58 protein-coding genes and 2 tRNA genes (1 of these 60 running past the window's edge) are annotated in these 55,300 nt (G+C 57.7%); 22 read left to right on the forward strand and 38 right to left on the reverse strand.

Translation table 11 applies throughout. The features are described 5' to 3' along the window. The first annotated feature begins 66 nt into the window (after window positions 1–66). Window positions 67–192 (forward strand): hypothetical protein, encoded by a 126-nt coding sequence (locus V6N07_RS14205; RefSeq protein WP_371156984.1) that lies wholly within the window; start codon window positions 67–69, stop codon window positions 190–192. Between the two features lie 58 nt (window positions 193–250). On the opposite strand, the gene V6N07_RS14210 is transcribed toward V6N07_RS14205, so the two are convergent. The 10 genes from V6N07_RS14210 to V6N07_RS14255 all read right to left on the reverse strand — a co-directional run bounded on the left by V6N07_RS14210 (window position 251) and on the right by V6N07_RS14255 (window position 6,032). Then, window positions 251–778: a hypothetical protein gene (locus V6N07_RS14210; protein ID WP_371156985.1), complete on the reverse strand. Its 528-nt coding sequence runs from the start codon at window positions 776–778 to the stop codon at window positions 251–253. Between the two features lie 15 nt (window positions 779–793). Next, window positions 794–1,663 carry a hypothetical protein gene (locus tag V6N07_RS14215; RefSeq protein WP_371156986.1) on the reverse strand — a complete coding sequence of 290 codons (870 nt, stop codon included), beginning with the start codon at window positions 1,661–1,663 and terminating at the stop codon, window positions 794–796. A gap of 93 nt (window positions 1,664–1,756) precedes the next feature. Then, window positions 1,757–1,831, reverse strand: a tRNA-Phe gene (locus V6N07_RS14220). A 79-nt stretch (window positions 1,832–1,910) separates the two neighbouring features. Next, entirely contained in the window at window positions 1,911–2,102 is a 192-nt protein-coding gene (locus V6N07_RS14225) for a DNA gyrase inhibitor YacG (protein WP_371156987.1), read from the reverse strand. Continuing rightward, window positions 2,099–3,109, reverse strand: a complete 1,011-nt coding sequence (locus tag V6N07_RS14230; protein ID WP_371156988.1) for a ribonuclease E/G — start codon at window positions 3,107–3,109, stop codon at window positions 2,099–2,101. Before V6N07_RS14230 ends, V6N07_RS14225 begins: the two co-directional genes overlap by 4 nt. After that, window positions 3,106–3,693: a nucleoside triphosphate pyrophosphatase gene (locus V6N07_RS14235; protein ID WP_371156989.1), complete on the reverse strand. Its 588-nt coding sequence runs from the start codon at window positions 3,691–3,693 to the stop codon at window positions 3,106–3,108. The genes V6N07_RS14230 and V6N07_RS14235 overlap by 4 nt, the downstream gene beginning before the upstream one ends. Window positions 3,694–3,729: 36 nt before the next feature. After that, window positions 3,730–3,948, reverse strand: a complete 219-nt coding sequence (infA, locus tag V6N07_RS14240; RefSeq protein ID WP_007205486.1) for a translation initiation factor IF-1 — start codon at window positions 3,946–3,948, stop codon at window positions 3,730–3,732. A 278-nt stretch (window positions 3,949–4,226) separates the two neighbouring features. Then, window positions 4,227–4,664, reverse strand: a complete 438-nt coding sequence (locus tag V6N07_RS14245; protein ID WP_371156990.1) for a low molecular weight phosphatase family protein — start codon at window positions 4,662–4,664, stop codon at window positions 4,227–4,229. A 1-nt stretch (window position 4,665) separates the two neighbouring features. Next, complete coding sequence (locus V6N07_RS14250) at window positions 4,666–5,139, reverse strand: UPF0262 family protein (RefSeq protein WP_371156991.1); 474 nt, start codon at window positions 5,137–5,139, stop codon at window positions 4,666–4,668. Continuing rightward, window positions 5,136–6,032, reverse strand: coding sequence for a GIY-YIG nuclease family protein (locus V6N07_RS14255; protein ID WP_371156992.1), 897 nt, complete (start codon window positions 6,030–6,032; stop codon window positions 5,136–5,138). Before V6N07_RS14255 ends, V6N07_RS14250 begins: the two co-directional genes overlap by 4 nt. Window positions 6,033–6,145: 113 nt before the next feature. Here V6N07_RS14255 and V6N07_RS14260 point away from each other — a divergent pair, with 113 nt between their 5' ends. Then, the gene (locus tag V6N07_RS14260) at window positions 6,146–7,054 is read left to right on the forward strand and encodes a 3-keto-5-aminohexanoate cleavage protein (protein WP_371156993.1); all 909 of its coding nucleotides are present in this window, start codon (window positions 6,146–6,148) and stop codon (window positions 7,052–7,054) included. A 55-nt stretch (window positions 7,055–7,109) separates the two neighbouring features. Continuing rightward, complete coding sequence (locus tag V6N07_RS14265; protein ID WP_371156994.1) at window positions 7,110–8,459, forward strand: carnitine 3-dehydrogenase; 1,350 nt, start codon at window positions 7,110–7,112, stop codon at window positions 8,457–8,459. 38 nt (window positions 8,460–8,497) lie between these two features. Here V6N07_RS14265 and hisD read toward each other — a convergent pair whose 3' ends face one another. The 5 genes from hisD to V6N07_RS14290 form a co-directional block, all read right to left on the reverse strand. Next, on the reverse strand, window positions 8,498–9,805 hold the full coding sequence (gene hisD, locus V6N07_RS14270; RefSeq protein WP_371156995.1) for a histidinol dehydrogenase: 1,308 nt from the start codon (window positions 9,803–9,805) through the stop codon (window positions 8,498–8,500). Window positions 9,806–9,961: 156 nt separating this feature from the next. Next, window positions 9,962–10,459 (reverse strand): N-acetyltransferase family protein, encoded by a 498-nt coding sequence (locus tag V6N07_RS14275; RefSeq protein WP_371156996.1) that lies wholly within the window; start codon window positions 10,457–10,459, stop codon window positions 9,962–9,964. Beyond that, window positions 10,456–10,938 (reverse strand): DUF2948 family protein, encoded by a 483-nt coding sequence (locus V6N07_RS14280; protein ID WP_371156997.1) that lies wholly within the window; start codon window positions 10,936–10,938, stop codon window positions 10,456–10,458. The genes V6N07_RS14275 and V6N07_RS14280 overlap by 4 nt, the downstream gene beginning before the upstream one ends. After that, window positions 10,931–12,205, reverse strand: coding sequence for a UDP-N-acetylglucosamine 1-carboxyvinyltransferase (murA, locus tag V6N07_RS14285; RefSeq protein WP_371156998.1), 1,275 nt, complete (start codon window positions 12,203–12,205; stop codon window positions 10,931–10,933). Before murA ends, V6N07_RS14280 begins: the two co-directional genes overlap by 8 nt. Continuing rightward, window positions 12,198–12,371, reverse strand: coding sequence for a hypothetical protein (locus tag V6N07_RS14290; protein ID WP_371156999.1), 174 nt, complete (start codon window positions 12,369–12,371; stop codon window positions 12,198–12,200). The genes murA and V6N07_RS14290 overlap by 8 nt, the downstream gene beginning before the upstream one ends. A 413-nt stretch (window positions 12,372–12,784) precedes the next feature. Here V6N07_RS14290 and V6N07_RS14295 point away from each other — a divergent pair. Then, a tRNA-Thr gene (locus V6N07_RS14295) sits at window positions 12,785–12,859 on the forward strand. A gap of 83 nt (window positions 12,860–12,942) precedes the next feature. Further along, on the forward strand, window positions 12,943–14,478 hold the full coding sequence (locus V6N07_RS14300; RefSeq protein ID WP_371157000.1) for a DUF6538 domain-containing protein: 1,536 nt from the start codon (window positions 12,943–12,945) through the stop codon (window positions 14,476–14,478). Window positions 14,479–14,613: 135 nt separating this feature from the next. On the opposite strand, the gene rnhA is transcribed toward V6N07_RS14300, so the two are convergent. The 4 genes from rnhA to V6N07_RS14320 all read right to left on the reverse strand — a co-directional run bounded on the left by rnhA (window position 14,614) and on the right by V6N07_RS14320 (window position 18,503). Continuing rightward, the gene (gene rnhA / locus V6N07_RS14305; RefSeq protein ID WP_371157001.1) at window positions 14,614–15,096 is read right to left on the reverse strand and encodes a ribonuclease HI; all 483 of its coding nucleotides are present in this window, start codon (window positions 15,094–15,096) and stop codon (window positions 14,614–14,616) included. A gap of 146 nt (window positions 15,097–15,242) precedes the next feature. Then, window positions 15,243–15,611 carry a hypothetical protein gene (locus tag V6N07_RS14310; RefSeq protein WP_371157002.1) on the reverse strand — a complete coding sequence of 123 codons (369 nt, stop codon included), beginning with the start codon at window positions 15,609–15,611 and terminating at the stop codon, window positions 15,243–15,245. Between the two features lie 103 nt (window positions 15,612–15,714). Beyond that, window positions 15,715–17,028, reverse strand: a complete 1,314-nt coding sequence (locus V6N07_RS14315; RefSeq protein ID WP_371157003.1) for a DEAD/DEAH box helicase family protein — start codon at window positions 17,026–17,028, stop codon at window positions 15,715–15,717. Window positions 17,029–17,933: 905 nt separating this feature from the next. Further along, window positions 17,934–18,503 carry a recombinase family protein gene (locus V6N07_RS14320; protein WP_371157004.1) on the reverse strand — a complete coding sequence of 190 codons (570 nt, stop codon included), beginning with the start codon at window positions 18,501–18,503 and terminating at the stop codon, window positions 17,934–17,936. A 134-nt stretch (window positions 18,504–18,637) separates the two neighbouring features. Here V6N07_RS14320 and V6N07_RS14325 point away from each other — a divergent pair, with 134 nt between their 5' ends. From V6N07_RS14325 to V6N07_RS14340, 4 genes are all read left to right on the forward strand, one after another. After that, entirely contained in the window at window positions 18,638–18,976 is a 339-nt protein-coding gene (locus V6N07_RS14325) for a hypothetical protein (protein ID WP_371157005.1), read from the forward strand. Between the two features lie 169 nt (window positions 18,977–19,145). Next, on the forward strand, window positions 19,146–21,206 hold the full coding sequence (locus V6N07_RS14330) for an N-6 DNA methylase (protein WP_371157006.1): 2,061 nt from the start codon (window positions 19,146–19,148) through the stop codon (window positions 21,204–21,206). Continuing rightward, on the forward strand, window positions 21,203–22,510 hold the full coding sequence (locus V6N07_RS14335) for a hypothetical protein (RefSeq protein WP_371157007.1): 1,308 nt from the start codon (window positions 21,203–21,205) through the stop codon (window positions 22,508–22,510). Before V6N07_RS14330 ends, V6N07_RS14335 begins: the two co-directional genes overlap by 4 nt. Then, the gene (locus tag V6N07_RS14340; RefSeq protein ID WP_371157008.1) at window positions 22,507–25,644 is read left to right on the forward strand and encodes a type I restriction endonuclease subunit R; all 3,138 of its coding nucleotides are present in this window, start codon (window positions 22,507–22,509) and stop codon (window positions 25,642–25,644) included. The genes V6N07_RS14335 and V6N07_RS14340 overlap by 4 nt, the downstream gene beginning before the upstream one ends. A gap of 139 nt (window positions 25,645–25,783) precedes the next feature. Here V6N07_RS14340 and V6N07_RS14345 read toward each other — a convergent pair whose 3' ends face one another. The 4 genes from V6N07_RS14345 to V6N07_RS14360 all read right to left on the reverse strand — a co-directional run bounded on the left by V6N07_RS14345 (window position 25,784) and on the right by V6N07_RS14360 (window position 28,950). Then, window positions 25,784–27,337 carry a recombinase family protein gene (locus V6N07_RS14345; protein WP_371157009.1) on the reverse strand — a complete coding sequence of 518 codons (1,554 nt, stop codon included), beginning with the start codon at window positions 27,335–27,337 and terminating at the stop codon, window positions 25,784–25,786. 30 nt (window positions 27,338–27,367) lie between these two features. Beyond that, complete coding sequence (locus tag V6N07_RS14350; protein WP_371157010.1) at window positions 27,368–27,697, reverse strand: hypothetical protein; 330 nt, start codon at window positions 27,695–27,697, stop codon at window positions 27,368–27,370. A 128-nt stretch (window positions 27,698–27,825) separates the two neighbouring features. Next, window positions 27,826–28,431, reverse strand: a complete 606-nt coding sequence (locus V6N07_RS14355; RefSeq protein ID WP_371157011.1) for a hypothetical protein — start codon at window positions 28,429–28,431, stop codon at window positions 27,826–27,828. A gap of 27 nt (window positions 28,432–28,458) precedes the next feature. Then, entirely contained in the window at window positions 28,459–28,950 is a 492-nt protein-coding gene (locus tag V6N07_RS14360) for a hypothetical protein (RefSeq protein ID WP_371157012.1), read from the reverse strand. Window positions 28,951–29,074: 124 nt separating this feature from the next. Here V6N07_RS14360 and V6N07_RS14365 point away from each other — a divergent pair, with 124 nt between their 5' ends. Then, window positions 29,075–29,275, forward strand: coding sequence for a hypothetical protein (locus tag V6N07_RS14365; RefSeq protein WP_371157013.1), 201 nt, complete (start codon window positions 29,075–29,077; stop codon window positions 29,273–29,275). A gap of 20 nt (window positions 29,276–29,295) precedes the next feature. Here the strand turns inward: V6N07_RS14365 and V6N07_RS14370 are convergent, their stop codons facing one another. From V6N07_RS14370 to V6N07_RS14395, 6 genes are read right to left on the reverse strand one after another with little or no spacing between them, the layout of a single operon-like run. Beyond that, entirely contained in the window at window positions 29,296–29,580 is a 285-nt protein-coding gene (locus tag V6N07_RS14370) for a hypothetical protein (protein ID WP_371157014.1), read from the reverse strand. Further along, a complete protein-coding gene (locus V6N07_RS14375; RefSeq protein WP_371157015.1) occupies window positions 29,577–30,965 on the reverse strand; it encodes a type IV secretory system conjugative DNA transfer family protein in 1,389 nt (462 codons plus the stop codon). The genes V6N07_RS14370 and V6N07_RS14375 overlap by 4 nt, the downstream gene beginning before the upstream one ends. Further along, on the reverse strand, window positions 30,958–31,266 hold the full coding sequence (locus V6N07_RS14380; protein ID WP_371157016.1) for a hypothetical protein: 309 nt from the start codon (window positions 31,264–31,266) through the stop codon (window positions 30,958–30,960). The genes V6N07_RS14375 and V6N07_RS14380 overlap by 8 nt, the downstream gene beginning before the upstream one ends. After that, on the reverse strand, window positions 31,263–31,637 hold the full coding sequence (locus V6N07_RS14385) for a hypothetical protein (RefSeq protein ID WP_371157017.1): 375 nt from the start codon (window positions 31,635–31,637) through the stop codon (window positions 31,263–31,265). The genes V6N07_RS14380 and V6N07_RS14385 overlap by 4 nt, the downstream gene beginning before the upstream one ends. Continuing rightward, window positions 31,634–32,158 carry a hypothetical protein gene (locus V6N07_RS14390; RefSeq protein ID WP_371157018.1) on the reverse strand — a complete coding sequence of 175 codons (525 nt, stop codon included), beginning with the start codon at window positions 32,156–32,158 and terminating at the stop codon, window positions 31,634–31,636. The genes V6N07_RS14385 and V6N07_RS14390 overlap by 4 nt, the downstream gene beginning before the upstream one ends. Window positions 32,159–32,170: 12 nt before the next feature. Next, complete coding sequence (locus tag V6N07_RS14395; RefSeq protein WP_371157019.1) at window positions 32,171–33,391, reverse strand: hypothetical protein; 1,221 nt, start codon at window positions 33,389–33,391, stop codon at window positions 32,171–32,173. Window positions 33,392–33,624: 233 nt separating this feature from the next. Here V6N07_RS14395 and V6N07_RS14400 point away from each other — a divergent pair, with 233 nt between their 5' ends. The 5 genes from V6N07_RS14400 to V6N07_RS14420 all read left to right on the forward strand — a co-directional run bounded on the left by V6N07_RS14400 (window position 33,625) and on the right by V6N07_RS14420 (window position 42,823). Next, on the forward strand, window positions 33,625–34,407 hold the full coding sequence (locus tag V6N07_RS14400) for a hypothetical protein (RefSeq protein ID WP_371157020.1): 783 nt from the start codon (window positions 33,625–33,627) through the stop codon (window positions 34,405–34,407). A gap of 794 nt (window positions 34,408–35,201) precedes the next feature. After that, complete coding sequence (locus tag V6N07_RS14405; protein ID WP_371157021.1) at window positions 35,202–37,205, forward strand: N-6 DNA methylase; 2,004 nt, start codon at window positions 35,202–35,204, stop codon at window positions 37,203–37,205. Next, a complete protein-coding gene (locus V6N07_RS14410) occupies window positions 37,202–38,344 on the forward strand; it encodes a restriction endonuclease subunit S (protein ID WP_371157022.1) in 1,143 nt (380 codons plus the stop codon). Before V6N07_RS14405 ends, V6N07_RS14410 begins: the two co-directional genes overlap by 4 nt. Window positions 38,345–38,348: 4 nt before the next feature. After that, window positions 38,349–41,576: a type I restriction endonuclease subunit R gene (locus tag V6N07_RS14415; RefSeq protein WP_371157023.1), complete on the forward strand. Its 3,228-nt coding sequence runs from the start codon at window positions 38,349–38,351 to the stop codon at window positions 41,574–41,576. A 146-nt stretch (window positions 41,577–41,722) separates the two neighbouring features. Further along, window positions 41,723–42,823, forward strand: coding sequence for a hypothetical protein (locus V6N07_RS14420; protein WP_371157024.1), 1,101 nt, complete (start codon window positions 41,723–41,725; stop codon window positions 42,821–42,823). A 52-nt stretch (window positions 42,824–42,875) separates the two neighbouring features. Here V6N07_RS14420 and V6N07_RS14425 read toward each other — a convergent pair whose 3' ends face one another. From V6N07_RS14425 to V6N07_RS14440, 4 genes are all read right to left on the reverse strand, one after another. After that, window positions 42,876–44,777, reverse strand: coding sequence for an ATP-binding protein (locus V6N07_RS14425; RefSeq protein ID WP_371157025.1), 1,902 nt, complete (start codon window positions 44,775–44,777; stop codon window positions 42,876–42,878). Beyond that, the gene (locus V6N07_RS14430; protein ID WP_371157026.1) at window positions 44,770–45,276 is read right to left on the reverse strand and encodes an ABC-three component system middle component 5; all 507 of its coding nucleotides are present in this window, start codon (window positions 45,274–45,276) and stop codon (window positions 44,770–44,772) included. Before V6N07_RS14430 ends, V6N07_RS14425 begins: the two co-directional genes overlap by 8 nt. Beyond that, window positions 45,273–46,487, reverse strand: coding sequence for an ABC-three component system protein (locus tag V6N07_RS14435; protein WP_371157027.1), 1,215 nt, complete (start codon window positions 46,485–46,487; stop codon window positions 45,273–45,275). The genes V6N07_RS14430 and V6N07_RS14435 overlap by 4 nt, the downstream gene beginning before the upstream one ends. A gap of 184 nt (window positions 46,488–46,671) precedes the next feature. Then, a complete protein-coding gene (locus V6N07_RS14440; protein WP_371157028.1) occupies window positions 46,672–47,481 on the reverse strand; it encodes a GIY-YIG nuclease family protein in 810 nt (269 codons plus the stop codon). A 357-nt stretch (window positions 47,482–47,838) separates the two neighbouring features. Here V6N07_RS14440 and V6N07_RS14445 point away from each other — a divergent pair, with 357 nt between their 5' ends. From V6N07_RS14445 to V6N07_RS14455, 3 genes are read left to right on the forward strand one after another with little or no spacing between them, the layout of a single operon-like run. Then, window positions 47,839–47,994: a hypothetical protein gene (locus tag V6N07_RS14445; protein WP_371157029.1), complete on the forward strand. Its 156-nt coding sequence runs from the start codon at window positions 47,839–47,841 to the stop codon at window positions 47,992–47,994. Next, window positions 47,991–48,344: an antirestriction protein ArdA gene (locus V6N07_RS14450; protein ID WP_371157030.1), complete on the forward strand. Its 354-nt coding sequence runs from the start codon at window positions 47,991–47,993 to the stop codon at window positions 48,342–48,344. The genes V6N07_RS14445 and V6N07_RS14450 overlap by 4 nt, the downstream gene beginning before the upstream one ends. Continuing rightward, the gene (locus V6N07_RS14455; protein ID WP_371157031.1) at window positions 48,325–48,639 is read left to right on the forward strand and encodes a hypothetical protein; all 315 of its coding nucleotides are present in this window, start codon (window positions 48,325–48,327) and stop codon (window positions 48,637–48,639) included. The genes V6N07_RS14450 and V6N07_RS14455 overlap by 20 nt, the downstream gene beginning before the upstream one ends. A 45-nt stretch (window positions 48,640–48,684) precedes the next feature. Here the strand turns inward: V6N07_RS14455 and V6N07_RS14460 are convergent, their stop codons facing one another. The 3 genes from V6N07_RS14460 to V6N07_RS14470 form a co-directional block, all read right to left on the reverse strand. Beyond that, window positions 48,685–48,864: a hypothetical protein gene (locus V6N07_RS14460; protein ID WP_371157032.1), complete on the reverse strand. Its 180-nt coding sequence runs from the start codon at window positions 48,862–48,864 to the stop codon at window positions 48,685–48,687. Between the two features lie 281 nt (window positions 48,865–49,145). Then, entirely contained in the window at window positions 49,146–50,435 is a 1,290-nt protein-coding gene (locus V6N07_RS14465) for a relaxase/mobilization nuclease domain-containing protein (protein WP_371157033.1), read from the reverse strand. Further along, window positions 50,432–50,866: a hypothetical protein gene (locus tag V6N07_RS14470; RefSeq protein ID WP_371157034.1), complete on the reverse strand. Its 435-nt coding sequence runs from the start codon at window positions 50,864–50,866 to the stop codon at window positions 50,432–50,434. Before V6N07_RS14470 ends, V6N07_RS14465 begins: the two co-directional genes overlap by 4 nt. 255 nt (window positions 50,867–51,121) lie before the next feature. Between V6N07_RS14470 and V6N07_RS14475 the strand changes: the two genes are divergently transcribed. Beyond that, entirely contained in the window at window positions 51,122–51,499 is a 378-nt protein-coding gene (locus V6N07_RS14475) for a rhodanese-like domain-containing protein (protein WP_371157035.1), read from the forward strand. A gap of 6 nt (window positions 51,500–51,505) precedes the next feature. Here the strand turns inward: V6N07_RS14475 and V6N07_RS14480 are convergent, their stop codons facing one another. Both V6N07_RS14480 and dksA read right to left on the reverse strand, forming a co-directional pair. Beyond that, window positions 51,506–52,618: an FAD-dependent monooxygenase gene (locus tag V6N07_RS14480; protein ID WP_371157036.1), complete on the reverse strand. Its 1,113-nt coding sequence runs from the start codon at window positions 52,616–52,618 to the stop codon at window positions 51,506–51,508. Window positions 52,619–52,708: 90 nt separating this feature from the next. After that, window positions 52,709–53,131: an RNA polymerase-binding protein DksA gene (gene dksA, locus V6N07_RS14485; protein WP_371157037.1), complete on the reverse strand. Its 423-nt coding sequence runs from the start codon at window positions 53,129–53,131 to the stop codon at window positions 52,709–52,711. 182 nt (window positions 53,132–53,313) lie between these two features. Between dksA and V6N07_RS14490 the strand changes: the two genes are divergently transcribed. The 3 genes from V6N07_RS14490 to V6N07_RS14500 form a co-directional block, all read left to right on the forward strand. Beyond that, window positions 53,314–54,153, forward strand: coding sequence for an AAA family ATPase (locus V6N07_RS14490; RefSeq protein ID WP_371157038.1), 840 nt, complete (start codon window positions 53,314–53,316; stop codon window positions 54,151–54,153). 140 nt (window positions 54,154–54,293) lie between these two features. Next, a complete protein-coding gene (locus V6N07_RS14495) occupies window positions 54,294–54,767 on the forward strand; it encodes a GNAT family N-acetyltransferase (RefSeq protein ID WP_371157039.1) in 474 nt (157 codons plus the stop codon). Further along, a protein-coding gene (locus V6N07_RS14500; protein WP_371157040.1) for a DUF2927 domain-containing protein crosses the window boundary here: on the forward strand, window positions 54,764–55,300 show its 5' portion. The gene runs 840 nt beyond the window's last position; only the first 537 of its 1,377 coding nucleotides appear in the window; the start codon lies at window positions 54,764–54,766; its stop codon lies beyond the right edge, outside the window. Before V6N07_RS14495 ends, V6N07_RS14500 begins: the two co-directional genes overlap by 4 nt.

Consider the following 55,300-nt stretch of genomic DNA (forward strand, 5'->3'; position numbering starts at 1 on the left):
GATGATCCCACGGACGCGCAGGCCGCAGCGATCCCCCGCAACGAAACCGCCAAGGGGAAACGCACCATGCGCCTTCAACTCGACACCACCGCACCTCGCCTGTCCCGCCGCGAACCGGCCTTCCACGTCATCCGCTGGCCGGGGGAATGGACGGTCTGCTTGCCATGGGCCGCAATCCGCGTGACGTGGTAGCCGGACGGACCAAGGGCGGGGGCGTCAACGCGATGCCCCAGCCTGCCCAGCAGCGCCGCTAGCCTTCCGTGTCCGGCAAGGTTGGGTAGTCAATGACCCCGCCGCGCCGCAACGCCGCCTCTAGGTGCTGCGCCTGCATGTCGAGTAGGTCGTCGCCGCCATAGCCGCCCGCAGCCCGGCCTTCGCCGTGTCCGTGGCCCATGATGAGAAGCTGCATGTTGGTCGGGGCAGCACGGCGCAGCCAATCCTTGACCGAATGGCGCAGCGAGTAAGGAACCTTGACGGTCTTCTGCCAGACGCCCGCCGCCTTCATGGGCTTCACCAAGGACGCGGAGAGCGTGTTGGCATTGCGCTGGTGGCAATACCTTGGGAACACGTCAGACGTGCCCTGAGCCGCCTTCTGACGGCGCTCGCGCATCATCGCTAGGGCGGACCCGACCAAGGGCACACGCCGCCGCCGCTGGCCCTTCTTCAACCTGCGCCGCCCGTTGGGCCTGACCTCGAAATGCGGGGTTGGGTCGTCTAGGTGAACCTCTGCCCATTGCAGACCCCGCGCCTCGTCGGGCGACAAGCCGGTGAACATCATCAGGTGCCAGATGCCTTACAGGTCGTCGTTCGACCGCGACATGGCAGGGCGCACCTTGCGGATTTCGTCCAGAGTCAGGGGTAGGCGCTTTTCCTCGCCCGCCGTGCCGTCATCCTCGGGAAGCTCGATCCGATTGAAGGGGTTCCGCCAGTTCGGCAGATCGAAGCGGTTCTCGGCATGGTTCAGCACGGCCCGGATGGTCGTGATGCGCCGCCGGATGGTGCCGAGCGAGTTGCCCCTTGCGGCCAGCTTGTCTCGGAAGGCATAGGCCGCCGTCCGGTCGATGGATGTGATGGCCGGATCGCTCTTGCCCATGACCTCGCCCAGCGCGGTCACGACCATGCCGACCTGCTTTTCGATGTCGTGATAGCCCGAGCGGCTTTCCCGGTCTCGCAGGTATGCCTTCGCGACCTCGGATAGAGGCAGCGGCGGGCGTTCGACCCCGAACAGCTGCGCCTTCGCCAGTAGCTCGAACCGCGTTGCAGCCTTCCCCTCGGCAAACTTCGCACGGGCTTGCTGCGGGGTCAGCTTGTCGGCCTCCGCAAGAGCCGCAGCGGTGAACGCATCGAAGCGCCCGCTTTCGAGCAGGTGGTCAACGGGGCCGATCTTGGTCGCGTCGGGCGCGGCCAGCCCATGCGCTACTGCGGCGTCTCGCAGGAGGTCCCATCGGGCTTGCTCCGAGGTCTTGCCTTCCGCCTTCTGCCGCAGCGCCTCGAACCGCGCGTCGGCCTTCTTCCAGGCGTCCACGATCTTCGCGGGGTCGCGGGTCCCAAGCGACCATTCGACCGCCGCCTTACCGATCATGTCCCGCATCGCCGCCGACGTGACCCTCCGGCGATACTTGGCATTGCCCGTCGCGGCCATCTTGCGGTGAGGCAGTTCCATCGTGATCCTCATGGCGCTACACCGGATTCTGTGTAGCGTTTGTGTAGTGGTTTCCCCACTAACACCCTGAAAATCAACTATTTCAATGGGAATTGGTGCCCGGGGGCGGAATCGAACCACCGACACGAGGATTTTCAATCCACTGCTCTACCCCTGAGCTACCCAGGCACTGGTGCGGCGACGTATGTTCGACGCGGGGTGAGGCTCGTCTAAGGCAGGGGGAATCCGGTGTCCAGACGAAAAACGGTCAGTTCGGGCGTGAACTGTCATCTGAAATTCGAGACACCTGATCCATCGCGTCTTCGGCATCATCCGGATCGGTCGACGGGATCGCGTAGGCGCCATTCAGCCACTTTCCAAGATCCACGTCCGCGCAGCGGCGCGAACAGAAGGGACGGTAGTCGGCGACGGTCGGCTTGGAGCAAACGGGACAGGTCACAATAGCTCCTCCGTTGGAATACGCTCACGGCGGCGGGTCATCTCGAAGTGACCGAGCGGCGTCCAACCGATCAGCGATGTCTCGATCGGATCATCGCGCAGGGCCGTGCGCAAGGCTGCCTCGAAACCGCGGCGGTCCTTCTTTGGCATGGGCGCAAGGTCCAGCACGATCTGCCCGCCAAGGCCCCGCAGGCGCAGCTGACGGGGCAGCTCACGGGCCAAGGCCAGGTTTGCCTTGAAACCGCCCGCGCTGCCGCCCTCGGGGGTGTTGACGTCGACGGCGACCATCGCGCGCGTGGGTTCGATATAGAACGTCGCGGGGCCGCTTTTCACTTCGGCCGTCCGAAGCGCTTCGATCTGATCAAGAACCTCGTCCCAAGTCTCCGACACGGGCGCGTCCGGCCAATCGCGCCATGACAAGCGGTGCGCGTCGGGGCCATCGAGAAGATGCTCCGCTCCGGTTCCGGTATCGGACATGACCTGCGAGGCCATTTCCCAAGTGTCAGACAAGTCTGCTTCAAGGTCTTCCTCGGCCTGCCCCTCGGCTGCGGTCCGCAAGATGACCCCCATGGAACCACGGTCCTCGGGCAGGACATCGTGGGCGATTTCAAGCAGCCGGTCGCGCTCTTCCTCATCCTTCAGGGATCGCGCGACATTGATGCCCGCGGCGCCGGGCGTCACGATGCAGTAACGCGACTTGAAGAGAATGCGGTCGGTCACGGGAATGGCCTTGCCGCGTTCGGCATGGCCGGTGACCTGCACCAAAAGCTCCTGCCCCGGTTGCAGGCCCTTGGCATTGCGATGCCAGCCCGTCAGACCATCGCCGAGCCGCAGGAACATGCCCCCCTGCCCCTTGATGGGCCGGTCGCAGACGGCGCGATAGATTGCCCCGATACGCGGGCGATCACCCGGCGCGTCGATCAGCAGATCATGCAGACGCCCGTCCAGCATCAGCGCTGCGGCCGCGCGATCGTCAACCTGTCCCAGAACGATCTGATAGGGGGTCATGTCCAAATCCTTACTCCGGCGGACTGCAACAGGTTCGACGTCTCATGCAGCGGCAAGCCGACGATGGCAGAATGACTGCCTTCCATCCACGCGACAAAGGCGGCGGCCGGCCCCTGGATGGCATATGCACCGGCCTTGCCCTGCCAATCGCCCGTCGACAGGTAGCCTGAGATCTCCGCCTTGGTCAGACGTTTGAGACGGACGGAGGACACGACACTTCGGAACCAGTTGCGCCCGCCACGCCGCACGCCGATGGCCGTGATCACCTTGTGACGGCGCCCGGACATCAGGGCCAGGAACCGGGCGGCTTCGTCCGCGTCGGTTGCTTTTCCGAGGATACGCCGACCGACAGCAACGGTCGTGTCGGCGCAAAGCACCACGTCATCCGCGTCCGCAGAGACGGCGGCCAGCTTTGCGGCGGTGATCCGCTCGCAATATTTTCGGGGGTCCTCGGCAGAAAACGGCGTCTCGTCCACATCCGGGGGGGACACGGCATCCGGCGTCAGCCCGATCTGCCCCAGCAACTCCAGACGTCGCGGGGAACCTGAGCCGAGAATCAGACGGGGGCGGGGGGCGTCACCCACCCTGCCGGCCCGGCGTAGGGTGAATGACATCCACCATTACTTGAAGCGGTAGTTGATGCGACCCTTCGTGAGGTCGTAAGGCGTCATTTCAACCTGCACCTTGTCGCCTGCCAGAACCCGGATGCGGTTCTTGCGCATCTTTCCTGCCGTATGCGCGATGATCTCATGGCCGTTCTCGAGCTCGACCCGGAATGTCGCATTGGGCAGGAGTTCCTTGACGACGCCGGGGAATTCGAGAAGTTCTTCCTTGGCCATGGTCTCTCCTAAAGTGGTGCCGCACGGCGTGCGGCGGGATGCGGTTAGATGGGACCGATTGGCAAAATGTTCAAGGGGCAATGCGCCAAAGGGCATGCGCGGGTGACGCCGGTGTTGAAAACGTGCCGACCGTGCCCGTGCCAAGCAGACCCGCGCGCCCGCCGCCCCCTGTTCAGAACCCGAAAGCCACGGGGCGGCACCACCCCGCACCCGCATGCGGGCACACAAAACCACGCCCCCGCGTTCCGACACAAGCGGGTCGGGACAGCAGAGCCGCCTTATCCGAACCTTTCCTTCAGGCGCCCCATGATCTGATCACGGGTCTGGCGATAGCTGTCGAGTTTCGCCTCGCGCCCTTCGCCCAGACCGGTGGGGTCCATTATGGGCCAGTATTCCACGTCGATATGTGCGTGACGGGCCAGCTCCTGCGCCCGTCGTTGCGAGGCCGGGGACAGCGCGATGATCAGGTCGAACCCTTCGAGGTCGTCGCCCCATTCGCGCATTTCGTCGAAGGAGCGGGAGCGGTGGCGCGATAATTCCACGCCCAACTCCTCGCAGACGGCGATGGCGAACCCGTCGATCTCCAGATCGTTCTTCACGCCCGCCGATTGCACGTAGATCGACATGCCATGCAGCTTTTTCATCAACCCCTCGGCCATGGGGGAGCGGACCGCGTTGTGGTCGCAGCAGAACAGCACCGATTGGGGCAAGGTCATCTCAGGACCCGAAATGCAGCACGCAGATCAGCGTGAACAGCCGCCGCGACGTGTCCGTGTCGATCGCCGCCTTGCCGTCCAGCCGTTCCTGCAGGATGCGCGCGCCCTCGTTGTGGATGCCGCGCCGGGCCATGTCGATCGCCTCGATCTGACTGGGAGGCAGTTTTTTGACCGCATCGAAATAGGCTTCGCAGATCTGCCAGTAATCCTTGACCACCTGCCGGAACGGACCGAGCGAGAGGTGGAACTCCCCCGCCTTGCCGGTGTCGGTTGCCACGTCAAACACGAGGCGCCGTTCGCGGATGGCCAGATGCAGGCGATAGGGGCCGTCCGGCGCGCCATCGGCCTGAAGGGCAAAGGAGTTGTCCTCCAGCAGGTCGAAAATCGCGACCGCCCGCTCCTGCTCGATCTCGGGGGTGGGCGTCGGCAGGCCGCGGTCGTCGATCTCGATATGGGTCAGGCGGGCGGCTGTCATGTGTCGAGGTCTTTCAATTGGTCCGCTTCCCAGTCGGCAAGCGTCTTGTTCGTGGTCTCGGTGCGCCATTCCAGCCGCCCGTTGGCGGCGCGGCCGGTGCAGACGGCAGCCGCCGCCGAAGGCGAGTTGAAGGCATAATCCTGGGTGAAGATGGCGTGACTTTCGCTTTGCCGCAACACGCCATCGTCCAGAAGCCGCGCGCGCAGGGCTTTGTAGCCATGATCTTGGCCCCCGTGAGTGACCCATTCCACCCGTCCCTGCGACCCCTCCAGCACCACGAGGCGCGATCCGTCGAGACGTGCGCTGCACGCGACGCCGCCCTTTGCACTGCGCAGGGTGAAGATGGGCGTTTCGGGAGGGGGCGTCTTGGCCGGGGTCCGTCGCGCGGTGGCCAGCAGGTCCACGCCCAGCGCGGGCAGGACCATCTGGAGCGTGTCCAGAAACTCCTCCATGTTCGCCCGCTGCGCTTCGGTCAGCGAGGCGGGCACGGGGTCGTTGCCGTTGTCGAGATCGGCGTTGCCCGCCACACGCGCCAGTTGCACCAGCCGCGCCTCCAGATACCGGACGTGAGCCTTGTGCAGGTTGTCGGCGGCGGTGGTCAGGATCAGCGCCTCGCGCCACCAGTCCTTTTGCGCGTCATGGCTGCGGATGCGCTGCACCACGCTCTCGGCCTCACCCACATAGGCGCGGGGGCGGTCGTCCTGTTCGCCCAGCAAAAGGTAGGTTCCGGTATGCGCGGCCTCGCGGCGGCGCAGGCCATCGGCGAGGCGCAGGCGCGGGATGCGCAGGATGTGCCCCGTCCAGCCGAACACCTCGGCGGTCAGGATGCCGTCGGGGGTGCCGTCGGCGAAGTACAGCTCCAACGAGCGGCCACGGGAGGGGGCGTCGGTCATGCCCCGACGGCTAGCGCGTCGCCCCGGCGACCGCAAACCATCACGGCGGAATTCGGGGTGGTTTTCCGGCGCCTGCTGCGACATCCCTCAAAGGGACCAGCCGAGAGGATGCCATGCCCCTGACCATCAACCGAGAGGTGTTCATCACCTGCGCCGTCACCGGGTCGGGCGCGACCCAGGACCGCAGCCCCCACGTGCCGCGGTCGCCCGAACAGATCGCCGCCGATTGCATCGCCGCCGCCAAGGCCGGGGCGGCCGTGGCGCATGTGCACGTGCGCGACCCCGAGACGGGCGCCCCGGCGCGCGACCCGGCCCTTTACCGGCAGGTGGTCGATCTGGTGCGCGCCTCGGAGGTGGACGTCGTGCTGAACCTGACCGCGGGCATGGGCGGCGACCTCGTGTTCGGCGGGCCGGATGCGCCCCTGCCGCTGGTGGCGGGAACCGACATGGTCGGCGCAGAGGAGCGGTTGGTCCATATTGCCGAGTGCCGACCGGAGATCTGCACCCTCGACTGCGGGACGATGAACTTCGCGGAGGCCGACTACGTCATGACCAACACGCCGGGCATGTTGCGCGCGATGGCGCAGCGGATGCGCGACCTCGGCGTGCGGCCGGAGGTGGAGTGTTTCGACACCGGGCACCTGTGGCTGGCAAAGGAGCTGGCGCGCGAAGGCGTGCTGGACGCCCCTGCCCTCGTGCAGCTGTGCATGGGTGTGCCGTGGGGCGCGCCCAACGATCTGAACACCCTCATGGCCATGGTGGGCGCGGTGCCGGACGGTTGGACGTGGTCGGCCTTCTCGCTTGGCCGGGACCAGATGCCCTATGTCGCGGCCTCTGTCCTTGCGGGCGGCAACGTGCGCGTGGGGTTGGAGGACAACCTGATGCTGGACCGGGGCGTCCTAGCGACCAATGCGCAGCTGGTGACCCGCGCGGTCGAGGTGATCGAACGCCTTGGTGCGCGGGTAATCGGTCCGGAGGACGTCCGGGCGCGTCTGGGCCTGGTCAAGCGGGTGCCGCTGTGACGGCGGGTAACCCGGCCCCGCACCCCTCTACGCACATCGACCGGAGGATATCGGCATGAAGGCAGCAATCATCGGTGGCGGTGTGATCGGCGGCGGCTGGGTCGCGCGATTCCTTCTGAACGGATGGGACGTCGATGTGTTCGATCCCGCCCCGGGCGCGACGGCCGCCGTGGGCGAGGTGCTGGATGGCGCCCGCCGCAGCCTGCCGATGCTGTATGACCGGAACCTGCCGCCAGAGGGGCGCCTGCGGTTCGTGCCGACCCTGCAAGACGCCGCAGAGGATGCCGATTGGGTGCAGGAAAGCGTCCCCGAGCGATTGGATCTGAAGCATGAGGTATTGGGCGAGATCAGCGCGCTTGCGCCGGGCCATGCCGTTATCGGGTCCTCCACTTCGGGGTTCAAACCGTCCGAACTGACGGCGCAGGGCGCCCGCGCGATCGTTGCGCATCCGTTCAACCCCGTCTACCTGCTGCCGCTTGTCGAACTGGTCGGCCCAGACACCACGCGGGCCGCGGCCCTACTGCGTGAAATCGGGATGTATCCGCTGGAGATCGCGACGGAGATCGACGCCCATATAGCAGATCGCCTGCTGGAGGCCGTCTGGCGCGAGGCGCTCTGGCTGGTGAAGGACGGCGTCGCCACGACGGCCCAGATCGATGAGGCGATCCGCATGGGGTTTGGCCTGCGGTGGGCTCAGATGGGGCTGTTCGAAACCTATCGCATCGCCGGCGGCCCTGCCGGAATGGCGCATTTTCTGGCGCAGTTCGGCCCGGCACTGAAATGGCCGTGGACCAAGCTGATGGATGTGCCGGACCTCGATGAGGACCTGATTGCGCGGATCGCGGCACAGTCCGACGCCCAGTCCGGCCATATCCCCCTGCGCGCGTTGGAACGAAAGCGGGATGAGGCCCTCGTGTCCATCCTGCGCGGTCTACGACGACGCGATCAGGGCGCGGGCGAGGTGATTGCCGCGCACGAGGCGACGCTGCCGGCGCCTGATCGGCGGACCACCGTAAACCGGTTCGTGCCGGTGACATGGACCGATTGGAACGGTCACATGAACGAGGGGCGATATGGGCAGGTATTCTCGGATGCGGCGGATGGTCTGCTGGCCGCTTGCGGCGCCATGCCCGACGCAGGCGACGGCTGGTCGTTCTTCACCGTCGAGACAACGATCCGCTACCGTGCAGAGACCCATGCGGGGGATGCGATCACCGTAGAGACGGAGGTGCGCGAAGCCATGGGCAAGAAGCTGCGCCTGACGCATGTCATGCGCCGTGGCGACGACGTGCTGGCCGAATGCGATCAACTGCTGCTGCATGTCGATATGGACAGCCGCCGCGCATCGGTGATGCCAGAGACCATGGCGACCGCCCTGCAGAATGGGGCGACCACGACAGGCTAGGGCCATGGACGGTGGCGCCCGGCCACCGCCCTTCCCGCTCAGCTGTCGCTGTTCAACCTGTCCAGACGCGCCTGGACGGACAGGCCGTGGGCCTGCAGGCTTTCGGATGTCGCAAGCCGCACGGCAGCCGGGCCAATGGCGCGCAGTGATGCGGGTGTCATCCGCGCCAGCGTCGTGCGCTTGACGAAATCCATTACCGACAGACCCGATGAGAACCGCGCAGACCGCGCCGTCGGCAGAACGTGGTTCGGCCCGCCGATATAGTCGCCGATCGCCTCGGGCGTCCATTGCCCGAGGAAGATCGCCCCTGCGTGTGTGATCCGCTCGGCCAGGGCATCAGGGTCGGCAACCGCAAGTTCGAGGTGCTCCGGCGCGATCCGGTTCGACAGGGTCGCGGCCTGATCCAGATCCGCCACCGTCACGATGGCACCGAAGTCCCGCCAGGACGGGCCGGCGATCGCCGCGCGTTCCAGCGTCGCAAGACGCCGCTCCACGGCATCGGCAACCGCGCGGCCGAATGCCGCGTCATCGGTGATCAGGATGCTTTGCGCGCTTTCGTCGTGTTCTGCCTGCGACAGCAGGTCCACGGCGATCCAGTCGGGATCGTTGTCACCGTCGGCGATCACCAGGATCTCGGACGGCCCGGCGATCATGTCGATCCCGACGCGACCGAACACCCGGCGTTTTGCGGCGGCCACATAGGCGTTTCCGGGGCCCGTGATCTTGTCGACCGGCGCGATCGTATCCGTGCCGTATGCCATGGCGGCAATCGCCTGCGCGCCGCCAATGCGATAGATCTCTGAGACTCCGGCAATCTGCGCCGCGAGGAGGACAAGCGGGTTCAGGATGCCGTCCGGCGTCGGAACACACATGACCAGACGCCCCACCCCGGCCACACGCGCCGGGATCGCATTCATCAGGACCGAAGACGGATAGCTTGCCAGGCCGCCGGGCACATACAGCCCGGCCGCGTCGACAGGCCCCCAGCGCCATCCAAGGGTTGCGCCGCTGTCGTCCGTCCATGTCTCGTCCTGCGGCAATTGCCGTGCGTGGTATGCTTCGATCCGGTCCGCGGCCAACTGCAGGGCGGCGCGGTCTTCCTCTGATACGCTGGCTGCGGCTTCCGCGATCTCGGCTTCGCTGACGCGCAGTGAATCGGGCGTCAATTGCTGGCGGTCGAACCGCGCCGTCAGGTCGATCACCGCCGCATCGCCCCGTGCCCGCACGTCCGCGATGATGTCGGACACGGCCGCATCCACATCGGGGGCGTCCTCGCGCTTCATGGAAAGAAGGGCGGTGAACCGGTCCTCGAAATCGGCATCTGTCGAAGAGATATACTGCGGCATGGGGCCTCGGTCGGTTGGGGTCGCGCCGGACTTAGCGGGCGCAGGGCGCGGGCTCAAGCCGGGTGCGTCGATCGCGCCACCTGGCCAGAGGTCGGCCGAGGGCGTTTGGTTGCGGACAAGGGCGAACGATTTGCTTTGGACGGGGCCTGACCCGCGTCAGCCGGCAAGGCGCCGCGTCATCAGGACGTCATCCTCGGACCGCCCATCGATACGAACCGCGTCCTGACGGCGGGCGACCTGCTGAAAGGAATGGCGCGCATAGAACGCCTGCGCCCGTCCGTTGGACGCCGCGACCCACAGGTCGAGCCAGACAACCCCACCCGCGCGCGCAATATCCACCAGTGCCGTCATCAACCTGTCTGCCGCCCCGGTGCCGCGTGCCGTCGGATCAATGTAGAACGGCCCGATGTCGGCGCGGTGGCGCAAGCGGTCCATCTGCCAAAGGTGCAGCCCCGCAAATCCGAGCAGGCGGGCCTCATCGTCGAACAGCCCGCGCAATCGCCCCTGTTCGAGGTTCTGGCGCACCTGATCATCGGTCATGGCCCCAACCTCTGACGCGGACAACAGAAAGGCTGCCGGGTTGGCCGCCGTTGCGTCCAGCATCATCGCACGCCACGCGGGCGCATCCGCCCCGAACAGGGGGCGGACGATCATTCCGGATGGTTCGGTGCGCGCCCCGAGACGGCACCATAGGCCTGCGTCACATCGCGCAGCGTCACATCGAGGCAGTCGCAGCGGGCCTCGACCACACCATCGCCCGCAAATGTCAGGCGCAGAACACCTTCCGTTTCGCTCCCCGGCTCCCAGTCGAGTGTCAGGAGCGACAGCACCGTATCCGCATCGCCGGGCACGACACCCTGTCCGCGCACCGAAGTGACATCCCCCACCGCCAGCAGGGATTGCACCCTTTCTGCCTGTCGCGTGCCGTTTTCCCAACGGAAGCGGTTGATCAGCAGGGCCAAGCGACGGTCGCGCCGCAGAAATCGCATTTCGGATGCCGGCAGGACCGCATCCTGGCACAGGGCCGACAGAACCTGCAGATCGGCCGCATCCGTCGCCCAAAGCGCAAGTGGCCGGTCGTCTGCATCGTGAAAGCTGGCGTCCCCGGACCCTGTCGTTTTCCGATCAGCCATCGTCGCGCACCCGCTCGATCTGGGCCCCGACGCCGCGCAGCTTGGCGACGACATGCTCATACCCGCGGTCAAGGTGATAGACACGGCTGACCTTGGTGGTGCCTTCGGCGGCAAGGCCCGCGAGGATCAGCGAGACCGACGCCCGCAGGTCCGTCGCCATGACCGGCGCCCCCTTCAGCTTGGCGACGCCGTGGACGGTCGCATGGCCACCGTGCACATCGATGTTCGCGCCCATGCGGATCAGTTCCGGGGCATGCATGAAGCGATTCTCGAAGATCTTTTCTTCCAGCACGGAGGTGCCTTCGGCCGTGCACAGCAAGGCCATCATCTGCGCCTGAAGGTCTGTTGGAAATCCGGGAAAAGGCTCCGTCTCGACATCGACGGCCTTGATCGGTCCGGTGCCACGCCGGACGGTCAGGCCCTCGGGCGTTTCGGTCACCTCGGCGCCCGCCTCCTCGATCTTGGCGCAGAACGCCTCCAGCAGGTCACGCTTGCCGCCCAGACAGGTCACTTCACCGCCCGCGAAAAGCGGCGCAAGCATGTAGGTGCCCAGTTCGATCCGGTCGGTCACGACTCGGTGCGTCGCGCCGTGCAGGCGGTCGACGCCTTCGATGGTGATCGTGTCCGTCCCCTCCCCCGTGATCCTGGCGCCCATGGCTTGCAGGCAATGGGCAAGGTCGACGATCTCCGGCTCCTGCGCGGCGTTCCTGAGGGTCGTCGTGCCCTTTGCCAGGGTTGCGGCCATCAGGGCGTTTTCGGTCGCCCCCACGGACACGAACGGGAAATCGACGACACCGCCACGCAGGCCCCCCTCGGGCGCTTCGGCATGGACATAGCCGTCGCGCAACTCCAGCGTCGCCCCCATCGCCTCGAACGCCTTGAGGTGCAGATCGACAGGCCGCGCCCCGATGGCACAGCCGCCGGGCAGCGAGACGACAGCCTTGCCATGGCGCGCAAGCAAGGGCCCCAGCACGAGGATCGACGCGCGCATCTTGCGCACGATGTCGTAATCGGCGCGGTTGCCGTTGAGGTTGTGCGACGACATCGCCAGCACGAGACCGTCGGACAGGGCGCTGACCTCGGCCCCCAGACTTTCGAGCAGAGTCGTCATCGTCCGGATGTCCGACAGCCGTGGCGCGTTGGTCAGGGTCAGCGGTTCATCCGACAGAAGCGTCGCCGGCATGAGCGTCAGGCAGGCGTTCTTGGCGCCCGCGATGGGGATGGTGCCGTTCAGCGGCCCGCCGCCGGTGACCAGAATGCTATCCATTGTCGATATCGTCCTCTTGCTCTGCCTCTTTGCGGGCCGGGCGCGTATCTGCCTCGTCCGCTCGCGCGCGCGCCTGGGCCTTGCGACGGCCCATGTTCGCCTTGAGCGCGGCCTTCAGCCGCGCATCCCGGTCGGTATCTGACTTGCCCCGTGCGCCCTTGTTCATGGGGCGCAGCCATAGCGAAGGCCGCACGCCGGGTCTAGCGCGGCAAGCACGGGCTGCACGATCCCGCGCAACCGACCCGGCGCGTGGCCCTTGCGCGACTGCGCTGGACAAGGCGCACATACGGGAAAAGCGGGACACCCGACGAATTGCGCCAGACAGGTTTCGGCCCCTGACTGGGTTCGGATGGCGGCGCACCAAGTTCACCGTTGAACGTGGCCGAGATGCAATGCGCGCTTACCCCCAACTATGCACGACAGAGGGGGTTGCACCCTGTCGTCGGTTGTTTTAATCGCCCCTCCAAGCGCCGCGGCGCCTTTTTCTCGAGGCCGGTTCCAGACCGGCATACCGAAGATTGGGGCCAAGACGCAGGGGACTTCGCCCCGTGGTCGTTGCGGCCACACCCGAAGCCGGATGCTGTGGTAGCTCAGTGGCAGAGCACACCCTTGGTAAGGGTGAGGTCGAGAGTTCAATCCTCTCTCACAGCACCATCTTTTCTACTTAGATATCAGAAAGATGTACGCTATCAGTGGCTTGGATGACGCTCGGTTCTACACCGAGGTTCTACACCAGCATGGTACTGCAAATGGCCCGCCCCCATAAGAACCCAAAAACTGGCGTCTTCTATTTCCGCCAGAAGACCCCGGCAGACGTCCGCAAGGCCTTCGGGAAAGCTGAGGTCAGCCGGTCACTTGGGACCAAAGATGAGGACGAAGCAAAGGTTCGCTATGCGGTAGAAGTCCAGAAGCAGTCAATGATCTGGCAATCCTTACGCGCTGAATCTGCATCGCTCCCGCATAAGCAAATCATGACCCTGGTGTGTGCCTACTACCGCGACCTCAACTTGATCGTTGAGGATGAACCTGGGAGCCCGAGAGTTTGGCGAACGATGTTGGAGAAGCTCGACGTCGCTGAGCCGCCTGAGGATGCATTAAGGCGGTTCTTTTCTGAGGACGCAGACCGCCTACTGTCTGAAAATGGACTCGCTGCCGACGGCTACAGCCATACTCGCCTATGCACGGAAATGCATAAGGTTTGGGTTCAGTGGGCAACCTACCAACTTCGGCGTTCAGATGGAGACTACAGACCGGACCCCAATGCCGACAGATTTCCCGAAGTGCCCCCCAAGAAAGCCCCTCAAAGACAACCGAAGGAGACCAGAGGCATTACGCTTGAGGCCCTCTTCAAACTTTGGGAGCGTGACCATCTGGCCAACGGCAAACCGAAAAAAACCGCCGACGATTTCCGACAAAAAATCAATGACCTCAGAGCTTTCCTCGGCCACGAGAATGCAAATGAGATCACTGGAGCGAACATCTCTGACTGGTGCGATCATCTGCGACACGAAAAAGAACTCGCTGCGAGGACCGTGCGAGACAAATACCTTGCCGCAGCGAAAGCAGTCTTCGGCGCAGGGGTTGGTCGAAGAAAGGTATCGGTCAATCCAGCGGATGGCGTGAAGGTCTCCGTTCCGAAACGGCAGAAGACCCGTTCACCTGGCTTCACGGATGCGGAGGCAAAGGCCATTCTCATGGCGACCCTTAGAGACCCAGAGACCCTTGGCGGGATGGATGAACGGAATAAGATGGCCATCCGCTGGGTCCCTTGGATATGCGCCTACACCGGAGCCCGTGTTAGTGAGATCACCCAGCTCCGACGCGAAGACCTAATCGAAGAGAATGGCATCAGCTGCATTCGCATTACACCCGAAGCCGGGTCAGTCAAAACAGGGGCATACCGCATGGTGCCTCTGCACCCACATCTACTGGAAATGGGCCTGAAGACCTTCATTCAGTCGTCACCGGAGGGCCCTCTCTTCTACGAGTCCAAACGACCCGGAGAAGATTCGGTGACCCGAGCCAAAAATACCGGCAAGAAGGTAGGCTACTGGGTTCGCGAAGTTGCCGGTGTCACCGACAAGGGCGTCTGGCCCAACCATGGGTGGCGACACAGGTTCAAGACCGTCGCGCGCGACGTGGATATCCCGCCCGAGTATAGTGATGCGCTGACGGGCCACCAGGACGGTCGAGCCAGCACAAGCTATGGCGAGACGACCGTAAAGGCGCTTTGGCGGGAGGTACAGAAGCTCCCGCGATATCGCATACCGTGAACCAAATCCGGCAAGGTGGGCTGACGGTCCAGCTGAAAAGGAAAGTTGGATGGTCTGCGAGCCGGTCCGGGTGATTTCTCTCGACGATTTCACCCCGCCGACAGTTCATCAGCGGGGTGGGACCTTCTTCAGTGACTAGGCTGCAAATCTGCTGCTGGAGCAGGCCTGTCTTGCAGCTCGTCCAGCAAGGCGGTCAGCTTCCTCGTTTCTTGGGTCGCCGTTGTGGCCTTTTACCCACTGCCAGCTTACATTCAGACGAGCACAGACGGCGTGCAGGGCTTCCCAGAGGTCTCGGTTCTGGACTGGTTTTCCGTCGGCTTTTCTCCAATCAGCGGCAATCCACTTCGGGGACCACTCGGTCATGCCCCGGATAAGCAACTGGCTGTCGGAGTACACGGTGATCGGTTGGTCTTCGCCTGGGGTGATCTGAAGTAGACCTTGCAGCGCTGCATTCATTTCCATTCGGTTGTTGGTCGTTTCTGGGCACGCACCGGAGGTGCAGGTCTTCGCGACCACTTTGCCGTCAGTGTTGATGCAGATGATGGCTGCCCATCCGCCGACACCGGGGTTGTTGAGGCAGGCTCCATCCGTGTGGATAGTGATGTATGTGGTTTTCATGGGAGTGCTTTCTGTCTGGGAGACCGTTCGAGGGAAGGAACGGAATGATTGTTTGGGGCAGTGAGCCTCTCCGACGATGGGGTCGTGGCGCCGCCGCGCGCCGAGGGGAGAAGGCGCTGTGGATGTGGCGATGAGAGGCTTTGGCTTCAGTTGCTGTCGCCGCCGAAGTCTTCGTTTTCGATAATGGAGGCGAGAGAGACGGCCATCAGGGCGGCAAGAACCTCAGCCCGGGATATTTCCTTTCCAGTGGCGCTGAGATGTCGGCCCTGAAGCAGTTGGATAACGGCCATCTGAGAGACGCGGATGCGAACGGAGACCCAGTTGGCTCCGCTGTCTCGTGATGCCCTTTGAGGGTCGTCGCAGGCGTCCTTGTCGGCTTGCATGCGATCAAAGGACGGCACGATCTCGGACAGTTTCCTCCCCAAGCGGTCGCTCCAGCGCCTTCGGTTTCGTGCTCCGACCCGAGTGCCGTTGGTGGCTTGGGGACGTCGGTAGTCATCGTTTCTGGTGTTCATGGGAATGTCCTTTGCTGAACGGGAAAGACCCCGGCCAAGAGGGTGACCGGAGCGAGGTGGTATGACCCCGGCCTAGAAGGTCGGGAGCAACTGGTAGGCGATGTCAGAGGGCTTCAAGCAACGTAACGTCGGCTTCACTTTCAGCGGACGCGAGCCAGCCCGTGAACAGGCGACGCATCCTGTCGCATGGTACCGCGAGCGTGATGGGTTGCCCGCAACGAACCCGGGAGCGCCAGACCCATTGCACCATTTCGGCGATCGCGTAGGCCTCCGAGAAAGCCCGTCCGGCGCACCCGAGGAAGTTCATGACCATGGGGTTGGGCGACATAGAGTACAGGTAGATAAGATGCGAGGCATGGGCATAAAGATTGGTCCCCCGGGTCTTGTTGGGGAGCCACTGAACGCCGCCCTTTCCGAAGTCGCGACCGAACAGTCGTGAGTGCCGAGCCCACTGCCCCGCCCGTCGACTTTTGGTGTCCTCGAACCACTTGTGCCGGGCGCAGGTCATCAGGATGTCCGACCGGGCTACGCCCTTCCATCGGGTTTCCACGAGGTTTCTGAGGCTGTTGCCGATCTTCCTGCAGGTCTTGTCGTGCGTGTTTCCCTTCTGCTTCGAGAAGCTGAGGTTGGTGCCGTTTGGCAGGTCGAGACCTTCGACCGTGACGAGCTTTCGCACGCCATTCAGCCACGCTTCAGTTCCCTCCCGATGCAGCGTGTAGGCGGCACGAGGGTCGGCTTTGGCAAGCATGTCGAGGTAGACCCGGATGTAGGTCCCCTCGGTCAGGAACGACATGATGGTAAGTGATCTGCCGGACAGCAGCACCTGGTTGGGCACCGCGATGACGAAGACACCGCTGTCGTCAGCATGAAGACGGCCCTTGGCTGCGTTTTGGTAGAGATCGGGGTAAAACCCGTTGGTAACGACCTCCTCACCCGATGTCTTGCTGACGTGGCACTTCTCGAACTTCTTCCACGCGGCGGTGGGCGTCACCTGACGAGTGGCGGGATCGACTTGGGCGAAGCCTTTTTGCACCATGATCTCTTCGAACACGTTCCCCTCAATGCCGCCGTGATGCTCCACCGGGGTCGGAGCTTCGTCGATGATGATGTCGTAGCCCTGAAGCTTTGGCGCCAGCACCAGCATCGAGTTGAAGAGCTTGTGCGTGATGGCCACGGAGCGCCCTGCGTCGAGCAGCCGTGACAGGTCATGCAGTTTCGGGCCACACGTGTCGCTGGGCGTGGAGATCTGGACCTCGGGCGGGCTGTCCGCGATGAAGCGGTCCACCTCGGTCAGGCTCGGGGTGACCAGCAGGTATTTCCTGTCCGCTTGCAGGGAGGCAAGCATAGCGGTGGTCTTGCCGGTGCCGCAGGGACGGTCGATGATGACGGTGTGCGTCGCACGGTCGGGGAAAAGCATCTTTGCTTCCTTTCGTTGGGGCCTCGGTGGGCCAGGTTTTGGGAGGGATTGGCGAAGCATTTGCCAAGATCGAAGATGACCTCGGAATTTGCATCTTTATTACAGTGACTTACCGGCTGATTTTCAGGCCGCCCGTAAAGCCTCGTCATTGGGAAGAAACCCTACGGGCAACCTTTTGGGGAACCGAATAGGAAACCCTCAAGGGCTCGTGGAGGCAGGCCTACGGGTGTGCTCAGAGAAGGAGGATGCGGCCGTCGAAGACGGACCTCCCTCATAAGGCGCATCTTGAAGAGCAACCTGATGGTGATCTGCCGTCGGCAACACAGCGATCAGGGAAACCTCAGGGCTGGGCTTCGCCCTCGCAGACCCAGAGCGGCCTTGCCGCCGTCATCACGCCCTTCGACGCACTCTCATCCATCGTCATGACTGCAATGAGCGGAACTGGGTCTCCCCCATTACGGTGCATGCTCAGGGGCACGCAGCGAAGCTGGATTATCTGAAGGTTGCCCTTCATCATCGCTGGTTCCCGATTGCAAGTTTGGCGCCGACGCGCCTGGGTCTGCTGGTTAGGGGAGGCCTGTTTGCTGAAGTTTTTCGACGACCGGACGAAGCGGCGGCTTCGCCATCTGTGTCAAACTGAGAAAGGGACAGTTCACCCTCGGTCTCGTGCGAACACGAAACGTAGACACCTTCAGGCACAGGCATCGTTTGGGGGACTGAGGTGGTGCGTTAGGTGGGTGCTCTTGGCATCAGCTTGGTAGCGGATGCCCTCTCTGTGGCAGCGCCATTTTAACCAGATCGGCAATCGAACGGTTCCTTGGGGCAGAGTTGGGGGATATTGGGATATGTTGTCCGAGACCACACGCTCCTCGTCCATCCGATACCCTCCGTCCTTGCGGACTCAACTAGCCAGCTGCGGCGCTCTGGCTCGACACAATCCGGTGGACACTGGAACGCCCGATACCGAGCCGTCTTGCGATCTCTGTGCCGCCAATACCTTCCGCATGCAGCTTCATCACCTCGTCTGACTTCGCCCTCGCAGTCGGTTTCCGGCCTTTGTATCGCCCCTCGGCTTTCGCCTTAGCGATGCCTTCCCGCTGGCGCTCAAGCATGATGGACCGCTCGAACTCCGCCACGTTGCCCATGATGCCCAGCAATAGCTTGCCCGTGGCGGTGCCCGTGTCGATGTTCATGGAGATAATGCGAAGGGTGGCCCCCTTGGCCTCAATGGCCCCAAGGATTTCCACCAAGTGGGCAACGGAGCGGGCCAGACGGTCTAACTTCGTGACCACCAGGGTGTCACCCTCGCGGATGTAATCCAGCGCCTCTGCCAGCTTTTCTCGGGCTGTCACGTCTACTGATGAGACCTGCTCTACAAAGACCTTTTTGCATCCTGCGCTGGTAAGCTCACGCTCTTGGGCGGCGAGCCCTGCATTCTGGTCTAGGGTTGAGGTGCGTCCATAGCCAACGATCATCGATGTGCTCCATCTGTGCCAATAGGGTCTTAGGCATAGCTATGGGCTTGTGCCAAATCTTTCAATCCATTTTTGGGACACCGATTAGCCGCGCAGGATGTGTGCCATGAAAGCGTCCCGATAGAGCAAGCCCAGTGGCACAGTTGGTTGCTACCAGTTCCCACCGCGCACGTTCATTCGCACCGGCACTCAAGTCCAACGTCTTCGTCGCGGGGGCAGTAGAGTTCCTGACGCCCGACCCCGAACTCTTTGACCGCGAATGTAGCGAGGAAACCACCATTGGCCCAACACCATTGGCCCTTGCCGAAGATCGGGTGAAAGGCATCACAGCTTCGTCCGAGATACAGCCTTTCGATACCAGTAATTGCATCGGTGGCGGCACCCTGCCCTATCGTTCGCGCGAGATGCGTAATGTTCCATTATCGACTGTCGAAGGGGGGGTACGGGGGGTGTTCCGCAAGCCATATCAATAATCTCTCGGCCTCAAATTTCTGTAGTAAAACTATTTCAGGCTGCAGCGAACCGCTCGCCTTGCTTGCCCCATCGACGACGAAGCAGCACAGTCCTGCAATCCCCATGCATTGCCAAGGCCCTGCCTGTTGCGTTCTATGACGGCTGGCCGCATTTCCCGGAGACCATCCCTTGAACCAGCAAGCCCTATCGTCCTTTCTGTGGTCCGTTGCTGACCTGCTGCGCGGCGACTACCGTCAGTCGGACTATGGCAAGGTCATCCTGCCCTTCACCGTCCTGCGCCGCCTCGACTGCGTACTCGCCCCCACCAAAGACGATGTGCTCGCCGAGTTGGCCACCCGAACTGCGCAGGGCATGAACCCCGAGCCGTTCCTGCTGCGCAAGGCTGGGCAGACCTTCTACAACACCTCCCCCCTCGACATGAAGAAGCTGCTTGGCGATCAGGACAACATTGGGGCCAACCTCTACAGCTATATTCAGGCCTTTTCGCCCGACGTGCGGGACATCTTCGAGCGGTTCGAGTTCGCGGCGCAGGTTGACCGGCTGTCCAAGGCAGGGCTGCTCTACCTCGTGGCGGAGAAATTTGCCCAGATCGACCTTCACCCCGACCGCGTGGACAACCACCAGATGGGGCTGGTCTTCGAGGAACTCATCCGCCGTTTCGCGGAACTCTCGAATGAGACCGCCGGGGAACACTTCACGCCGCGTGAGGTCATCCGCCTGATGGTGAACCTGCTGTTCGTCGAGGATGACGACGTCCTGTCGAAACCGGGTGTCGTGCGGACGATCTACGACCCCACGGCAGGCACCGGCGGTATGCTGTCCATCGCCGGGGAGTACCTGACCGAACATAACGACAAGGCCTCACTCGTCATGCACGGACAGGAGCTCAACCCGGAGTCCTACGCAATCTGCAAGGCGGACATGCTCATCAAGGGGCAGGACGTCTCTAACATCACCTTCGGCAACACGCTATCGGAGGACGGACACCCCGACGCAAAGTTCGACTACATGCTGTCGAATCCGCCCTTTGGCGTCGAGTGGAAGAAGGTCCAGAAGGCCGTCAAGGATGAGCACACCGTTCAAGGGTTTGACGGCAGGTTTGGGCCTGGGCTGCCACGGGTCTCGGACGGCTCGCTGCTGTTCCTCATGCACCTGCTGTCCAAGATGCGCCCGACCAGGGACGGCGGGAGCCGCTTTGCAATCGTGCTGAACGGCTCCCCTCTCTTCACCGGGGGCGCGGGCAGCGGGGAAAGTGAAATCCGCCGCTATTTGCTCGAGAATGATCTGGTGGAGGCGATCATCGCCCTGCCCCCGGACATGTTCTACAACACCGGCATCGCCACCTATGTCTGGGTTCTGTCCAACCGCAAGCCTCCTCATCGCAAGGGGAAGGTGCAGCTGATCGACGGTTCCGGCTTCTGGCAGAAGATGCGCAAGAGCCTTGGGTCCAAGCGCAAGGAGATGGGGGACGCCGACATCGCAACCGTCACGCGCCTGTTCGGGGGCTTCCTTGAGGCGCAGCTGGCGCGGGTGCTGGACGCAGAGGGCAAGGAAGTTACCCGCGAGGTCGTGCTTGCTGGGGAGGCCGCGCCGGAGGCCCCGGAGGGGGGCAAGGTCAAGATGGCCCCGCTGTCGCGCATCTTTCCGAACGCCGCCTTCGGGTTCCGTCAGATCACCGTGGAGCGACCCTTGCGTGTTGCATACGAATACGACAGCTGGGCAGACATCGAAAACCACTCCGCAGTCAAGGCGCTCGATTTCGAAGAGCAGAATAGGCTTGGTGACGTCCTGCACGACAATTTGGAGGGGTCGCGGTTTCTGACACGCGCTCATTTCATCAAAGTCTTGAGGCTTGCGTGCAGCGTTGCCGGTCGAGAATACCTGCTGACCCCGAAGATCGAGTCTGTAATTGCAGATGCCAGTATGGTCCCCGACCCGGAGGGAGAGGTTGCGACAGACAAGCGCGGCAAGCCCAAACCAGATAGTAGCCTGCGGGATACCGAGACGGTGCCCCTGAGCGAGGACGTGAAGACATATTTCAAGCGCGAGGTGCTGCCCCATGTGCCCGATGCCTGGATCGATGAGGCGAAGACGAAGGTGGGCTATGAAATCCCGTTCAACCGCCACTTCTATATCTTCGAACCGCCGCGAGCGCTGGACGAGATCGATGCAGACCTGGCTGAAGTCACGGGACGCATTCAGCGGATGCTGACAGAGTTGTCAGCATGACGCGGAGGTATCCGGCCTACAAGGACTCGGGGGTGGAGTGGCTGGGTGAGGTGCCGGAGGGGTGGGACATTACCCGCCTAGGAACATGTTTCTCAGAAAGGCGTGAAAAGGTCAGCGATAAGGATCACCCCGCCCTATCAGTAACTATGGGGGGAATAGTCCCACAAATTGAGACTGCCGCGAAGACTGATGATGGCGACAACCGCAAGCGCGTTTGCAAAGGCGACTTCGTCATCAACAGCCGGTCTGATCGTAAAGGCTCTTCGGGACTGTCCCTCCTGAATGGTTCGGTCTCTTTGATCAGTATCGTTCTTTCACCAAAAGGAAAGATTGCTGGCCCTTTTTCAAATTGGCTATTGAAGAGCCAAAATTTCCAAGATGAATTCTACCGTTGGGGCTCCGGCATTGTCGCCGATTTATGGTCAACGCGCTATAAAGACATGAAGGCCATTACTCTTGCCCTCCCCCCCCTCCCCGAACAACGCGCCATTGCCGCATTCCTCGACCGCGAAACGACCAAGATCGATGCGTTGGTGGCCGAGCAGAGGCGGTTGATTGACCTGCTACGCGAAAAGCGGCAGGCCGTCATCAGCCACGCCGTCACGCGCGGCCTCAACCCCGACGCCCCCCTAAAGTCCTCGGGCATAGACTGGCTGGGCGACGTGCCGGAGGGGTGGGAGGTGATGCCGTTGAAGCGCCTCACCAACGAAATCACAGTCGGCATCGTGGTCGAACCGTCCAAGTACTATGCGGAGAACGGTATTCCAGCGCTGCGGTCCTTGAATGTTCGACCGGGGCAGATTGTTAGCGACAATTTGGTCTTCATTTCAGCGGAAGCGAACGAGTTGCTGCAAAAGTCCCAGCTCCACTCTGGTGATTTGGTGGCGGTGCGAACGGGACAACCCGGAACATGCGCAGTGGTGGAGGATGACTTTGCGGGGTGCAACTGCATCGATCTCATAATTGTCCGTAAGCCGACGACGACCGACAGCCACTTCCTGCGATGGTATCTAACTTCGGATGTAGCGGTGCGTCAGTTTGTTGAAGGGTCCGGCGGAGCCATCCAGCAGCACTTCAATGTAGGCACTGCAATGGAACTCACCGTCATTGTACCACCGGTAGCTGATCAAACCATGATTGTCGCCTATTTGGAGAGCCTTACTGCGAAACTCGACGCCCTCACCGCCACCGCCGAAAGCGCAATCGACCTCCTGCAGGAACGCCGCGCTGCCCTTATCTCCGCTACTGTCACCGGCAAGATCGACGTGCGCCATCTGGTCTCGAAGGAGACGGAAGCCGCATGAGTCTGCACCGCGAAATCAACCTCGAGACCGAAATCTGCTCCCGTCTGGCGGCGGCAGACTGGCTCTACGAGGACGGCGATGCGGCGGGCTATGACCGCGCCCGCGCCCTGTTCCCCGCCGATGTGGTCGCCTGGGTCCAAACCAGCCAGCCAAAGGCGTGGGAGACCCTGACCAAGAACCACGGCGCGGCGGCAGAGCCGATGATGCTGGACCGCATCCGCAAGCAGATGGACGAACGCGGCACCCTCGAGGTGCTGCGCCGGGGGGTCGAGATGATCGGCCTGCGTGCGCCGCTGATGCTGGCCCAGTTCAAGCCTGCTCTGGCGATGAACGTGGACATCGTTGCCCGCTATGAAGCCAACCGCCTGCGCGTGGTGCGGCAGGTGCGATACTCGACGTCAAACGAGAACAGCATCGACCTCGTGTTGTTCCTGAACGGGCTGCCAGTGGTCACATCGGAACTGAAGACCGACTTCACACAGGGCATACAGGACGCCGTGGACCAGTACCGGTTCGACCGGCACCCTGCCCCCAAAGGAAAGCCACCTGAGCCCCTGCTGGGCTTCCCAGGCGGTGCTCTGGTCCATTTCGCCGTAAGCGACAGCGAAGTCATGATGACCACGCGGCTGGCCGGAGCTGCCACCCGGTTTCTGCCGTTCAACAAGGGGGATGAGGGCGCCAAGGGCAACCCGGTGAACCCGAACGGGCACCGAACGGCCTACCTCTGGGACGAGGTCTGGCAACGCGACAGCCTGCTCGACATTCTGGGCCGCTACATGGTGTTCACGCGGGATGCCAAGCGCCAGATCACAGGGATGATCTTTCCCCGCTTTCACCAGTTGGATGCGACCCGAAAGCTGGTGGCGGCGGTTCTGGAGGAAGGTGCCGGGGGCAAGTACCTCGTCCAGCATTCGGCGGGGTCTGGAAAGACCAACTCTATCGCTTGGTCGGCGCATTTTCTGGCTGATCTGCACGACGCTCAGCACCAGAAGGTCTTCGACACGGTGTTGGTCGTGTCAGACCGGAACGTCATCGATACGCAGTTGCAGGAGGCCATCTTCAGCTTCGAGCGAACGACGGGGGTGGTGGCCACGATCAGCACCGATTCCGGGGCGAAGAGCGGGCAGCTTGCCGAAGCTCTGGCAGGCGGGAAAAAGATCGTCGTCTGCACAATCCAGACTTTCCCGTTTGCCCTGGCAGCAGTGCAGGAGCTTGCAGCCTCGAAGGACAAGCGCTTCGCCGTTATCGCGGACGAGGCCCATTCCAGCCAGACTGGCGAAGCAGCGTCCAAGCTCAAGCTCGTGCTGTCTGCGGAAGAAAGCGCCGACGTGGCAGACGGGGCTGAAGTGAGTGCGGAAGATCTCCTCGCGGCAAACATGGCTGCCCGCGCTGGGGCCAGCGGCATCACCTACGTTGCCTTCACCGCCACGCCAAAGGCCAAGACACTCGAGCTGTTCGGTCGCCGCCCCGACATCAGCCAACCGGCGAGTGCGTCAAACCTCCCTGAAGCGTTCCACGTCTATTCGATGCGTCAGGCCATCGAGGAAGGATTCATTCTCGACGTCCTCCAGAACTACACGCCCTACAGTCTGGCTTTCCGGCTGGCCGGTGAAGGCAAGGAGATTGACGAGAAGGAGGTAGAGCGGGACGAAGCCGTGAAGGCTCTAATGCGCTGGGTGCGCCTGCATCCCTACAACATCAGCCAAAAGGTACAGGTGGTCGTCGAGCACTACCTGGCAATGGTTCAGCCCCTGCTTGAGGGTCGCGCAAAAGCGATGGTGGTGGTTGGCAGCCGTCTTGAAGCGGTGCGCTGGCAGCTTGCCATCGAGAAGTACATTCAGAGTAAGGGCTATGCGATTGGCACACTGGTCGCATTCTCGGGCGAGGTGAACGACCCTGAAAGCGGACCGGAGCCGTTTTCAGAGACAAGCAAGGCCCTGAACCCCGGCCTCAAGGGCCGCGACATCAAAGAGACCTTTAACCACCCCGACTATCACATCCTGCTGGTAGCAAACAAATTTCAGACCGGTTTCGATCAACCCCTCCTGTGCGGCATGTACATCGACCGCCGACTTGCGGGCATCCAAGCCGTCCAGACACTGTCACGTCTGAACCGGGCGTATCAAAGCGGCGGGGTGGTGAAAGACACGACCTACGTGCTGGATTTCGCAGATAATGGCGAAGACATCCTTAAGGCCTTCCAAACCTATCACCAAACGGCGACTTTGGAGGATGTGACGGACCCCAACATTGTGTTCGACTTGCGTGCCAAACTGGATGGCGCGGGCCACTACGATGAGTTCGAGGTGGACCGTGTGGTGCGCATCGAGATGGACCCTAACGCGAAGCACGGGGACCTTGTCGCAGCGATCTCGCCAGTCGCTGATCGCCTTTTGAAGTCTTACGGCGCGAGTATGGGACGGCTCAAGGTGGCCCGTGACGAGGCCGATGACGAAGGCGTTAAGCATGCGCAAGACAGCCTCAATGCGCTCCTCCTCTTCAAGACTGACATGGCAGCCTTTCTAAGGCTTTACAGCTTCCTCGCGCAGATTTTCGACTACGGCAACACGGGTATTGAGGCGCGAGGCATCTTCTATCGTCGCCTCACACCGCTCCTAGAATTCGGACGGGAACGCACGACACTTGACGTATCCAAGATCGTTCTGACCCACCACAAGCTCTCATCAGGCGGTCAGCGCTCCCTGACCCTCCCCGGAGTGGCAGACCCCCTAAAACCTATGACAGCCACCGGCACAGGTGCCTTGCAGGACAAAGAGAAAGCCTTGCTGGCCGCTATCTTGGAGAAGCTAAACGATCTCTTTCAAGGCGATGTAACGGATGACGACCAGCTGATCTACGTTAACAACGTCATCAAAGGTAAGCTGATGGAAAGCGACATGCTGGTCCAGCAGGCTAATCATAACAGCAAGGAGCAGTTCTCGAACTCACCTGCGCTGACCCAGGCAATCCTAGACGCAATCATCGATGCCTTTGAGGCTCATTCGTTGATGAGCAAGCAAGCCCTCGACTCGTCGCAGGTGCGAGATGGCCTAAAGGACGTTCTCCTGGGGCCGGGGGAGCTTTACGAGGCCCTTCGAAGAAAAGGCGAGGCGTCAGATAGCGCCGCAATTTGAGGTTTTCGCAACGCTCTGCCGCGTGTCAGACGCCATCCGCCACACCCACACCGGGGTTCTACACCGTGCTTGCAACGCATGAAAAAATATCCAATAATATCAAAGAACAACCCAATGAAACCCCGAGTTCAATCCTCTCTCACAGCACCATTTCGCTTTTTGGCTCCATAAAATTTCCTAAATACCTGAAAGGGAAAGATAAATTTGGAGTTTCATACACCCCATTTTGACTACATCTGAGAGGCTCATTGAAGGCCAATCTGAGCACTGTTTGGCGCGTGGTGAAGTCACCATTTTTCCAAATATTCCAAGGGCTTGATAGGAATTTCAAAGAGAGTTCAATACAGTCCTCCAGCCGTCCTTTCGGCGGCACGGTTTTGTTGATCTTCTCCTGTAGGACCAGTTTGTCGCGTTCCAGCTTGTCGATACGCGATTCATAGGCACGGACGACTGAAGCGCTGTTTGCCTCGACGATCCGATCCAGCATGCCTTCAAGCTGGCCATCGATATCGGCAAGTTGTTTCTGAAGCGCTTCCTTTTCACCAAGCGCCAGCGTCAAACGCATGTTCCATGCATCGCGCAGCATGGCCTTGGCTAGTTCGAACAATTCCTTAGCTGGCTGCATACCCTTCAGGATGCTCGCAAAGCCTTCGTCCATCTTGGCGACCGGAACAGACTTGCCCTTGCTCTCGCAATTTCGTGTCTGGCAACGGTAATAAGCATAGTGGCGATACTTGCCCTTCGACCAAGCGCCCGTCATCGCATTGCCGCAGCAGTCGCAAGCGACAAAGCCGCGAAGAGGAAAGTCTTCGTTGATATCGGCACGCGCCGCAGGGCGTCTCTTCTTGCCTTCCAGTACGTCCTGGATTTGCTGATAGGTCTCAAACTCAATCAGGCCCTCATGATGGCCTTTGCGAACGCTGACGCCCCATTTGGGGGCTTCGACATAACCCGCATAGACCACCTTCTTCAGCAGCCTGCTCACGGTCATCGGACGGAGCGTTCCGTCCATCTTGTCCTTAGGGAAATGCGGATTACGCTCCAAGAAGCGCTGCACTTCAGCCTGCGATGCGAAGTGACCTGTTGCATAGCCTTCCAAAGCCTGACGCACCACGGGCGCTAATACCTCATCAGGCACCAGCACCTTGCCCCCGCCTGAGGGAGCATTGATATAGCGATAGCCAACAGGCGCGCGGAACACCCAGAAGCCGTTCTCAACGCGCGCCTTCATCTTCTGGACGACCTGACGACGGTTCTGTTCCCGCTCAAGCTCACCTTGCGCGGCAATCACCGTCTCGATGAATTTACCTTCAGGCGTGTCTTCAATGCGGAAATTCAAACATTCAATCGTGGCACCGCGACGTGCGAATTCACGGCGAAGCTTCAGGTGAAATTCTGTGTCACGGGCAAAGCGTTTCAGGTCATCGAAGATGACGACGTAGGGCTTGCCTCGCTGCGCATCGAGGTAGCTTAACAGCGCCACCATCCCTGGGCGACGCATGAAGTCACCGCCACCGCTGACATCGTCAGGGAATACGGCTTCAACAAGGTAGCCCTTTTCATCGGCATAGACGCGACAGCGTTGTTCCTGACTTTCAAGGCCGCTGCCTTCCAAGCGTTGCTTCGTCGAGGAAACACGGCAGTAGATCAGTGCCGCTGCCACTTCAGTTCTTTGGTTGTATTCATCTTTCATCGCATCTCCAGTCTGCCGCTTTGTATTAAGTCAGGGACGCGGCTCCTGTTCTTTTTCATCGTCTCTGGGTTGGCTCGATTGTAACGCATCAGGCGCATCAAGTGCGCTTTGAGTGTTGCTTTGGCTGTCTTTTCCACAAACTTCTTGGATCGGATGGACCTCAAAACCGAGTTCCACAAAGCTGATCATCATTAGCCACATCGACTGAAGGAATTCCTCCTTCTGTGCAGGCGTCATGTCCGTATCGTCGAGATAGGATTGGTAGCGTTCGATATCGACCTTCAGCATTCGTTTGGCTGATGCGTCGAACGTGGGTTTCAGGTCGCCTTGACCTGCCTTAATGTTAATTCCGTCATCCATGCGCTCCTCCTTTCGGAGCGAGGTGTTTCCACCATTTTATATTCTACCATAAGTTGGAAAAATCGCCAAATTCTGCGCCTTACGGCGGAAATATGGCATTTTATCCATCTCTATTTTTCCATTTTATTTCATACTCTTGCGATCTTTTTTGAGCGACTATTACTTCTTGATGCTCGCAATTCATCGATGCGCGGGCGATGATATTTTTCTTCCAATTCCTTGCCTGTGTCATAAAGCTCTCGCCCTTCAACCGCTCGATAGCTTTCACTCATTAGGGTCTTGGCGGCATTTTCAGTGATGGACAAAGAACGAGCGAGCGCTGAGCCTTCACGGTCATAGGCCCTGTAGAACGGCTCAGTTTCACCTGTTGAGATCGCTTCCAAGGTCTGACGTGCGGATGTCAGCGCCAGTTCGGGCGTGCTTTCGGGCAGGTTCTTTTCCCGCTCAATCAGAGCTTCTCGCGTGGCATTCATCGTGCGCCCAAATTGGGCAGCGTAGACATCACGGATGATGGTCTCACCCTTCATCGCATCGAATTTCTCCGAGCGCGCGAACGCATGGGCGTAGTCGGTCAAAGGCTCCCGAAACGAGCCCGTCTTGTGTATGTGCCTATCGATGACGTTGGCCAAATTCATGGCGACATCAGTTTGTGCATCGGTCATGGTCTGGCCCTGAAAGCTTTTGAGCACAGCCTCCTTTTGTGCGGTGATGCGGTGTTCCGTCTTCTCAATCATGGTATTCTCCTGTGTCTGAGGGGCAGATTATCGGCTCCAAGAGCGCACGCGCCGGTCGGAGCCAGCGCGGCGATCAACAGCCTTTTGGAAATCGCGGAGAGGCTTTTCCCTCTCCATGACGCGCTTCTCACAGTTCTCCAGCATGTCCCGTAGGACGCCCGTTTCTACGACATCGATGCGCGCCAAGTCCTTCTCATGGGCATCACGGACCTGTTTGTCGGCCCGCCGATTGATCTCGGTCTTGTCGAAATGGTCCGAGCCCATGAATTTTGGAACAAAGCTACGTTTGATCGATCCTGCCTCATCGATCAGACGCCGACGGGCTTCATCGAAACGCTGATTGTAGTCCAGTTCAAATGCCCGCTTGGCGAAGTTGCGTTTGCCGCCAAACTCTTCGGTGACTTTGCGGAATTTTTGCCATTCCGTTTCATTCATGACGCGCGCCAGATTGTGGCGCAGCTCGTAAAGATCACCGCGCGGTTTGAAATGCGCGCGCACCTGATCTGACAGCTCAGACATGGCTTGGCTCCTTCGGTTCTGGGGAGGTAGGTCGCGAAATTTGCGCTAGATGAATCCGCTCTGATATGCTGAATCCATGATAGAATTCAGACATATAGACGACATTGAGGATTATCTCGAGCCGATGGACTACGAGACCTTCTGGCAGGAGATAAAAGGTTTCTGCCTGATCCTGATCCCGCGCGACAAATGCGACGCCGACATAGAAGACGGCGTGGATGAAGAGACCGTGCTGATCGTGCTGAAGAACCTCGCACGTATGGAATTGGCATCCATCCTGAAGCTCAAATGGCGCTGTGACGTGCCCATGCGCACTATGCACTAGGCAATATTGCAAGCGGGACATCACTCCGCCCCCGCCTTGAAGAACTTTACCCAGGGACAGCGGCCATTCTCAGCCGCTCCCGTTAATGATCCATACGGCCCGACGTAAGTGCAGCGCGTGTAGTGGCGCTCTGCAAACGGGTCCATGCCCTGGCCCTGATCGATCCACGAATACGACCAGAGGCCATGCGGCAGGCCGAAGGTGTCATAGGCGAGCCACAAGCCAAGTGGGACAACCAGCCATGCGAAGTAGCTGAGCTTGAGGAAGCGCGGCCTGCGCGCGCGCCGTGGAACCAGCCCTTTCATGATTGTGTCCTGTTCCTGATGTCGATGGTGACTTTTGGATCGGCAGGCATTTGAGGACCTTCGAGCGGGTTGTCCGCGAGTTCGCCGTGGCAGAACGGGGCAACTTGGTGCTGGCCAACCTTGTGGCAGAGAATCCACCCAACGTTCTTCACGTGGATCAGTTGCTCGTTGGGCTTCATGCGCATCAGGCGCTCAGCCGAGATCAGGCGATCCTTGCCCGTGCCCACATTGGAGGAGTAGTCGAGGCCTGAGCTGTTCAACCCCATACTATGTTGCTGGACCAGCGTCTCACCAATGGCGCGGGAAACCCGCTCGCATTCCTCGAAGGAACTGAAACCGAAATACTGCTTCACGAGCGCATTCTCTTCTATCGTTGCGGTTTCCTTCTCGGAGTAAGCCCGCTGAATTTCCGAGCGCGATTGCGCGATGAAGTGGAGATTCGCCCCATAGCCGCGCACGACCATCATCGCTGAGATGAGCGCCTTCAGCGGCGCGTTCGTGGATTCATCCAAGATGAAGTCCACGGGAATATGCTGTCCAGACAGCACAACATCGATGAAGGATTGCAGGTGCAGGGCGTAGTGCGCGCCGAGGCGCGCCATGTGCCTTTGCGGCCCCACAATGAAGATAACATAGCGCTCTTTGAGTAGGTCTTCATGGGTCAGCTTCGCATCCCGACCTGCGCGGTGCAGCGGGCTTCCCGCACTGTAAATGCGAAGGGATTTCAGCGCCGCTGCGCGGTGCTGACCCCAATGCTCTTTATTGTTTGCCTGCATATCAAGAATATGTGCGCCGAGGGATTTGCGCACGTCGTCGCCTTCTTCGACCGCGATGCGCGCCGCGCTTAGCAGAACGTCCTGATCAGCCAGCATCGACCACACGCCACCTGGCACGGCCAGACTTGGATCAACTTGCAATAGTTCGTTCTCACAAAACTCTTGCAGTGTTTTCGGCTCATCCCTGAAATACTGGTTCTTGGCATCATTTGGTGGGTCTGGGATCAGAGCGTTGTTGGCATTATCGATGGCAAATACCAACTCACCATTCTGCGTCTCATGCGCTGCGCGTAGACTTCCAAATGGTGAGAGCGAAACCCGAAAGGGGTTATCCGCACCCAGAACACCAAAGTCATCGATGATCGCTACTTTGCGACCGTAGCAATGGCAGGTCTCAGCGAGTTGGCCCGCCATTTCGCCGTCTTTGCAATCATTCACGACAATGGCGCGGTTGGTATCGGGCAACAATGACATGAGCCACGGCACGGCTCCGCAACTGGTCTTGCCCCCGCCCGCCGCCGAGAGAAGCAGGCTATGGGAGTGCTTGGGCGCATAAAGCGCCTTGCCGTCGGCGGTGATGCCGAGCAGGCGTTTGATCGATTTAGTCATGGAACATCCCCGCATCTTTGAGGGCATCATTGTTGGCGAGGTCGGACGGTTCGGGCGCGCGCGCGGTTTCCGCAAATCGCGCGAGTTCGCGTTCACGGATGTAAAGCTTGGTCATCGCGCGAAAGGCAGCGATCAGACTGGCCAGAGCAGCAGCACCGAGAAGGATGCTCAGCAGGCCGAAGCCCCACCATTTCGGATTTGTAGGCCAAATCAGCCAAGCTGTTCCGCCATAGAGAAAGGTCAGCAGCAAATGGCCATTGACCTTCAGGATCGCGCCGATGGGCGTCTTGTTCGGGGTCATGATGCACCCCCTGACTTCGCTTCAGCGACCGCTGAGGATATCCTCAGACGTTCCCGCTTGAGGTGCGCGTAGGTGCCATAGACCGCATCTGGGGCTTCGCTCACGCCCAAGTCACGGCTGATCAGTCGAAGCTGAGCGAGGTTCAGGCCGAAACCCATGCTCGCACTCGCTATCGAGCCGAGCAGGACCAGCTCACCTGGATAAAGAATGTCCGCAAAGCCAACGGCAAAAAGTCCCGCCAAGCTCGCAAACATCACGCCCGAGGAAAGAAATGGCCGGTAGATCGAGACCTTTTTGATGCCTTCGAGAATAAAGCTGTCGCGGTGCGTGTGCAGCACGGAACCTTTGATGATGAGTTTGCCAAAGATCATGACGCGCCCTCCACCGCACAGAGAGGCGAGCGCAAAGCCTGCGACAGACCTAATTCACGATTGGCCAGCACGGGCGGTTCCAGGAGACGACCGCTTGCCGCGTAAAGGGCGACGGCCCAACGCTGTTGCTCGGTAAAGACCTGTTCCGCACATGAGCAGGCGTCAGGCAAGCCCGACGTTGCGCGGGCAAGCCGCGCATCTTCCAGGGCCCGCGCCTGCTCTTGAGCGGCACGGGCGGCAGCCGTCGGATCAGGGATGAGCTGACACAGCTCTCCCAATTCGGGATAGACACCGCAAAGCATACCGCCAAGATCAGGCACTTGCGGAATGACGGTCTCAGGGCGACGAGTGGCTTGGAGATCAGAAGCGAGTTGAGACTGGCACGTTTCGTGCCAGCCTGCGTTTTCAAGTTCGCGTTCAATCATCAGCGGTCCAGAGACCACTGAGGAAAAGACCGCATAGCCCAGCCCTACGACAACCATCAGCGGGCTAAACGGCGCAGAGGAGAAATCAATCGACATCATCTCTCTCCCTCAGTTCCGAGCTTTGCCATTGGGGCGCATGGGCGCGCGTGGAGGAGCCACGTCGCGCACAGGAGTGGACTCAGTCAGATCATCATCGTCATCGGTCAACTCGCGCATCTGACGCGCACTCATTGGGCGCATGCCAGTGAGACGGTCGAGATCGGTGAGAGTACGAGGCTTGGCCCAGACCTGCGGCGAATGCGCGATCATGGTCATGAGAACGTAGGCCCAAAGCGCCAGCGGGAAAACCATGTCCACAAGGAAGGCGAAAAGGAAGACGGGCGCGAACTTGCCAGCATAGGCGAAGGTATCGAGTGCGCCTGTGCGGCTGGGAAATGCAGGCGGCGTAGCCGACAGACTGCGCTGTTCGACCAGAGCACTCATTAACGTATCGGCATAGCCAGCCAATGTACGGTTGATCCTCGCATTGGCGTCCTCTCGGTCAGGGACCAGCACCCCACCTTCAAGTTCACTGGCATAGGACCGAACGACGGAAACGGGAACGGCTTGATCAAGCTCAGCGAGCAAGCTCATCAGGCGGGCCTGCTGCATCCGCAGAACAGCACGGCGATCCCATATACTCACGCTTTCATCGGCCAGCGTCGTTTCCATCGCCATGCGTTGCGCGTGGATGCGATCTAGCAGATCACCCCGCACGCCGAGGCTGACGGTCATTTGCGACGACAGACCTTCAGCACGACTTGTCAGAGAGTCCCAGGCAAGCGCGATCGGGCCGACGCCAGTCTCGCTCTCCTGCTCAGTGCGCGCCGCCAAATCTTCGGCCACGGCCTGCATTATCGGCACCAGTTCGACGGCCTGATCCGCTATGCTGACGCGCACATCGGCATAATTGCCAATCTGTTCCAGGTGGGCGGTCAGCCGAGACTCCTCGACCTGAAAGATGGTCAGGCCCGGTGCCGTCACAAGGAAAAAGCACGCGCCAACAAAAGCTATTGAAAGACCGCTCATCGGCCCCGCGATGCGGGATTTTGCCGCGACAAGCGGCACACCTCTCTCAATGGCCATGCGCAGGATCGCATAAGCTACCGCGTAGGCGGCAGCCAACAACACGATCAACTTGGCCCAACCAAGGATACCGCCTTCAGCAAATCCCAGGAAATACAGGCCGAAGCCCGCCAGCAGGATTTCAAGCAGAGGGATCAGTTTCATGAAGAGCGTGAGATACGGCTCGCGCTCTTTGTCAGGGCGCAAAGTCAGATAATTTTCCATCGGATAGACAAGCCTTCTTTCTGCACCAGAAACACAGTTTCTGGTGGTGGTTGAACTTCGAATAGGTGGTTTCGAGGGCGCTACTATGAGCGCACCAAAGAGGTAGCGATCGTTGCTGCCACCGTCACGGAGCAAGCTTCGAGCTTGTCAAGTTTATGGAACATCGCGCTATATTTTGATCAATGTCCGCGAGACCAAAGAAACCCAAGAACCGCTTTCTACCTGGTGCACACGTGTCCGAGGCTACATTGGCACGCATACTCTATTGCTGGCTTAATGGAGAATTGTACTCAAAAATCCCAATAGCTATTCAAGAGAGCGGCGGAAACGTAGACCACGCTATTGAACAAATTCAGGATTTGTTCGGGGGGCACATTTCTCTCCGCGAGAACAGCAAGAGAACTGTGTCGCGCCAAGCGTGCCATACAATCATCGCTGAAGTCTCTTTGCAGGTAATAGTGCGAGCATATCTGGATCGAGAAGCGCGGCTTGAAGAAGTGTTGCGAGGAGACGATCCGGTACTAAGGGCTGAGAGGCGTCGTGTGATCTCGTTACTCGGGCAGGAACCGACGCTCGAAGACAGGGTCGCGCTCATAAAGAACTTGGAAGATCAAAGTATTGAAGAGTTTATAACCCGTTGGGGGAAAATTGTACTTATTCTGTCCGCGAATGAGGTGCCTCACGAAGCGATGCGGGCAATCCCAGGCGTTAAGCCCTTTGACCTGATTCAGAACCCCGTTATCCTAAAAAGAATGCAGGATCGCTACAAAGCGTTTAGAGGCTACAAAATTCCGTCTCTGAAGACCCACATAGCGCACCACTTCTGTCTTCGCGATGGTTTCGACATGGCTATTCGAAACTCCGATCAACCAACTCAATGGCTTAAGGCAAACCCAGACCAACTCGAAGAATTGTGGCCCCAAACCGTTGTTCTTGCTCTTGCCTACCTTCTGATCCAGCTATCAACACCGACAACCTACATTCAGGCACGAAATATTTCTCTTGGAGACAGTTAATGTCCGTCGTCAAAGTATTCCGCAGAGCTGTGGTATTTCCTATAGAAGGATCTGGTTCGGTTTCTGTTTAGATTTAGGCGGCTGCAGCTTGGTTCCGCAGGCAGCGATTTCGGATTGTCTTCTTCTATCGTGTTACCAAGCTAGGAACATGTTCCTCTGTGGTCAGCGCATATCGCCCGCTTTGTAGTACAACAGCCTGTTTGTAGTACAATTTCCACCCTCGACTGCGACGCAAGATGTGTTTTGTAGTACAAAACCACCTTGGCAAGGGGACCGCTGCGCGCCCCCGTTGCATCCCCCAAGCCGTGGCTCTGTCAGGGCATTGAACCCTTTTCAGAGCCAGCAGACCGTTCCGCCGGTCAAACACTCGCGGGAGACTTCGCTCTCCCTGCACCCATCGATCAAGGGGCTATCGCACCCCCTGAACCCACTCGCAGGACTTGGAGAAATGCCTCTCCACCTGCACCGAACCATGCACAAACAACTGCTTGTTTGACCACCAATCAGGGGAGCGTTCCTGCTACCCCCGACACCCCGCATGACCACTTCATGGAGACGACTTCTCTAGACGAAGGAAGGGAGCTTTCGCGCCACCCTTGCTCTGGACCCAGAGCACTGACTGTTTCTTTCTGAAACATCACTCAGACCATTCCGTAACCAGCTATAAATATTGTACTTTTTTCTTCCGCACACGCACAGGATGTGGCACAAATGATATGCAGGGCATTCGGCGTAGGATTGAAGCATCCACCCGTTAAGCGTAAAGAAAAAAGACATTTAGCAGGTAGGGCAGTATGGATCACGTAGGCGAAATTGAAAAACGACTTTGGTCAGTGGCTGACCACCTTCGTGCAAACTCCAACTTCGCTAGCAATGAATACTTCCTCCCCGTGATGGGGCTGATCTTCTTGCGCCATGCCTACAGCCGTTTTTTGCGTGTTCAGGACGACATCAAGGCATCGCTTCCTTCGCGCGGTGGCATCACACGTCCACTTACAAAAGAAGACTTTTCGCAGCGCGGCTCAATCTTCTTGAGGCCAGAAGCTCAGTTCGATCATCTGGTTTCCATCCCTGACGGCGGGGATCGGGCCGGTGCAATCATCGCGGCAATGGAAAGCATTGAAGCAGATTATCAATCCCTCGACGGCGCATTGCCAAAATCCGAATATCAGGAACTTGGTGACGACGACCTCGGCCAGCTGTTGCGGACCTTCAACGATCCCACGCTACAAAAGGCTGACGGTGATGTGTTTGGGCGCATCTACGAATACTTCCTAACTCAGTTCGCCGACCAGAAAGCCCACGATGGCGGCGAATTTTTTACACCCGTTTCCATCGTTCAAACGCTGGTCAACGTCATCGAGCCTGACCACGGCAAGATCATCGACCCCGCTTGTGGTTCAGGCGGTATGTTCGTGCAGTCCGCACATTTCATCGAGAAGATGAAGGCCAACCCTAGTGACCGCGTGACCTTTTACGGGATGGAGAAGAACCCGACGACGATCCGCCTCGCCAAGATGAACCTCGCTGTTCACGGGCTTGAGGGCGATATCAGCAAGGCGATTTCCTACTACGACGACCCGCACAAAGACAAAGGGCCGTTTGATTTCGTCATGGCCAATCCGCCCTTCAACGTGGACGAGATTGACGCCGAGAAAATCAAGAACGACGACCGACTGGAATTCGGCCTGCCCGGGGTGAACAAGGGCGGTAAGGTGTCCAACGGCAACTACGTCTGGATGTCATTCTTCCACGCCTATCTGTCAGAAACCGGGCGCGCCGGTATCGTGATGTCGTCGCAGGCATCCTCTGCCAGTGGCGGTGAGGCCAAAGTGCGCGAGGCGATGATCAAGACGGGTGATATCGATGTCATGATGGCTATTCGCGGCAACTTTTTCTACACGCGCACCGTACCGTGCGAGCTTTGGTTCTTTGACAAGGCAAAGCCTGCGCACCTGAAAGACAAGGTGCTGATGATCGACGCACGCAATGTTTATCGCAAGGTCACGCGCAAGATTTATGACTTCACGCCCGAGCAGCAGCAGAACCTGTCCAGCATCGTCTGGCTCTATCGTGGTCAGACCGATCGCTTTTTGGCGCTAGTGCAGGACTATCTAGAAACCGCCTTCACTCAGATGGAGGATTGTGACTTCGCCGGATTTAAGAAGGTGCTGAAATCCGTGACAGATACGCATGGCGACGAAGAACTGCGTAATCTGGCTGAGACGGTATCAACCGATATCACGGCGCTCGCGACCAATGCCAAAAACGCGCGTGCGACATGGGATGCCGCCAAACGAGACAATGACGGGTTGAAGGTCTCTAGCGCGGCGTTCGAGCCAGTAGCGGATCAGGCTAAGGCTTTGGTCAAGGAAATCGACCATCTCTATAAGCTGGCGGCCCGCGTGCATGAGGCGGATGTGGCAGACGGTACCAAGCTTGCCGAGGGCAAGAAACGCTTAAACGAGTTGGATGCAGCCCGACAGGAAGTCACAGAGCACCTCAAGGGCGCACGATACTATCACACTCAAGCCGAATGGCTGAATACACGATTCCCGAATGCTGAGCTGTGCGACGTGGAAGGGCTGGTCAAGCTGGTTGGCCACGATGAATTGGAATCGAATGATTGGATCCTGACACCAGGGCGATATGTCGGCGTTGCACCGGAAGAAGAAGACGAGGATTTTAATTTCGAGGAAGCCCTGCGCGACATTCACATCGAGATTGAAGGCTTGAATGCGGAAGCGACCGAATTGGCGGCAACAATCAGTAAGAACTTCAAAGAGTTGGTTGTATGAGCGCGCTGACCAAGATGCGAATAGATGATTTTGCCACAATGAAATATGGCAAGATGCCCCCCAAAAATATGGTGAGTGATGAAGGGTATCCAATATACAGCGGATATCGTGTTACGGGATTCGCAAAAGAATATCTGTACAAAGAACCAGAGCTGATTGTTGTGGCTAGGGGCGTCGGCGGAACCGGCGACGTGAAAATTTCACCACCCGAGGCATGGATAACAAATCTTTCGATAGTGCTCAGCCTATCTCCTGAACTTGTCGACAAGAAATTTCTTTACTATCGCTTAGGTCGCGAGCCACTCAAGGAGCGTCTAAATACAGGTGCTGCTCAAGCGCAGATCACTATTGAGAATCTTCGATCCTACGAAATCGATTTACCTGACCTTATCTCACAGCGGCGTATTGCTTCCATCCTTACAGCCTATGACGAACTAATCGCGAACAACCGGCGGCGAATTGCTTTGTTGGAGGAGTCAACGCGACTTTTGTATCGGGAATGGTTCGTCCATTTCCGCTTTCCCGGGCACGAGCATGTTAAGATCATCGACAGCGTGCCGGAGGGATGGGAGCAAAAAAACCTGTTCGATTGTGTTGATGTCCTAAGTGGCGGGACACCAAAGACGACAGTACCCGCGTTTTGGGGCGATGAAATCCCGTTCTTTACACCGAAAGACACAGGGGATGGACCTTATACTCACGACACGGAAAAGATGATTACTGAAGAAGGTCTAAAGCGCTGCAACAGCAAGCTCTATGAAAAAGACACGCTTTTTGTGACGGCAAGAGGTACTGTCGGCAAGATACGCTTGGCACAGCGACCAATGGCTATGAACCAGTCGTGCTATGCTCTTCGTAGTAAGACTTACTTGGACCAAGCGTATTTGTATTTTGGCGTGACAGAGCAAGTTGCCCACATGAAGAGCCGCGCGGTCGGAGCAGTCTTTGATGCAATAATTGTTGATACTTTTAAAAATATTCCATTTCTGCTTCCTGCCAAGGAGACCGCTGAAGATTATTCAGAGATAGCCAGAGATACACTTCGGCAGATTGACTTGCTCAGTTCACAGAATCGCCAATTGATCAACGCGCGCGATCTTTTGCTGCCACGTTTGATGGATGGAAGATTAGAGATTTGAGAACATGAACGATTATACCGAAGACAGATTAGCCCAAGCCACTCTTGCTGAGTATTTACAGGACGAACTCGGCTGGGAGTCCGTCTTCGCGTTCAATACCGAAACCTACGGGCATGAAGGCACGCTTGGCCGCAAGTCCGACCGCGAGGTAGTGCTGACCCGTCACTTGGGAGAGGCCTTGATCCGCCTAAACCCTGGCTTACCGGACGAGGCCTACACCTACGCCCTGCGCCAGATCACCGACACGCTAGCCTTTCAATCCACAGTCCAGACCAACAGCGAGAAATATGAGCTGATACGCGACGGGGTGGTCGCCAGCTATAAGAAGAACGGCGAGATCAAGAAGACGCGGCTGAAGGTCTTCGACTACGCCAACCCCGAGAACAACAACTTCCTGTGCGTGCGCGAGATGTGGGTGAGCGGCCCCAACGGCCATCGCCGCCGACCCGACATCATCGGTTTCGTAAATGGCTTGCCTTTGATGTTCGTAGAGCTGAAACGCCCCGACAAATCGCTCCGCCGCGCCTATGACGACAATTTCAAAGACTACATGGACACGATCCCGCAGCTCTTCCACTTCAACGCCTTCGTGGTGCTAGGGAATGGGATCGAAGCCAAGGTCGGATCGATCAGCGCCAAGTACGAACATTTCAGCGATTGGAAACGACTGGCCGAAGGCGAAAAAGGCGTCGTGCAGATGGAAACCCTTGTGAAGGGTATATGCACCAAGGCCAACTTCCTCGACATCTTCGAGAATTTCATTCTGTTCGATGACAGCACCGGCAAGCTGGCCAAGATCGTTGCGCGTAACCATCAGTATCTTGGGGTCAACCGTGCGCTGCAATCCGTGATCGAACGCAAGGAGCGTGATGGGAAACTTGGCGTGTTCTGGCACACACAGGGTTCGGGCAAGTCCTACTCCATGGCGTTGTTCGCGCAGAAGGTGCGGCGCAAACTAGGTGGTGATTTCACCTTCCTTGTTCTAACCGACCGCGCCGACCTGGATAAGCAGATTTACGACACTTTTGCGGGTGTTGGTCTGGCCAATAATGACAAAGACCCATGCCGCGCCGATAGCGGTGATGAACTGAAGAACTTACTTGGCCAGCAGAAAGCATTTGTTTTCTCGCTCATCCAGAAGTTCAACAAAGAGATCAAAGACGGTGACGCCTATTCCGATAGGGAAAACATCATCGTTATGACCGACGAGGCGCACCGCACACAGTACGGAACGCTGGCGATGAACATGCGTGATGCTCTGCCAAACGCTAGCTTCATCGGATTTACTGGAACTCCACTCTTCACAAGCGATGAAATCACGCAGCGCGTCTTTGGCGGCTACATCTCCACCTATGACTTTCAGCGAGCCATTGAGGACAATGCCACGCTTCCACTCTACTACGACGCGCGTGGTGACAAGCTCGGACTGTCTGCGGAAGGGCTGAATGAGAAGCTCGCCAGTGCCATAGCAGAGGCTGAAATAAGCGATGCGGACGTGGCTGCGAAATTAGAGAACGAGCTCAAGCGCGAATATCATGTAGTCACCGCCGAGAAGCGTCTGAAGCATATCGCGACCGATTTCGCAGAGCATTATTCGACCAACTGGGAAACCGGAAAGGCAATGTTCGTCGCGATCGACAAGATCACCGCGGTTCGTATGCATAGCTACTTCCTTGATGCTTGGAAGGCTAGAATTGCAAAGTTGGAAGCCGAACTATCAACGGCGAAAGACGATCAAGATCAGTTGGTTCGAGAGCGGCAACTTGCATGGATGCGCGAAACCGAAATGGCTGTCGTGATCAGTGACGAGCAGGGTGAGGTCGACAAGTTCCGTAAGTGGGACTTGGATATTTTACCGCATAGAAAACTGATGCGGGAAGGTTTCCTTCTCGAAGACGGGAAGCGCCTTGACGTTGAGTCGGCCTTTAAGCGCGAAGATCACCCGTTCCGAGTGGTCATTGTATGCGCCATGTGGCTCACTGGGTTTGACGTGCCTTCTCTCTCGACGCTTTACCTCGACAAGCCGCTACAAGCGCACACGCTCATGCAGGCAATCGCCCGCGCAAACCGTGTGCATGAGGGCAAGAACAATGGTTTGATTGTAGACTATTGTGGAATTTTGAAAAACCTTCGAAAAGCACTGTCGACCTTTGCTGGTCATACCGGCGAAGGTGGCTTCGATGGTGAGGGAGGCACTGAAAATGATCCGCTGCATCCCGAAGAAGAACTTCTGGAAGAACTTGCAGAGGCGATCGAATTTGTTCGCAGTCAATTGAATGATAATGGCTTCGATCTCGCAACGCTAAAGACGACAACCGGTTTTGCACGCAACAAGGCACTGCTAGATGCCAAGGAAGCCGTGAATATTGATGATGAAAGCCGCAAGAAGTTTGAGATTTCTGCTCGCTCCGTCTTTAGAAAATACAAAGCCTGCCTGACGTTTAAGGGCGTTCAAGTTTTCCGTGCTGACGCCGAAGCGATCAGCTTCCTCTATAAGACCCTTCAAGATGATCGTGAAAGTGCGGACACTTCAGAGATAATCCAAAAATTAAACGCAATCGTAAGTGATGCGATCGAGGTGAAGGCCGATGCCGAATCCGATAACAAGGTCTTTGATATTTCAAAGATCAATTTCGACCTTCTTCGTAAAGAGTTTTCGAAAAGCGAAACCAAGCGATCTGATGTGCAGGACGTCAAGACAGTTGTAGAAGACCGGCTGCGGAAAATGCTGGCTCAAAATCCTCTACGTACAGACTTCCAAGAGCGATTTGATGAGATCGTTCGGGACTATAATAAAGAAAAAGACAAGAATACGATTGAAGCCACGTTCGAGGCCTTAATGCGCCTTACTGCGGAAATGAGTGCCGAGTCCAAACGATATGTTAAAGAAGGATTGGAAAGCGAAGAACAACTTGCCGTCTTCGACATGCTCCTAAAGCCTGACTTGTCCAAATCGGACATCAAGAAAATTAAGTCAGTTGCTGTTGCGCTTCTCAAGTCGCTCGAACAGCAAATGCAAGGTGTTCAGGATTTATTCGGAAAGGCGGCCACACGTGATCGCTTACGGCAATCAATTTATGATCACCTTTATGACGATAGAACTGGCCTTCCTGTCGAAACTTACTCTGAGACTGAACTGTTTGAAAAGACGGATCAGCTTTTTGATTTCTTTTCCAGAAGCCGAATGAAGGAATTCGATCAAAGTCAGAGATCAGGACCTGAAGTAAGATGAATTTCAATTTAACGCTCAAATGCTCATCATGTGATCAGGACATTGATTGCAGGATAGGAATGTCAAACAGATTTAGGCAACCGCTTCGGTTTGCTTGCCCGGAGTGTTCTGCACCTGTTGATATTGACATGGAGTACGGTGGAGGAATGCGCTTCATCGGCGCTACTAGAACTGAAGGCAAGCAGCCATTTGACAATACGAACCCATTTATTGATCTACACCTCGATTTCCCAGTTTATATGGGCGAGTATCAAATGGGGAACACTCCATTCATGAGGGCTGTCAGACAAATTCGCCCTGAGGAATATCAACTACATAATACAAGACTCAACATGTTAAATGCCGGGGTCGAGAGCGTCCCTTTCTTTAGAAATTGCCTTAAGTTTTATAGAAAAGAAAAGGTCAAACCATTCGTAAATTGTGCCAAGAATAAGTTCAGCGTGAGCACAAAGACAGAACTGCCGCAGGACCTTAATGCTACCTTATACAGTGTAATAGCACGCGTGATGGCACCGTTTGCTTTACCCGGCCAGGATAGAGACACCGTTGACCAATACATGAAAATCATCTTTGATTTAGCAAAAGACAACAGACCGGCGATAGACGCTTTCATAGCAGAGGTTCATGCGACAGGATTTGTGAAAGCGTTGCAGCATGACTGTTTAGAGGTCTACCCACGTATCTTAGAGGCAGAGCTTCCACTCCGGCCTGTACTGTTTTTTGATTTTGATTGCGATTTTTCAGAGATGCTTGTTCCAGTTCGTGTCTCAACCCATGATTTTGAAACCTACAAAGACTTATATAAAGACATTACCGAAATTATCTCTCGGCAGATCGTGCTGATCGCCGGTGTTAATAATCTCATGAAGCGCAGTGATCACAATGCCTTCCAGCCGGGCATAGGTCAGGTGGCGAGCGGTCGCGATTTTACTCCTGCCAATTTGAACGCATTCGCTGACGTAGTGTTTGGGAAAAAGCTAGATTTCATTGATGACAGCTGGTTCAGCTTGGAAGATGCCGCGACCGACAATCAGCTTCGAAACTCCATAGCCCATTATAAAACGGAATATGATGACGTTTCTCAGGTGGTAACCTATTTTCCCCGTCGAGAAGGAATGGAAGAAGAGCGGTCAGAGAATATGCAATTTATTGATTTTATGAGGCGCGTTCTTCTTGCTTACCGAGAAATGCATAGAATGCATCATCTTATAAAAGCAATTCTATACTATCCGCTATTGATGCGTTGAGATCGCCTTAGACCCGTGCTTCTACAAAGGTCAAGATGGTTTCACAATGCATCTAGAGTTCAAGAGTCTTATTGTGCTCATCGTAGTAAGGCCCAATAACAAAGTCTTCCAACTCCAAGTTTGGATTCATCAAAGACGTAGTGAAAATGATTTGGTTTGTTATTGGCATTTCCGTTGAGAGACGCACGATTAGCTCTTGAAACTTGTGACTTCGTTTGGGCTGCATTCCCTTATCTTCAATGTTGTCGAACAGGGCAAAGCGCGGATGAAAGAAGCTGGCGTCCTGGCAAGCAGCCAAGTGCAAAGATAATATTGCAGCGTTCTTGAGAAAGACATTACTGCTTTCTGCAAAATTCATTTGCCCGTCCACGGACACAGCGTCGTCTTCAAAACTAACATCTACAGACTCAGCATTTTTGAACTCTTCTTGCGCGCCGCTGACATCTGCGTGGAGTATACCGACCGCATGTTTAGAAATTTGATTTAACGCAGCTCTACGACGTTGTTGAGCTGTCCGTGAAAGTGCCGTCCGTTTGTCTTTTGCAGCAGTTAATAATCCATTTAGTCTACTCTTCTCTATTGTAAGCGCATCCAATTCGCTAGCGCGCTGCAAACTTGTTTCGAACTGATAGATTTCACGGTGAATTCGACCAAGCCTGCTATGCCGATCAGCGAGATAGGCGTCACGAGGAGAGTTGCTTAGTTCGTAAGATGCGGTGAATTCACTGAGGCTCAGTTCATAGTTTTTTCGCTCCTTCGCGTAGTGTTTTTTTGCTGCCAAGTGTTTTGCATTCTCGTCAGCAAGAAGCTGTTTTGACTCTTTGATCTGAAGTTCGATATCCAAACGTATCTGATTATAGCGACTGGCCAAGAGATGATCACCGTCAGGTTGGCCACAAAGTGTACACGTATTTTCGGCTAGCGCTGGCTTCAATTCTTTCAAGCAAGATGGACAGTGAGAAAACTCAATGCTCCCAAGATAACCAGCTGTATCTTCAGCTCCTGCAAGTGCAACTAATGATTGCTCAAGATGTTCAAGAAAGCGACCAATTTCAACAATCTCTAGCGACGTCTCCTCAATTACACGAGAAGTCTTCGATAGACTAGCACGCAACTTTTTGAGTTTTTCAGCTGCCAAATGGCGAGCTTTGTCAAAAGCTTTGCTTTGGTCGCTGGACACGATGTCGTCTACATTGGCAATCTCAACTTCAATCGAAGAGACATTTGTCATGAGTTTTTGAATTGAAGATTGAATTTTTTCTACGGAGACGGCCGTTTGATCTGGAAACGACTTCAGAAGTGAGCCCCACTCAGCATCCACTTTGTCAAACTTTGAAGTCAGATCCCTGACCTCAAGCTCAACCTCAAAGAGATCGTAGTTCTTTATTCCGCAGACGAGGTCTCCAACTGCAACGCGTATCGTAGGTTTGTCGAATGGTTCGAACCTAAACAGACGTGGAGCCGGGGTTCGTTGATCAGAGTATAGAAGCCTCAGCAGCTGATGACTTGTGATATTTGAAGCGCCATCACTCTGCGCTTCCGGTAATAGCATGGATCGAAAAAGCACTTCGGTAAAGCTGGCATTACTCTGCACCCTTTGTATTGGATAGCGCTCCCAACCTTCAATGCCGTGCTTTCCAGCCTCTTCGAGCGATCCAAAAAACACCCAAACTGGTGGGCGGCCAAGTACTTTTTCCCTTTTTAGGGACAGCTTACCTCTTGGGGTTGAAATTTCCGCTTGCACTTCATCGCAAATTTCGGCGGCTTTCTTCCAATCTTTAAAATCTCCACCCAAAATAAAATGAACAAAGTCAGCTATGGTCGACTTCCCTGAACCGTTATCGCCACGAATAATATTTACACCGGCGTGAAACTTTTGGTCGTATACTGGTTGCCCGCGCGCCATAACGCGCAAGCGATCAAGTCTCAGAAAACTGTGGGCTATTTCATTCATAAAAACGCAGCCCTGATCTTGTTCTCAATTCCATTTTTCCAGAAAACTCTGGTGACTTAAATATATCTGCAATAAATTCTAACGCCACGTCTTCAATGTTTGAACGAGGCGAATTCTCTAATTTTTCAGCAAAGGCCAAACCTTCATCTGAAAGTTTAACCTTGGATACTTCATAATCGGACAGTTCAAGAAGAGCTTTGCCCGCCATCGAGTTCAATCCTTCTTTTTGGACCGGTTCCATTGTGTGAAATAGCATGCTTGATGATGGAAACGTTAGAAACGAATCTTTTGGCTTCGGCAGCCCGAGTGATGCGTATTTTTTTCTATATTCGCTAGGCATCTGCAAACGGTCAATCAAATTTGGTGACGCGAGGAAGAAGTCAGCGATGAATAACCGTTCCATCGTTTCAGGACTCTTAGACCAAAGTCTTAGGAGACGGGCAAACCTTCTTACCGCTGACGAAGGATCAAGTTGTGGATACCAGAGCCGTGATTTCATGTCTCAGGGTCCCATCTGATGTGACACTGCTCCGTCAAAAAGTAGATGGCGCTTTGTATGGTTGCTGCGCCGAAAACCGTCTCGCCGATCGCTTTGCCAGCTAGTGGTTCCACAACGTTTTTCTGAACAGCTTCCTGAATGGTCTGCTTATCGGAACCCTCACATATATGAGGGAAAAACACTTGCGACTGGAAACGTTGCTCCACTTCGCTCAACATCATATCGTGATCGGCCCTTGTTCCGGGCAACAATCCCAAAGCTACGTAAGGGCGAGCAAACTTGTTTTGCTGCCTATTCGCGTATCCGTATTCGTTTTCTCTATCTGCAGCGACCATTTTTTCTAACAACTCCCGTCGGTCGTGTTCTGCCTTGACTGAGTAGTCATCACCAAATGTTTTTGTTTCTGAAGAAGACAGTTCCGGGTGGTCGTGAGCGCACTTTAGCGCTTGTCGAATATGTCGACTAACACTTACGTGGACCATGCTATCTCTTGAATTAGGCTTACAAATACTTAGATGGTCAGCTTCTATTGGAATTGGAGTTGTACCAGTTATTCCAGGGTCTGCGTCTTCTTTGCTTACGATCATAGCTAGCCCAGCTAAATGCTGCGCTTCATAGTAGGCAATATTCTTGAGGAGCGGTGTGACCCCAGAATATTTTTTGTAGTCCTCGCCAATCTTTGTGAGGACCGTAGTTTCCCCTGCAAGCACAGTAACATGAGCAGAGCTTAATTTTGGCATCACGTACTTCGCTACGCTTGCAAAAGAGGGTGCATTATGTGGCGTAGCGAGAAACATTACACGCACGACTTTTTGTGCAAGTTCTGCAGCTTCTGAATCAGATGATCCGTTGCAATGAGCTAAGATTAACTTAGTCAGAATACCACCGAGACTGTGCGCAATAAACACGACAGGGCGTTTTCCTATCCCGTAGCCACACAAGTACTCCGTTGCACTTTTAGCCAATTCAAAAACATCAAGTTCTTTTGATAACCACTTTTTCAATTTCGATGCTGGAAACCCAATTGTATGGAACGCAGCTGTGGGGTTGTCTTCAGCAAGCCAATCTGGCCAAAATCCATTCGCGGAAGCCCATGTCGATTTTGGGTCACCTGTTAATCCGTGCACGAAGACCACGTCTATTACTGCGTCGTCCGGATTGTAAAGTGTTTCGAAAGTTATGTTTTCAGGCAAAATATGGCTTCTCAACATGGTTAGAGTTTGATTTTACACGATATCTTGCGCTTGGCAATTCTTTAGGCACCAAATCATCTACTCATGCAGTTGTGCTGGGAGAGCTATGAATTTAGTAGAAATTGCATTGAACCGGCGGTAACTGGAAGAGCCTTCTGACTCACTGCTATCAAGGCATCCTATGTACAACGAGCACGATCGGTCAGTTTCTGTTTAGTCCTTGCGCGCCGCGAGTGAAAAGAATGCGCTTCCAATAGGTTTCTCGGGCGATGATCATATCATCGGGAGTGCGATCGAGGCGATGTTCTAACAGCGCAAACCGAAAATTTGCCCGCGCATACGCCAGATCAGCATCCTGGGCGATCTGTCTGAGCTGCACATTTCCGCCATGACCATTCTCAGCATACTGGCACCAACGCCCCCAGACGCCCTGATCGCCGTAAGCTGAACCAACATAGCGCCGTCCTGTACTGGTATCCGTGATAAGATAGATGCCTTTCACGCTCGCCAGTGAAATTCGCCAGTCATCGCGATTGTTACAAACCAAGGACTCAAGTTCCTCAAATGACAGATCAATCTCATCAAATCCCGGAAAAGAGCGTCCTGAATAGGGTTCCTTGAGGATTTCTTGGACCTCAAAATTCTCGTAGTGCCGCTCCATCACAGGACGCGTTGTTCGGTCGCGATAAGCATAATGAATTTTAAGCCGACCAATCATCTCCTCGCCATTGCCTCGAAGGGCGACTTCATAGCGATCGTCGTGACGGGCCGTTACCTCATACACGCCGCCAAAGAGCCAACTGTCCGTCTCGTGGTAAAATTGGATTAGCGAGAAAATTAGCGGGCGGTTAAACTCGTTACGACCAGGTTTGTACTCTTGCCAGTTCTGCCATTCCTGTCTGTCACGCGCAAACACATCTAAGGGCTGATTGTGCTTGTTCCACCGCGCAAAGTGAATTTTGTATTCACGAAGGGGCTCAATCGGCCAAATATCGCGGAGAAAAAGCGGCATGCGCTCATGATGCTGTTTGCAAACTCAAAAAGCCATCAAGAAGTTGGTCAGAAGCGGCTTTGTTTGGGGATAAGATTGTGCGCGTCCACCTGTCTAGATAGGCGGAACGGGCTGTCGTGAACCGAGCCTGATAGTCTCGGCCAACTGGCTTCCATCCCTCACGCAAGAGCTTGGGGCCTTGCCCCTGGCGCACTGCAAGCAAAACAGATCGAACAGAAAACTGCTTAGTCGGCTCCCCCTAAAGGTTGCCCCCAACGAAGCAATTTTCTTTCGCCGGTTTTCCCCTCCGCTTGCACCCCCATTCTCGCCGAAGGGCAAGGGTTGCAGGAGCAACCCATAACCCCATTGGAGGAGAAAATGACCATCACCCTTTTTGCCCAACCCTATGACATCAGTGCAAACGGTTTTTATTTTACAAGTACCGAAGATTATGAGGCCAAAGTTAGAACGCTAAAAACGACTACGGCGATCCAGTTGAAGAGTTTGAAATTCAGTTCATCGACGGTGAAATGATAGACTGCGAGTTGGCCAGAGCCATTGGCCTAAACCAAGCCAACTATGCGCAATTCTTGGAATGCGTTGAGAGCTGGGAAGAACACGAAAAGATCAATATCATCATCGCTGTGGGTGAGTGTGGCTATTCCTTCGACCCCGACGACAGCCCCGACCTGCTTGGCGTGGACATCTACGACGTCGAAAGCCTGAGAGAGCTAGCCGAGCAGTTTGTCGATGAAGGGCTATACGGTGATATTCCCCAAAGCCTTCAATACTACATCGATTTTGACGCCATCGCCCGTGACCTAAGTGTAGAATACTCCGAAACCACAATTGCAGGAGGACGATATGTCTACGCCTGCCGATAAACGCGCCGAACGATATCAGATCACCCGCGCCATTTGGCGCGGGATAACTCTGGAAATTAGGCATTGCCCCGTGTGGTCAAAGGTTGCTGAGATCGATCATATCGAAGTGGTCAGGGAAGATCGCCAAGTCCTGCCGATCACAGAAACAGGTTATCGTTCCTTGTTCATAAAGCCCGAATACATCGAAGCCCATGGGAGCGCGCAAACCTATGTTTTGGGATGGCTTGACGAAGAGGCCAAGTCGCCGGACTGGACGCGCAAGGAAGCAGACAGCAAACAGTTGAGCCTATTCTAGCGATCAGAAAATTTGCGACTGGCCGTCAGGCCAGCCGCAGTATTTTTAGGGAGCTGGCGCACGCGTGGCGAGCTCGTGTTCGATTGTGCGCATGGTGCACAATGCATCACGTTGCGCTTGCGAGCCGTGCTGGGCAGCGCAAAACGCGACAAAAGCATCTTTGCGCAATCCATAGAGCTGCGCGGTACCAAGTGTTGCTGCTTCAAATCGAGAGATAAGTTTCATTGTATCCTCCTCATTTTCAAGGAGGCCCCGAACCATTCAGGGCCTTTCGGCCCGTCCCCATAATCATTGGCCAAAGAAGGCCCCTGATGGTTCGAGGTTTACGACGTCTTGAGGAGGATATGCTTGCAGCGTTCCCGTTGATTTGAACGAAAGCACCTTTGTCATATGCAAATAAGCTTTTGGAATTAAACGGAAAGAAAAATTTTGGGGCGATTGCCGCGCAACGGTTCACAGCGAACAGTGATAGTGCCTGTAACGACTTTGCTTAAGCTAACATCTACCTATCGATCATATCGGCGATCTTGCCGCGACCGCCTGCGTTGCTTTGTCGGATCAGGATTCTCAGGTCCCCGATCCGGCCCATCGGATATTTGATATTCCATCACATCAGGCCGCAAGCGCAGTAGTTCATCTTGAACGCGCGCCCGCTGTTGTTTGATATCTTTTTGAAGTATCTGACGTTCATCGAGTTGCCCAGCTATCAGCGCGTCCGTCTCTGTTCGGTCGCGTTGCCATGCTCCTATAAGTTCCTGTTCGTTCTGTTTCTTTATCCTGGCGTATTCTCCCGTCAGACGTCGCCATAGGCCTGTAAACCCACTAGGCAATCGCTCAGCGCGTTCATTGGTTTCTGCCAACCAACGCCTCTCATGCATCTGAGATAGATTTTTTCGTTCATCGACGTGACGTGCAACCATTTCCCCACGTCGGAAATCAATCATGGCATAACGTTGCTTCGCATCGCGATGCGCCTCTTTGATGAAGCCTTCTAGCTTGCGCGTCATACCCTTGGCCAAGCGGTCCTTAACCTGATCGACTGACGGTAGATGTTGACGATCACCAAGACGAGCTTCGAGTTCTTTGGTCTTCACTCCCGCATAGCGCGACAGCGAATAGACTTCGCCGCGATAATCGAGAGCAACAAAGCCTCGCCGATCACCACTCGCCAATAGGAAGCCGCTTTCTTTGAACGCCTGTTCCAAAGACGCCCGATTGTCAGAATTCTCCCAGCATAGCCGAAAAACGGCTTTGATCTCGCGGGGGTCAAGATCAACACGTTTGGCCTGCTGCCATTCTTGACGTGTAAAATTGAGCGGATCACGCAGGCGGCGATCTTGAAGGCCGCGCGGCATATCCCATCCATGTTCGAGATAGAGCTCACGTGACACGTCACGCAGCTTTGACTTGTAGTGCGGAAGATTGATCGCTCGCATCCGCTCCGTGTCGATCCGCGACCATACGACATGTGCATGGCGTCTGCCATCTTTCTCATGGAAGACGATGGCGCGAGGCTGATTTTCCAAGCCAAGTTTCTTCTCGATTTGATCAGCCGTGTCTTCAAAGATGGCTTTAGAAACCGCAGCACCTTCAGGCGGGTTCAGGCTCATCGAGAAAAGGTAATTCTTGCAGCGCGTCCCGCGCGCGATGGCATCCGCTTCGCGAAACGCCTCCTTTAGATCATCGCTTGAGAATCCGTAAACCTCGTGCAGCTCGACATGCTCATTGTCGCGCACAGAAAGAAGATATCTTGCCAGTTGGCTTGCATCTCCGCGTTCTTTGGCTTTCAGGATCATGGTTCGCTCCTTGGCATTTTCCCAAGGGCGCACAGCAGATCAGCGCGTAATTCTTGAATCTCTTGGCAAGCTTCAATCAGTTCGGCTTCCACCTCGGGTGACACAGGCAAGGAGCCAGTATTCACGGCCTTTGCCAACTGGTTGAGGTTCGATGATAGCCGTGAAGCGCCCAATGTCCCAAGCACTCGCCCAAGCGCCTCAGCATCCCCTACAGGGCTGTTTCCAGGCCGCTTTCTTGGGGCGACATCATCGCCAAACAAGAGGTCACGGATATGCGTAGAAAGGGCCTTTGGACCCCGTTCTGCATCCAATCGTGCCCTTTCTTCAAAAGTGAAGCGAATGGAAAACGGCGGCGGATACTTCGCTTTGTCAGCATCTTTCTTAGCTGACTTCTTCGATATCTCATTGAAATTATGGTCTAAAGTGCTCATCGATGCACCTCAGACTCTTCGAGTCTAACTGTGCGAGATGGCGTTCCCAGGCCTCAAGGGCATCGAAGAGAATCTTGAGCTCTTCTGCGCTGAGGGAATTGAACTGGGGGTTCAATCCTTTTCCCTCTTGGCGCACCATCCTCCCCTTGTTTCATTTCGTCGCAGGTCCATGTGTCACCTGACCGGATGGCAAAACGGATCGGTGCACTGCATCGGTTTGGACAGCTGTCCCCTGACATCGACGGAGTAGACGACATGAAAACAGCAGAGTCCTACCTGAACGCCGCGAATGAAGTCGTGCCGCAGATCACCTCCGAAGAGGCGGTCGCTCGTCATGGCAGGGATGGCGTCGTTTTTGTCGATGTGCGCGACAGCGCAGACATCGCCGAGACGGGCACCATCACGGGCGCAGAGCGCGTGCCCCGTGGCTTCATCGAGTTCGCGGCCGATGATCAGACCGAGTATCACAATCCGGCCCTGCGCAAGGACGCCCCGATCCACCTGATCTGCGGTGCAGGCGGTCAGGCCGCACTGGCCGGAAAAACCCTCAAGGAAATGGGTTTTACCGACGTCACCAACGTGGGTGGCTTTCCCGGCTGGAAAAAGGCGGGCGGCCCCGTCGAAGCGGGCTGATCGCCGTCAGGGGGTCTGGGTGGCGGTGACGTCGTAGTCGTACAGCCAATCGTATTTGCGCGTCATGAGGCCGGGCGCGATACGATCGAGCAGTCGAAGCGCGCCATGCGCCCCCAGCCGCCGCAAGCCGGTCAGGTGATAATTGCGCGCATTGCCCGCAGCAGCAGCGAGCGCGCGCGCAACGCGGGGGCGGCGGGCGGCAACGAAGGCCCCCGGCGCGTCCAGATGCCGCGAAATCGACCATGCATCTTCCAGCGCGAGATTTGCACCCTGCGCCAGGAACGGCAGGGTCGGATGCGCGGCGTCCCCGATCAGTGTGCATGCCCCTCGGGTCCATTCCGGGGTCATGCCGTGATCCATCAGCCCCCAGATGTGTACCGTCTCGACGCGGTCCAGCAGGGCCCGGACGGGCGCGGCGTATCCCGCGAACGCGTCCCGCAGGGCCTGCGGATCATCGCGATGCGACCATCCGTCGGCCACCCATTGCGTCCGTTCCTCCACCGCCACGATGTTCAGCATGGTCGCATCACGTAGGGGATAGAGGACCATGTGCCGTCCTGGCCCCACGTGGATCTGCGCCTCGGCGGGCCAGTCCCGCACGGGCACGATTGCGCGCCAGGCAACTTGCCCCGTGAAGCGGGCCTTGTGATCGGGCGCAACGAACCCCCGGGACGCCCCGCGTGCCCCGTCGGCCCCGATCAGCATGTTGACCGGGATCCGGGTGCCGTCATTCAGGGCAAGCATCCGCGCGTCATCTGAAACGGACGCCACGCGCGTTCCAAGCCGCAAGCCGACGTCCCCCGACCGATCGGCGAGGGAGGCTATCAGGTCGGCACGATGCACAAGGCGGAACCCGGACCCCAGAGGCATGCGGATCAGATGGCGCCCGGTGGGTCCATCGATCACCTGCACTGCCTTGCTGTCGATACCGGGGACGCTGACACCCAATGCCTGCAGCACGCGCAGACCGTTGGGGGCAATTTGCAGGCCCGCCCCCACTTCGGTCAGGGCGGACGCCTGTTCGATGACTTCGACACTGCGACCTTGGCCGGCGCAGGCAATGGCGGTGGCCAGCCCGGCAATACCGCCGCCCAGTATCGTGACATCGGGGGCGGTCATGGCCGCCCCGTCAAGGTGAGCCCAAACCTGACCCACACGTGCCGATGTGGCCCCCGATCGAACCTCGGAGGCCGAGCGGGCACCACCCGGTCAATCGTCGCGATGGACTTTCTCACGCCGCTCATGACGCTCCTGCGCCTCAAGCGACATCGTGGCGATCGGACGGGCATCCAACCGCTTGAGAGAGATCGGATCGCCGGTCTTCTCGCAATAGCCGTACTCTCCTTCTTCGATGCGGCGCATGGCCGCCTCGATCTTGGAGATCAGCTTGCGCTGACGGTCCCGCGTCCGCAACTCCAGCGACCTGTCGGTCTCCTCGGAGGCGCGGTCGGCTACGTCGGGAATGTTGCGGGCCGCATCCTGCAGCCCCGTGATCGTCGATGCGGTTTCATCCAGAAGCTCGGCCTTCCAGGCGAGCAGCTTGCGACGGAAATACTCCGTCTGCCGCTCGTTCATGAAAGGCTCATCCTCGGCTGGAATGTAATCGTTCGGAAGAAAGGTTTCGGCCTTCATGCTGCGCTCCCACTCGTCGGGTGGCTGCCGTTCGATCCGATTGAATCGAGGCTGGTCCCGATGTCTGTGCGCGCCGCTTACAGCAGCTTCGCGCCCTTGTCACGCCCCCCATGCAGTTTGGTTGCGCTAGCAGAACCGACTGTTAGGGTGCGACAAAACTAGCCACGGGGTGGGGACAATCGATGCGGTTCGACGGCACAAAAGACTACATCGCAACCGACGATCTGGCCGTTGCGGTCAACGCCGCGATCACGTTGCAACGCCCCCTTCTGGTCAAGGGTGAGCCGGGAACGGGCAAGACCGAACTGGCCCGGCAGGTCGCGGCAAGCCTTGGCGTGCCGATGCTGGAATGGGCGGTCAAGTCGACCACCCGCGCCCAGCAGGGCCTGTACGAATACGACGCCGTTTCCCGCCTGCGCGACAGCCAGCTGGGCGATGCTCGGGTACACGACATCTCCAACTACATCCGGCACGGCAAGCTGTGGCAGGCCTTCACCGCGGACGAACGGGTCGTGTTGCTGATCGACGAGGTCGACAAGGCGGATATCGAATTCCCGAACGACCTGCTGCAGGAACTCGACAAGATGGAGTTCCACGTCTACGAAACCGGCGAGACGATCCGGGCCAGGCATCGCCCCATCGTCATCATCACCTCGAACAACGAAAAGGAACTGCCGGACGCTTTTCTGCGGCGCTGTTTCTTTCACTACATCCGCTTCCCGGATGAGGCGACGCTGCGCAAGATCGTCGAAGTGCACCATCCCGGCATCAAGTCCGACTTGCTGGGCGTCGCCCTGACGCAATTCTACGCGGTGCGTGACCAGCAAGGCCTAAAGAAGAAGCCATCGACCTCGGAAGTTCTGGATTGGCTCAAGCTGTTGCTGGCCGAGGACCTGACCGCCGAGGATCTGAAATCCGACGCCAAGGGCGCCCTGCCCCGCCTGCACGGTGCGTTGCTCAAGAACGAAGCGGATGTTCACCTGTTCGAACGACTGGCTTTCATGGCGCGCGGCGGCCGATAGCCATCGTCTTTCGCGCCGATGGCATCTCGACCACGGCAGAACGACGCCGGGTCACCCAGCAAGAGCCGCAGATCTGCCCCAGTCCCGCCACATTGCGCCCCTAGCATCGACACAAACCGGGGACACGGGGCGGGCTTGCGATGCTTTCAGAAACAATCACGCTGCGCGCGCCAACCCCGTCGGACAGGGGCGCATGGAACGCCCTGTGGACCGCCTATCTCGACTACTACGAAACCGTCCTGCCGAAGGCCGCCCATGACACCGCCTTCGAACAGCTGCTCTCGTCCGATCCGGCCACGTTCAACGGGCGGATCGCCTGGAAGGATGCGGTTCCCGTCGGCCTGGTGCATTGGGTCCATCACCCGCACATGTGGCGGCCCGAGGGAACCTGCTATCTGCAGGATCTGTTCACCGTCCCCAGTGTGCGCGGCCAAGGCGTCGGACGCTCCCTGATCGAGGTCGTCTATGCGGACGCCGACGCCCGCGGCGCGCCCAGCGTCTATTGGCTGACGCAGGAGTTCAACTACGCGGGGCGGATGCTCTATGACCGGATAGGCGAACGCACGCCATTCATCCGCTACAATCGCCCGGCCCGGACGGATCGTCTGCAGTGAGCTTGCGCGCGACCCTCCTCGCGGCTGCCACGCTGCTTGCGTCCTGCACCCCTTCGCTGTCGCCGCACGACGGGTCGGCGGCGACGCGGGCCAGCGTCGCAACCATGACCCGCGCCCTGCCGGCACCGCGCCGTTTCGACGGTGCGCCGTCCGCCCGCCTTCCGGTGGTGCCCAACGGTCAGATGGCGCGCGACTTCATGGCCCTCTCCTTTCAGCTCGAAACCGGTCGGCAACTGCCGGTCTTCACCCGGTTCGAAGGCCCGATCACCGTTGCCGTCGAAGGCACTCCCCCGCCGACGCTTGGTCCCGACCTCGACACCCTGCTGGAACGGCTGCGCCAGGAGGCGGGGATCGACATTGGCCGCGCCAAGCCCGGCGAGATGGGGTCGATCACGATCACCGCCCTGCCCCGTGCGAAATTGCAGGCGTCGGTTCCCGGCGCCGCCTGTTTCGTCGTGCCGCGCGTCGCCGGGTGGCAGGATTATCTTTCCAAGCGGTTCTCCCCCGAGATCGACTGGACCACCCTGCGCAGC

The organism is Jannaschia sp. 2305UL9-9 (assembly GCF_041403465.1).
GTDB lineage: Bacteria > Pseudomonadota > Alphaproteobacteria > Rhodobacterales > Rhodobacteraceae > Jannaschia.

Coding starts and splice junctions, on each gene's coding strand:
- V6N07_RS14335 (WP_371157007.1), top strand. CDS start 21,203: ATGACGCGGAGGTATCCGGCCTACAAGGACTCGGGGGTGGAGTGGCTG.
- V6N07_RS14490 (WP_371157038.1), top strand. CDS start 53,314: ATGCGGTTCGACGGCACAAAAGACTACATCGCAACCGACGATCTGGCC.
- V6N07_RS14420 (WP_371157024.1), top strand. CDS start 41,723: ATGCGCTTCATCGGCGCTACTAGAACTGAAGGCAAGCAGCCATTTGAC.
- V6N07_RS14390 (WP_371157018.1), bottom strand. CDS start 32,158: ATGTCGATTGATTTCTCCTCTGCGCCGTTTAGCCCGCTGATGGTTGTC.
- V6N07_RS14460 (WP_371157032.1), bottom strand. CDS start 48,864: ATGAAACTTATCTCTCGATTTGAAGCAGCAACACTTGGTACCGCGCAG.
- V6N07_RS14440 (WP_371157028.1), bottom strand. CDS start 47,481: ATGCCGCTTTTTCTCCGCGATATTTGGCCGATTGAGCCCCTTCGTGAA.
- V6N07_RS14470 (WP_371157034.1), bottom strand. CDS start 50,866: ATGAGCACTTTAGACCATAATTTCAATGAGATATCGAAGAAGTCAGCT.
- V6N07_RS14310 (WP_371157002.1), bottom strand. CDS start 15,611: ATGAACACCAGAAACGATGACTACCGACGTCCCCAAGCCACCAACGGC.
- V6N07_RS14445 (WP_371157029.1), top strand. CDS start 47,839: ATGACCATCACCCTTTTTGCCCAACCCTATGACATCAGTGCAAACGGT.
- murA (WP_371156998.1), bottom strand. CDS start 12,205: ATGGATAGCATTCTGGTCACCGGCGGCGGGCCGCTGAACGGCACCATC.
- V6N07_RS14405 (WP_371157021.1), top strand. CDS start 35,202: ATGGATCACGTAGGCGAAATTGAAAAACGACTTTGGTCAGTGGCTGAC.
- V6N07_RS14245 (WP_371156990.1), bottom strand. CDS start 4,664: ATGACCTTGCCCCAATCGGTGCTGTTCTGCTGCGACCACAACGCGGTC.
- V6N07_RS14360 (WP_371157012.1), bottom strand. CDS start 28,950: ATGTCTGAGCTGTCAGATCAGGTGCGCGCGCATTTCAAACCGCGCGGT.
- V6N07_RS14290 (WP_371156999.1), bottom strand. CDS start 12,371: ATGAACAAGGGCGCACGGGGCAAGTCAGATACCGACCGGGATGCGCGG.
- V6N07_RS14230 (WP_371156988.1), bottom strand. CDS start 3,109: ATGACCCCCTATCAGATCGTTCTGGGACAGGTTGACGATCGCGCGGCC.
- V6N07_RS14410 (WP_371157022.1), top strand. CDS start 37,202: ATGAGCGCGCTGACCAAGATGCGAATAGATGATTTTGCCACAATGAAA.
- V6N07_RS14480 (WP_371157036.1), bottom strand. CDS start 52,618: ATGACCGCCCCCGATGTCACGATACTGGGCGGCGGTATTGCCGGGCTG.
- V6N07_RS14275 (WP_371156996.1), bottom strand. CDS start 10,459: ATGATCGTCCGCCCCCTGTTCGGGGCGGATGCGCCCGCGTGGCGTGCG.
- V6N07_RS14475 (WP_371157035.1), top strand. CDS start 51,122: ATGAAAACAGCAGAGTCCTACCTGAACGCCGCGAATGAAGTCGTGCCG.
- V6N07_RS14345 (WP_371157009.1), bottom strand. CDS start 27,337: ATGAAAGATGAATACAACCAAAGAACTGAAGTGGCAGCGGCACTGATC.
- V6N07_RS14265 (WP_371156994.1), top strand. CDS start 7,110: ATGAAGGCAGCAATCATCGGTGGCGGTGTGATCGGCGGCGGCTGGGTC.
- V6N07_RS14280 (WP_371156997.1), bottom strand. CDS start 10,938: ATGGCTGATCGGAAAACGACAGGGTCCGGGGACGCCAGCTTTCACGAT.
- V6N07_RS14375 (WP_371157015.1), bottom strand. CDS start 30,965: ATGACTAAATCGATCAAACGCCTGCTCGGCATCACCGCCGACGGCAAG.
- dksA (WP_371157037.1), bottom strand. CDS start 53,131: ATGAAGGCCGAAACCTTTCTTCCGAACGATTACATTCCAGCCGAGGAT.
- V6N07_RS14340 (WP_371157008.1), top strand. CDS start 22,507: ATGAGTCTGCACCGCGAAATCAACCTCGAGACCGAAATCTGCTCCCGT.
- V6N07_RS14430 (WP_371157026.1), bottom strand. CDS start 45,276: ATGAAATCACGGCTCTGGTATCCACAACTTGATCCTTCGTCAGCGGTA.
- infA (WP_007205486.1), bottom strand. CDS start 3,948: ATGGCCAAGGAAGAACTTCTCGAATTCCCCGGCGTCGTCAAGGAACTC.
- V6N07_RS14255 (WP_371156992.1), bottom strand. CDS start 6,032: ATGACCGACGCCCCCTCCCGTGGCCGCTCGTTGGAGCTGTACTTCGCC.
- V6N07_RS14370 (WP_371157014.1), bottom strand. CDS start 29,580: ATGAAAGGGCTGGTTCCACGGCGCGCGCGCAGGCCGCGCTTCCTCAAG.
- rnhA (WP_371157001.1), bottom strand. CDS start 15,096: ATGAAAACCACATACATCACTATCCACACGGATGGAGCCTGCCTCAAC.
- V6N07_RS14350 (WP_371157010.1), bottom strand. CDS start 27,697: ATGGATGACGGAATTAACATTAAGGCAGGTCAAGGCGACCTGAAACCC.
- V6N07_RS14250 (WP_371156991.1), bottom strand. CDS start 5,139: ATGACAGCCGCCCGCCTGACCCATATCGAGATCGACGACCGCGGCCTG.
- V6N07_RS14425 (WP_371157025.1), bottom strand. CDS start 44,777: ATGAATGAAATAGCCCACAGTTTTCTGAGACTTGATCGCTTGCGCGTT.
- V6N07_RS14320 (WP_371157004.1), bottom strand. CDS start 18,503: ATGATCGTTGGCTATGGACGCACCTCAACCCTAGACCAGAATGCAGGG.
- V6N07_RS14205 (WP_371156984.1), top strand. CDS start 67: ATGCGCCTTCAACTCGACACCACCGCACCTCGCCTGTCCCGCCGCGAA.
- V6N07_RS14380 (WP_371157016.1), bottom strand. CDS start 31,266: ATGACCCCGAACAAGACGCCCATCGGCGCGATCCTGAAGGTCAATGGC.
- V6N07_RS14465 (WP_371157033.1), bottom strand. CDS start 50,435: ATGATCCTGAAAGCCAAAGAACGCGGAGATGCAAGCCAACTGGCAAGA.
- V6N07_RS14385 (WP_371157017.1), bottom strand. CDS start 31,637: ATGATCTTTGGCAAACTCATCATCAAAGGTTCCGTGCTGCACACGCAC.
- V6N07_RS14355 (WP_371157011.1), bottom strand. CDS start 28,431: ATGATTGAGAAGACGGAACACCGCATCACCGCACAAAAGGAGGCTGTG.
- V6N07_RS14415 (WP_371157023.1), top strand. CDS start 38,349: ATGAACGATTATACCGAAGACAGATTAGCCCAAGCCACTCTTGCTGAG.
- hisD (WP_371156995.1), bottom strand. CDS start 9,805: ATGCCGCAGTATATCTCTTCGACAGATGCCGATTTCGAGGACCGGTTC.
- V6N07_RS14395 (WP_371157019.1), bottom strand. CDS start 33,391: ATGGAAAATTATCTGACTTTGCGCCCTGACAAAGAGCGCGAGCCGTAT.
- V6N07_RS14210 (WP_371156985.1), bottom strand. CDS start 778: ATGATGTTCACCGGCTTGTCGCCCGACGAGGCGCGGGGTCTGCAATGG.
- V6N07_RS14215 (WP_371156986.1), bottom strand. CDS start 1,663: ATGGAACTGCCTCACCGCAAGATGGCCGCGACGGGCAATGCCAAGTAT.
- V6N07_RS14260 (WP_371156993.1), top strand. CDS start 6,146: ATGCCCCTGACCATCAACCGAGAGGTGTTCATCACCTGCGCCGTCACC.
- V6N07_RS14435 (WP_371157027.1), bottom strand. CDS start 46,487: ATGTTGAGAAGCCATATTTTGCCTGAAAACATAACTTTCGAAACACTT.
- V6N07_RS14315 (WP_371157003.1), bottom strand. CDS start 17,028: ATGCTTTTCCCCGACCGTGCGACGCACACCGTCATCATCGACCGTCCC.
- V6N07_RS14455 (WP_371157031.1), top strand. CDS start 48,325: ATGTCTACGCCTGCCGATAAACGCGCCGAACGATATCAGATCACCCGC.
- V6N07_RS14365 (WP_371157013.1), top strand. CDS start 29,075: ATGGACTACGAGACCTTCTGGCAGGAGATAAAAGGTTTCTGCCTGATC.
- V6N07_RS14450 (WP_371157030.1), top strand. CDS start 47,991: ATGATAGACTGCGAGTTGGCCAGAGCCATTGGCCTAAACCAAGCCAAC.
- V6N07_RS14495 (WP_371157039.1), top strand. CDS start 54,294: ATGCTTTCAGAAACAATCACGCTGCGCGCGCCAACCCCGTCGGACAGG.
- V6N07_RS14300 (WP_371157000.1), top strand. CDS start 12,943: ATGGTACTGCAAATGGCCCGCCCCCATAAGAACCCAAAAACTGGCGTC.